At 51.6% G+C, this 55,150-nt stretch carries 65 protein-coding genes, 3 tRNA genes and 1 pseudogene (2 of these 69 cut by a window edge); 32 read left to right on the top strand and 37 right to left on the bottom strand.

What is annotated here, in order from left to right; genetic code table 11:
- The 5 genes from cheA to flhD form a co-directional block, all read right to left on the bottom strand.
- On the bottom strand, positions 1-1,108 hold the 5' portion of the coding sequence (gene cheA / locus NA197_RS13310; protein WP_000061307.1) for a chemotaxis protein CheA. The gene continues 908 nt to the left of window position 1, outside the view; the window shows 1,108 of its 2,016 coding nt (coding positions 1-1,108); it begins with the start codon at positions 1,106-1,108; the stop codon falls past the left edge of the window.
- A 4-nt stretch (positions 1,109-1,112) separates the two neighbouring features.
- On the bottom strand, positions 1,113-2,042 hold the full coding sequence (gene motB / locus NA197_RS13305; RefSeq protein ID WP_000795653.1) for a flagellar motor protein MotB: 930 nt from the start codon (positions 2,040-2,042) through the stop codon (positions 1,113-1,115).
- Positions 2,039-2,926, bottom strand: coding sequence for a flagellar motor stator protein MotA (motA, locus tag NA197_RS13300; RefSeq protein ID WP_000906312.1), 888 nt, complete (start codon positions 2,924-2,926; stop codon positions 2,039-2,041). Before motA ends, motB begins: the two co-directional genes overlap by 4 nt.
- 124 nt (positions 2,927-3,050) lie before the next feature.
- Positions 3,051-3,635 carry a flagellar transcriptional regulator FlhC gene (gene flhC / locus NA197_RS13295; protein WP_000605987.1) on the bottom strand — a complete coding sequence of 195 codons (585 nt, stop codon included), beginning with the start codon at positions 3,633-3,635 and terminating at the stop codon, positions 3,051-3,053.
- Positions 3,632-3,973 carry a flagellar transcriptional regulator FlhD gene (gene flhD / locus NA197_RS13290; RefSeq protein ID WP_001518146.1) on the bottom strand — a complete coding sequence of 114 codons (342 nt, stop codon included), beginning with the start codon at positions 3,971-3,973 and terminating at the stop codon, positions 3,632-3,634. Before flhD ends, flhC begins: the two co-directional genes overlap by 4 nt.
- Positions 3,974-4,655: 682 nt before the next feature.
- Between flhD and NA197_RS13285 the strand changes: the two genes are divergently transcribed.
- Both NA197_RS13285 and uspC read left to right on the top strand, forming a co-directional pair.
- Positions 4,656-4,772: a hypothetical protein gene (locus NA197_RS13285; RefSeq protein WP_001597434.1), complete on the top strand. Its 117-nt coding sequence runs from the start codon at positions 4,656-4,658 to the stop codon at positions 4,770-4,772.
- Positions 4,769-5,197, top strand: coding sequence for a universal stress protein UspC (gene uspC / locus NA197_RS13280; RefSeq protein WP_000122606.1), 429 nt, complete (start codon positions 4,769-4,771; stop codon positions 5,195-5,197). Before NA197_RS13285 ends, uspC begins: the two co-directional genes overlap by 4 nt.
- A gap of 17 nt (positions 5,198-5,214) precedes the next feature.
- On the opposite strand, the gene otsA is transcribed toward uspC, so the two are convergent.
- From otsA to NA197_RS13260, 4 genes and pseudogenes are all read right to left on the bottom strand, one after another.
- Entirely contained in the window at positions 5,215-6,636 is a 1,422-nt protein-coding gene (otsA, locus tag NA197_RS13275; RefSeq protein WP_000089042.1) for an alpha,alpha-trehalose-phosphate synthase, read from the bottom strand.
- Positions 6,611-7,414 carry a trehalose-phosphatase gene (gene otsB, locus NA197_RS13270; protein WP_064043329.1) on the bottom strand — a complete coding sequence of 268 codons (804 nt, stop codon included), beginning with the start codon at positions 7,412-7,414 and terminating at the stop codon, positions 6,611-6,613. Before otsB ends, otsA begins: the two co-directional genes overlap by 26 nt.
- Before the next feature lie 222 nt (positions 7,415-7,636).
- Positions 7,637-7,818: pseudogene (gene araH / locus NA197_RS13265) on the bottom strand (L-arabinose ABC transporter permease AraH); the annotation flags it as partial.
- Positions 7,819-8,046: 228 nt separating this feature from the next.
- Positions 8,047-8,604, bottom strand: a complete 558-nt coding sequence (locus NA197_RS13260) for a DJ-1/PfpI family protein (protein WP_000754800.1) — start codon at positions 8,602-8,604, stop codon at positions 8,047-8,049.
- Positions 8,605-9,154: 550 nt separating this feature from the next.
- On the opposite strand from NA197_RS13260, the gene NA197_RS13255 reads away from it, so the two are divergent.
- Positions 9,155-9,658: a non-heme ferritin-like protein gene (locus NA197_RS13255; protein ID WP_000741707.1), complete on the top strand. Its 504-nt coding sequence runs from the start codon at positions 9,155-9,157 to the stop codon at positions 9,656-9,658.
- Positions 9,659-9,836: 178 nt separating this feature from the next.
- Here the strand turns inward: NA197_RS13255 and NA197_RS13250 are convergent, their stop codons facing one another.
- A complete protein-coding gene (locus NA197_RS13250) occupies positions 9,837-10,475 on the bottom strand; it encodes an RpiB/LacA/LacB family sugar-phosphate isomerase (protein ID WP_064043328.1) in 639 nt (212 codons plus the stop codon).
- A 255-nt stretch (positions 10,476-10,730) separates the two neighbouring features.
- Here NA197_RS13250 and NA197_RS13245 point away from each other — a divergent pair, with 255 nt between their 5' ends.
- Positions 10,731-11,066 carry a YecR-like lipofamily protein gene (locus tag NA197_RS13245; RefSeq protein WP_064043327.1) on the top strand — a complete coding sequence of 112 codons (336 nt, stop codon included), beginning with the start codon at positions 10,731-10,733 and terminating at the stop codon, positions 11,064-11,066.
- A 239-nt stretch (positions 11,067-11,305) separates the two neighbouring features.
- On the top strand, positions 11,306-11,803 hold the full coding sequence (ftnA, locus tag NA197_RS13240) for a non-heme ferritin (RefSeq protein ID WP_000920613.1): 498 nt from the start codon (positions 11,306-11,308) through the stop codon (positions 11,801-11,803).
- Positions 11,804-11,848: 45 nt separating this feature from the next.
- Here the strand turns inward: ftnA and NA197_RS13235 are convergent, their stop codons facing one another.
- Positions 11,849-12,088 (bottom strand): YecH family metal-binding protein, encoded by a 240-nt coding sequence (locus tag NA197_RS13235; RefSeq protein WP_000377238.1) that lies wholly within the window; start codon positions 12,086-12,088, stop codon positions 11,849-11,851.
- A gap of 226 nt (positions 12,089-12,314) precedes the next feature.
- Here NA197_RS13235 and tyrP point away from each other — a divergent pair, with 226 nt between their 5' ends.
- Positions 12,315-13,526, top strand: a complete 1,212-nt coding sequence (gene tyrP, locus NA197_RS13230) for a tyrosine transporter TyrP (RefSeq protein WP_001562965.1) — start codon at positions 12,315-12,317, stop codon at positions 13,524-13,526.
- 74 nt (positions 13,527-13,600) lie between these two features.
- Here tyrP and NA197_RS13225 read toward each other — a convergent pair whose 3' ends face one another.
- From NA197_RS13225 to uvrY, 10 genes are all read right to left on the bottom strand, one after another.
- Complete coding sequence (locus NA197_RS13225; protein WP_000781521.1) at positions 13,601-14,266, bottom strand: YecA family protein; 666 nt, start codon at positions 14,264-14,266, stop codon at positions 13,601-13,603.
- Positions 14,267-14,504: 238 nt separating this feature from the next.
- On the bottom strand, positions 14,505-14,831 hold the full coding sequence (locus tag NA197_RS13220; RefSeq protein WP_000240837.1) for a glucose-6-phosphate dehydrogenase: 327 nt from the start codon (positions 14,829-14,831) through the stop codon (positions 14,505-14,507).
- 212 nt (positions 14,832-15,043) lie between these two features.
- A complete protein-coding gene (locus NA197_RS13215) occupies positions 15,044-16,483 on the bottom strand; it encodes an SH3 domain-containing C40 family peptidase (protein WP_077950673.1) in 1,440 nt (479 codons plus the stop codon).
- 213 nt (positions 16,484-16,696) lie between these two features.
- Positions 16,697-17,029 (bottom strand): hypothetical protein, encoded by a 333-nt coding sequence (locus tag NA197_RS13210; RefSeq protein WP_058216211.1) that lies wholly within the window; start codon positions 17,027-17,029, stop codon positions 16,697-16,699.
- Between the two features lie 249 nt (positions 17,030-17,278).
- Positions 17,279-17,365 (bottom strand) — tRNA-Leu (locus NA197_RS13205).
- An 11-nt stretch (positions 17,366-17,376) separates the two neighbouring features.
- Positions 17,377-17,450, bottom strand: a tRNA-Cys gene (locus tag NA197_RS13200).
- Between the two features lie 52 nt (positions 17,451-17,502).
- Positions 17,503-17,578, bottom strand: a tRNA-Gly gene (locus tag NA197_RS13195).
- Positions 17,579-17,729: 151 nt separating this feature from the next.
- Positions 17,730-18,278, bottom strand: coding sequence for a CDP-diacylglycerol--glycerol-3-phosphate 3-phosphatidyltransferase (gene pgsA, locus NA197_RS13190; protein WP_001160192.1), 549 nt, complete (start codon positions 18,276-18,278; stop codon positions 17,730-17,732).
- Positions 18,279-18,334: 56 nt separating this feature from the next.
- On the bottom strand, positions 18,335-20,167 hold the full coding sequence (uvrC, locus tag NA197_RS13185; protein ID WP_001289464.1) for an excinuclease ABC subunit UvrC: 1,833 nt from the start codon (positions 20,165-20,167) through the stop codon (positions 18,335-18,337).
- The gene (gene uvrY, locus NA197_RS13180) at positions 20,164-20,820 is read right to left on the bottom strand and encodes a UvrY/SirA/GacA family response regulator transcription factor (protein ID WP_000611323.1); all 657 of its coding nucleotides are present in this window, start codon (positions 20,818-20,820) and stop codon (positions 20,164-20,166) included. The genes uvrC and uvrY overlap by 4 nt, the downstream gene beginning before the upstream one ends.
- Positions 20,821-21,131: 311 nt before the next feature.
- On the opposite strand from uvrY, the gene NA197_RS13175 reads away from it, so the two are divergent.
- Positions 21,132-21,287 (top strand): hypothetical protein, encoded by a 156-nt coding sequence (locus NA197_RS13175; RefSeq protein ID WP_000546186.1) that lies wholly within the window; start codon positions 21,132-21,134, stop codon positions 21,285-21,287.
- Positions 21,284-21,508, top strand: a complete 225-nt coding sequence (locus tag NA197_RS13170) for a DUF2594 family protein (protein WP_000106483.1) — start codon at positions 21,284-21,286, stop codon at positions 21,506-21,508. The genes NA197_RS13175 and NA197_RS13170 overlap by 4 nt, the downstream gene beginning before the upstream one ends.
- Before the next feature lie 66 nt (positions 21,509-21,574).
- Here NA197_RS13170 and sdiA read toward each other — a convergent pair whose 3' ends face one another.
- From sdiA to NA197_RS13125, 9 genes are all read right to left on the bottom strand, one after another.
- On the bottom strand, positions 21,575-22,297 hold the full coding sequence (gene sdiA, locus NA197_RS13165; RefSeq protein WP_064043499.1) for a transcriptional regulator SdiA: 723 nt from the start codon (positions 22,295-22,297) through the stop codon (positions 21,575-21,577).
- Positions 22,298-22,529: 232 nt separating this feature from the next.
- Positions 22,530-23,282: an L-cystine ABC transporter ATP-binding protein TcyN gene (tcyN, locus tag NA197_RS13160; RefSeq protein WP_001273033.1), complete on the bottom strand. Its 753-nt coding sequence runs from the start codon at positions 23,280-23,282 to the stop codon at positions 22,530-22,532.
- Positions 23,279-23,947 carry a cystine ABC transporter permease gene (gene tcyL / locus NA197_RS13155; protein WP_001158238.1) on the bottom strand — a complete coding sequence of 223 codons (669 nt, stop codon included), beginning with the start codon at positions 23,945-23,947 and terminating at the stop codon, positions 23,279-23,281. Before tcyL ends, tcyN begins: the two co-directional genes overlap by 4 nt.
- A 20-nt stretch (positions 23,948-23,967) precedes the next feature.
- The gene (dcyD, locus tag NA197_RS13150; protein WP_064043498.1) at positions 23,968-24,954 is read right to left on the bottom strand and encodes a D-cysteine desulfhydrase; all 987 of its coding nucleotides are present in this window, start codon (positions 24,952-24,954) and stop codon (positions 23,968-23,970) included.
- A gap of 153 nt (positions 24,955-25,107) precedes the next feature.
- On the bottom strand, positions 25,108-25,908 hold the full coding sequence (gene tcyJ / locus NA197_RS13145; protein ID WP_000761634.1) for a cystine ABC transporter substrate-binding protein: 801 nt from the start codon (positions 25,906-25,908) through the stop codon (positions 25,108-25,110).
- 146 nt (positions 25,909-26,054) lie between these two features.
- Complete coding sequence (fliZ, locus tag NA197_RS13140; protein WP_000218080.1) at positions 26,055-26,606, bottom strand: flagella biosynthesis regulatory protein FliZ; 552 nt, start codon at positions 26,604-26,606, stop codon at positions 26,055-26,057.
- A gap of 58 nt (positions 26,607-26,664) precedes the next feature.
- Positions 26,665-27,384 (bottom strand): RNA polymerase sigma factor FliA, encoded by a 720-nt coding sequence (locus tag NA197_RS13135; RefSeq protein ID WP_001087453.1) that lies wholly within the window; start codon positions 27,382-27,384, stop codon positions 26,665-26,667.
- 196 nt (positions 27,385-27,580) lie between these two features.
- Positions 27,581-28,786: a flagellin lysine-N-methylase gene (gene fliB / locus NA197_RS13130; protein ID WP_023227468.1), complete on the bottom strand. Its 1,206-nt coding sequence runs from the start codon at positions 28,784-28,786 to the stop codon at positions 27,581-27,583.
- Between the two features lie 78 nt (positions 28,787-28,864).
- Positions 28,865-30,385 carry a FliC/FljB family flagellin gene (locus NA197_RS13125; protein WP_115284865.1) on the bottom strand — a complete coding sequence of 507 codons (1,521 nt, stop codon included), beginning with the start codon at positions 30,383-30,385 and terminating at the stop codon, positions 28,865-28,867.
- A 256-nt stretch (positions 30,386-30,641) separates the two neighbouring features.
- Between NA197_RS13125 and fliD the strand changes: the two genes are divergently transcribed.
- From fliD to amyA, 4 genes are all read left to right on the top strand, one after another.
- Positions 30,642-32,045 carry a flagellar filament capping protein FliD gene (gene fliD, locus NA197_RS13120; RefSeq protein ID WP_000146806.1) on the top strand — a complete coding sequence of 468 codons (1,404 nt, stop codon included), beginning with the start codon at positions 30,642-30,644 and terminating at the stop codon, positions 32,043-32,045.
- Between the two features lie 14 nt (positions 32,046-32,059).
- Complete coding sequence (gene fliS / locus NA197_RS13115; protein ID WP_000287764.1) at positions 32,060-32,467, top strand: flagellar export chaperone FliS; 408 nt, start codon at positions 32,060-32,062, stop codon at positions 32,465-32,467.
- The gene (fliT, locus tag NA197_RS13110) at positions 32,467-32,835 is read left to right on the top strand and encodes a flagella biosynthesis regulatory protein FliT (RefSeq protein WP_000204899.1); all 369 of its coding nucleotides are present in this window, start codon (positions 32,467-32,469) and stop codon (positions 32,833-32,835) included. The genes fliS and fliT overlap by 1 nt, the downstream gene beginning before the upstream one ends.
- 71 nt (positions 32,836-32,906) lie before the next feature.
- Positions 32,907-34,391: an alpha-amylase gene (gene amyA / locus NA197_RS13105; protein WP_000795471.1), complete on the top strand. Its 1,485-nt coding sequence runs from the start codon at positions 32,907-32,909 to the stop codon at positions 34,389-34,391.
- A 39-nt stretch (positions 34,392-34,430) separates the two neighbouring features.
- Here the strand turns inward: amyA and yedD are convergent, their stop codons facing one another.
- Positions 34,431-34,844 (bottom strand): lipoprotein YedD, encoded by a 414-nt coding sequence (gene yedD, locus NA197_RS13100; protein ID WP_000754694.1) that lies wholly within the window; start codon positions 34,842-34,844, stop codon positions 34,431-34,433.
- 185 nt (positions 34,845-35,029) lie between these two features.
- Between yedD and yedE the strand changes: the two genes are divergently transcribed.
- From yedE to NA197_RS13085, 3 genes are all read left to right on the top strand, one after another.
- On the top strand, positions 35,030-36,235 hold the full coding sequence (yedE, locus tag NA197_RS13095; protein WP_001519382.1) for a selenium metabolism membrane protein YedE/FdhT: 1,206 nt from the start codon (positions 35,030-35,032) through the stop codon (positions 36,233-36,235).
- Entirely contained in the window at positions 36,232-36,465 is a 234-nt protein-coding gene (yedF, locus tag NA197_RS13090) for a sulfurtransferase-like selenium metabolism protein YedF (RefSeq protein ID WP_000790504.1), read from the top strand. The genes yedE and yedF overlap by 4 nt, the downstream gene beginning before the upstream one ends.
- Before the next feature lie 264 nt (positions 36,466-36,729).
- Positions 36,730-37,116, top strand: a complete 387-nt coding sequence (locus NA197_RS13085) for a hypothetical protein (RefSeq protein ID WP_077905134.1) — start codon at positions 36,730-36,732, stop codon at positions 37,114-37,116.
- Positions 37,117-37,235: 119 nt separating this feature from the next.
- On the opposite strand, the gene fliE is transcribed toward NA197_RS13085, so the two are convergent.
- Positions 37,236-37,550 carry a flagellar hook-basal body complex protein FliE gene (fliE, locus tag NA197_RS13080; RefSeq protein WP_000719042.1) on the bottom strand — a complete coding sequence of 105 codons (315 nt, stop codon included), beginning with the start codon at positions 37,548-37,550 and terminating at the stop codon, positions 37,236-37,238.
- A 216-nt stretch (positions 37,551-37,766) separates the two neighbouring features.
- Between fliE and fliF the strand changes: the two genes are divergently transcribed.
- From fliF to rcsA, 14 genes are all read left to right on the top strand, one after another.
- A complete protein-coding gene (gene fliF, locus NA197_RS13075) occupies positions 37,767-39,449 on the top strand; it encodes a flagellar basal-body MS-ring/collar protein FliF (RefSeq protein WP_001276828.1) in 1,683 nt (560 codons plus the stop codon).
- Positions 39,442-40,437: a flagellar motor switch protein FliG gene (gene fliG, locus NA197_RS13070; protein ID WP_000067735.1), complete on the top strand. Its 996-nt coding sequence runs from the start codon at positions 39,442-39,444 to the stop codon at positions 40,435-40,437. The genes fliF and fliG overlap by 8 nt, the downstream gene beginning before the upstream one ends.
- Positions 40,430-41,137 (top strand): flagellar assembly protein FliH, encoded by a 708-nt coding sequence (gene fliH / locus NA197_RS13065; RefSeq protein ID WP_000064158.1) that lies wholly within the window; start codon positions 40,430-40,432, stop codon positions 41,135-41,137. Before fliG ends, fliH begins: the two co-directional genes overlap by 8 nt.
- Positions 41,137-42,507, top strand: a complete 1,371-nt coding sequence (gene fliI / locus NA197_RS13060) for a flagellar protein export ATPase FliI (RefSeq protein ID WP_000213257.1) — start codon at positions 41,137-41,139, stop codon at positions 42,505-42,507. Before fliH ends, fliI begins: the two co-directional genes overlap by 1 nt.
- A 21-nt stretch (positions 42,508-42,528) precedes the next feature.
- Positions 42,529-42,972, top strand: coding sequence for a flagellar export protein FliJ (gene fliJ / locus NA197_RS13055; RefSeq protein ID WP_000046981.1), 444 nt, complete (start codon positions 42,529-42,531; stop codon positions 42,970-42,972).
- Positions 42,969-44,192 carry a flagellar hook length control protein FliK gene (fliK, locus tag NA197_RS13050; protein WP_064043521.1) on the top strand — a complete coding sequence of 408 codons (1,224 nt, stop codon included), beginning with the start codon at positions 42,969-42,971 and terminating at the stop codon, positions 44,190-44,192. Before fliJ ends, fliK begins: the two co-directional genes overlap by 4 nt.
- Before the next feature lie 104 nt (positions 44,193-44,296).
- Positions 44,297-44,764, top strand: a complete 468-nt coding sequence (gene fliL, locus NA197_RS13045) for a flagellar basal body-associated protein FliL (RefSeq protein ID WP_000132169.1) — start codon at positions 44,297-44,299, stop codon at positions 44,762-44,764.
- A 4-nt stretch (positions 44,765-44,768) separates the two neighbouring features.
- Positions 44,769-45,773 (top strand): flagellar motor switch protein FliM, encoded by a 1,005-nt coding sequence (gene fliM, locus NA197_RS13040; protein WP_064043522.1) that lies wholly within the window; start codon positions 44,769-44,771, stop codon positions 45,771-45,773.
- Positions 45,770-46,183, top strand: a complete 414-nt coding sequence (fliN, locus tag NA197_RS13035; RefSeq protein ID WP_001282111.1) for a flagellar motor switch protein FliN — start codon at positions 45,770-45,772, stop codon at positions 46,181-46,183. The genes fliM and fliN overlap by 4 nt, the downstream gene beginning before the upstream one ends.
- Complete coding sequence (gene fliO / locus NA197_RS13030) at positions 46,183-46,560, top strand: flagellar biosynthetic protein FliO (RefSeq protein WP_000978276.1); 378 nt, start codon at positions 46,183-46,185, stop codon at positions 46,558-46,560. Before fliN ends, fliO begins: the two co-directional genes overlap by 1 nt.
- Positions 46,560-47,297: a flagellar type III secretion system pore protein FliP gene (gene fliP / locus NA197_RS13025; RefSeq protein WP_001253411.1), complete on the top strand. Its 738-nt coding sequence runs from the start codon at positions 46,560-46,562 to the stop codon at positions 47,295-47,297. Before fliO ends, fliP begins: the two co-directional genes overlap by 1 nt.
- Positions 47,298-47,306: 9 nt before the next feature.
- A complete protein-coding gene (gene fliQ / locus NA197_RS13020; RefSeq protein ID WP_000187355.1) occupies positions 47,307-47,576 on the top strand; it encodes a flagellar biosynthesis protein FliQ in 270 nt (89 codons plus the stop codon).
- 8 nt (positions 47,577-47,584) lie between these two features.
- On the top strand, positions 47,585-48,379 hold the full coding sequence (gene fliR, locus NA197_RS13015) for a flagellar biosynthetic protein FliR (RefSeq protein ID WP_000616953.1): 795 nt from the start codon (positions 47,585-47,587) through the stop codon (positions 48,377-48,379).
- 281 nt (positions 48,380-48,660) lie between these two features.
- On the top strand, positions 48,661-49,284 hold the full coding sequence (gene rcsA, locus NA197_RS13010) for a transcriptional regulator RcsA (RefSeq protein ID WP_000103971.1): 624 nt from the start codon (positions 48,661-48,663) through the stop codon (positions 49,282-49,284).
- Between the two features lie 38 nt (positions 49,285-49,322).
- Here the strand turns inward: rcsA and dsrB are convergent, their stop codons facing one another.
- A complete protein-coding gene (gene dsrB / locus NA197_RS13005; RefSeq protein ID WP_000867218.1) occupies positions 49,323-49,517 on the bottom strand; it encodes a protein DsrB in 195 nt (64 codons plus the stop codon).
- A 128-nt stretch (positions 49,518-49,645) separates the two neighbouring features.
- Between dsrB and yodD the strand changes: the two genes are divergently transcribed.
- Together yodD and NA197_RS12995 are read left to right on the top strand one after the other, a co-directional pair.
- Positions 49,646-49,873 (top strand): YodD family peroxide/acid resistance protein, encoded by a 228-nt coding sequence (gene yodD, locus NA197_RS13000; RefSeq protein WP_000844798.1) that lies wholly within the window; start codon positions 49,646-49,648, stop codon positions 49,871-49,873.
- A 309-nt stretch (positions 49,874-50,182) separates the two neighbouring features.
- Positions 50,183-50,998, top strand: coding sequence for a mannosyl-3-phosphoglycerate phosphatase-related protein (locus NA197_RS12995; protein ID WP_000948794.1), 816 nt, complete (start codon positions 50,183-50,185; stop codon positions 50,996-50,998).
- Here NA197_RS12995 and dgcQ read toward each other — a convergent pair.
- From dgcQ to NA197_RS12980, 3 genes are all read right to left on the bottom strand, one after another.
- On the bottom strand, positions 50,977-52,689 hold the full coding sequence (gene dgcQ / locus NA197_RS12990; protein ID WP_047605643.1) for a cellulose biosynthesis regulator diguanylate cyclase DgcQ: 1,713 nt from the start codon (positions 52,687-52,689) through the stop codon (positions 50,977-50,979). The two genes, NA197_RS12995 and dgcQ, sit on opposite strands and share 22 nt — an antisense overlap.
- Positions 52,690-52,853: 164 nt before the next feature.
- On the bottom strand, positions 52,854-53,039 hold the full coding sequence (locus NA197_RS12985; RefSeq protein WP_000232161.1) for a YodC family protein: 186 nt from the start codon (positions 53,037-53,039) through the stop codon (positions 52,854-52,856).
- Positions 53,040-53,115: 76 nt separating this feature from the next.
- Positions 53,116-54,033, bottom strand: coding sequence for a DUF808 domain-containing protein (locus tag NA197_RS12980; protein WP_085920526.1), 918 nt, complete (start codon positions 54,031-54,033; stop codon positions 53,116-53,118).
- 169 nt (positions 54,034-54,202) lie between these two features.
- On the opposite strand from NA197_RS12980, the gene yedA reads away from it, so the two are divergent.
- Positions 54,203-55,123: a drug/metabolite exporter YedA gene (yedA, locus tag NA197_RS12975; RefSeq protein WP_001212264.1), complete on the top strand. Its 921-nt coding sequence runs from the start codon at positions 54,203-54,205 to the stop codon at positions 55,121-55,123.
- On the opposite strand, the gene NA197_RS12970 is transcribed toward yedA, so the two are convergent.
- Positions 55,112-55,150, bottom strand: partial view of a very short patch repair endonuclease gene (locus tag NA197_RS12970; protein WP_047605645.1) — the final stretch only. Its footprint extends 432 nt past the window's final position; the window shows 39 of its 471 coding nt (coding positions 433-471); its start codon lies beyond the right edge, outside the window; its stop codon occupies positions 55,112-55,114. The two genes, yedA and NA197_RS12970, sit on opposite strands and share 12 nt — an antisense overlap.

Genomic DNA, 55,150 nt, shown 5'->3' with positions numbered 1-55,150 from the left:
GCTCTACCTGCTTGCCCAGTTTGCCCGCTAAATCGCGTACCAGACGCGGGAAACGGCTGAAGACGTACTCCATAGGCATCATACGAATCGACATCACCGACTCTTGTAAGTCGCGGGCGTTACGTTGTAACTGCCCCATACTGGTAATGAGATCGCCGTGGTTTACCGGGTCCAGCTCGTTAGAACGCTGGGCCAACATTGACTGGGTAATCACTAACTCGCCGACCAGGTTTATGAGCTGATCCACTTTCTCTACCGCCACGCGAATGCTGGTGGACTCGCGTTCACGCGCAGGTTTTTCACGCCCCGCATGATGTTCATGGGCCGCGCTTTTGGCGGCTGGCGCAACGACTGCCGGAGACGCTACCGGTGCTACCTCGGTTTTCTCTTGCGCTTTTTCAACCGGCGCGGTGACCACTTTTTCAAAAGCGATCTGATCGGCCTCGATGACAAAACAGAGCACCGCGACAATGTCATCTTCCGCGACGCTGCCATCCAGAGTTGCCGACAGTGAATCCGCCCCCTTAACGACATCCGTCAGAGTAGCCAGATTGCCCAACTCTTCTTCAAGCAGATCGACCTCATTGGCTTTCAACCGTGAAAGTACAATGCGCAGTTTACTCTCGTCACGAGGCGATTCGGTTTCGGCTACGCTCTCTTCCTGGATCGCCGCGCTTAGTGCCGCGGTTTCTACGACCGCCGGCGTGGTTTCGCCTTTCGCCTCCAGCGCCAACTGGCGTAGCGCATTGCAGATATATTCGAAGCTTGCGGCATCCGGCTCTTCGGAGTTTTTATAGGCGTCGAGCTGTTCCTGCATAATATCTTTCGTTTCCAAAAACAGGTTGATAATGTCGGTATTGAGCTGCATTTCACCGCGTCGGGCTTCATCCAGCAGGTTTTCCATTAAATGTGTGGTTTCCTGCAGAATAGTGAAGCCGAATGTGCCCGCGCCGCCTTTAATGGAGTGCGCCGCGCGAAAAATGGCGTTCAGTTGTTCAGCGTCCGGGGATTCCGGCACCAAATCCAGCAGATGCTGCTCCATATCAGCCAACAGCTCGTCAGCTTCATCAAAAAATGTCTGATAAAAATCGCTAATATCCATGCTCACGCTATCACCTCGGTTCCGCTTTTGGCGATGTGGGTACGCTTGCCGGCGGGGCTGCCGCAGGCTGTTGTAATACACTTACCGGCTCATTCTGGCTTTCAGCGTTTTCATGCAAAATGGCCTGTTCCGCCTGTTTGTTTAACACCAGCAGGCTTATACGACGGTTGATGGCATCATCAGGACCGCGATCGCTCAGCCGCATCGTGGCAGCCATGCCAACCACCCGTAATACTTTTCCGTTATCCAGCCCGCCGGCGACCAGTTCGCGACGCGAGGCATTGGCGCGATCGGCGGATAACTCCCAGTTGCTATAGCCTTTTTCGCCGTTCGCGTAGGGAAAGTCATCGGTATGGCCGGCCAGGCTAATGCGATTAGGTATACCGTTTAACACTGGCGCAATCGCACGCAGGATATCGCGCATATACGGCTCAACTTCGGCGCTGCCGGTTTTAAACATCGGGCGGTTCTGGCTGTCGATAATCTGGATGCGCAACCCCTCCTGAACTAAATCAATTTTCAGATGCGGACGTAACGCGCGCAGTTTGGGATCGGATTCGATCAGTTGATCCAGATCGCCGCGCAGTTTGTTTAAGCGACTCTGCTCCATCCGTTTTTTCAGCTCGTCGATATTCGGCTGCTTTTCCACTTCACCCTGCTGTTGGGTGTAATCATCGCCGCCGCCTGGTATCGGGCTCTCGCTATTGGCAATCCGATTCCCCCCCGTTACCGCGGTGGCCAACGGCGTACGAAAATATTCGGCAATCTGAATTAATTCTTTAGGGCTGGAGATGGAAATCAGCCACATCACCAGAAAAAAAGCCATCATCGCCGTCATAAAATCGGCGTAGGCAATTTTCCAGGAACCGTGCGCCCCGCCGCCGTGCGGTTTGTGCCTGCGGCGTTTTACGACGACAATGGGATGAGCCTGATTTTTCATGCTTCCTCAGTCGTCTGCTGCTGGTTTGGGTTTCTTACTGCACGAACGTGTTCTTCCAACTCAATAAACGATGGACGCTCACTGGAATAAAGCGTTTTACGACCAAATTCCACGGCAATCGGCGGCGCATAGCCGTTCAGATTAGACAGCAGTGTAATTTTTACGCACTGCATCATCTTGGTGGTTTCGGCGCTCTTCTGGCGCAAAACGGTCGCTAACGGTGAAATGAATCCATAAGCCAGTAAAATACCGAGGAACGTACCTACCATGGCATGGGCAATCAGCGCCCCCAACTCCGCTGCCGGACGATCGGCTGAAGCCAGAGCGTGAACCACCCCCATTACCGCCGCGACAATACCAAAGGCAGGCAGCGAATCCCCCACCATCGCCAGACTGTTGGCCGGGACTTCCGCCTCGCTTTCATGGGTTTCAATCTCTTCATCCATCAACGCTTCAATTTCGAACGTATTCATGTTGCCGCTGATGATCAGGCGCAGATAATCGACAATAAAATCAAGCATTACCGCATCGGCCAGAATACGCGGATAACTGGCGAAGATTTCACTCTCTTTCGGATTTTCAATATCGCGTTCAAGGGAGAACATCCCCTGCTGGCGTGATTTGGCCATCAGGCGATAGAGCAACGCCAGCAAATCCATGTACATAGATTTTGTGTATTTCGAACGACGAAATAACAACGGGATCGCTTTCATCGTGCCTTTGATGGCCTTCCCGTTGTTGCCGACAATGAACGCCCCTATCCCCGCGCCGCCAATGATGACCAGTTCAGCAGGTTGATAGAGTGCCCCAAGGTGTCCGCCGGTCATGACATAACCGCCGAAAACTGTACCGATAACCACCAGGTAACCTAATAAGATAAGCACGACATCATCCTTCCGCTGTTGACTATGACAGGATGCGCAGTCGGGCGATTAACGCGAAGGCAAGGCAAAAAAAAGCAGCGGTAATGACTTACCGCTGCTGGAGTGTTTGTCCACACCGTTTCGGTTAAACAGCCTGTTCGATCTGTTCATCCAGCAGTTGTGGAATAATATCGGCAGCATCTCGGGAAAGTTTACGTCTTTTTACTGCGCGGGATGGCGGCTGGCATAAACTACACGCAAAGCTGCCTACGGGCTGATGCGCATGGGTAATAAAGTTCCCACCGCAGCAGTTACAGCTCGACAATTCAAGCAACCCACTTTCAACAAAACGCACCAGCGTCCATGCGCGAGTCAGCGCCAACAACGGCCCTTCAGGCGGTTGCGGACACTGCTCAAGGTAAAGCCGATAAGCTTTAATCACCGCATCCACACCGCTGCATAAACCGGTCTTCAGTAAAAATTGCCAGGCGTTGCAGAACATGGAGGCATGAATATTTTGCTCCCAGGTCATAAACCAGTCTGTCGAAAATGGCAGCATCCCTTTAGGCGGCGGGCTACCGCGTAATTCTTTGTACAGCCTGATGAGGCGACCACGGCTGAGCTGTGTTTCGCTTTCCAGCATTTGTAGACGAGCGCCAAGATTAATCAACTCCATCGCCAACTGGATATCGCGAGCTTCCTGAACAATGCTTTTTTCACTCATTATCATGCCCTTTTCTTACGCGCCGTATCGTCCACTTCATTGAGCAAACGCGTTGAAAGCATGATACCTGTGTGAATCTGCTGTAAATCATCGACGCGCGAATCCTGAGTCAAACGGGTGATCGTCTGATGATCGTCAAACCGGAAATGACAAACTAACTGGTTCGTCTCCGCCAGTTTGACCATCTGCGGCAGGGTCAACGCGCCCAGTGTGTTTGCCATCTCTTCGTTGATACCGAGGCGGAACATCGCAGATGCTTTGTCCTGGACGATCAAACGCTGTGCAAGGAGTAAATATGACAAATTGATGTCATAAATGTGTTTTAGCAACTCGGATGTATGCATTGTTCCCATCCAGAATAACCAACTTTATTTTTGTGCGACGTAGCCGCACCCCGTGATGTCGCCGGGAAGGCCCGGTAAAAGAAGCAAAAAGGTCAAATGCATAGCAGCGCTCAGACATTATGGACATTGTGACGTATAACGCAGCCTCCCACTGAGATTCGCCTTACACGTTTACATCAATTTTTACAAATGCCTAAGATTTTTCCTAATTCGACGCAACTCTACTCGTCAGCTTCGTGACATACAACGGAGCGGGACGGCGATTTTAGAAAATATGTGATGTAGATCACATAATTTAACGGAATACTTACGATAAAACCATCAGCATGGCTTTTACTTTGTTTAATTAATAACCTAATGTTCACTTTTTCTATTCCACACTGCTGAATAGGGGTACGTCAACACCAAATTCTTTTTTGTTTCTCTCTGTTAAAATAACGCTAGGATAATAGATAACAGGCTATTATTTCTATTTTAGAAACGCTTTTATTTTACCTTTAGTAAACAGTAGCTTAAATATTAAACGTTATTAATTAATCTCGTCACAGCATACGCCCTCCGCTGTTAAAAATAAGCTCATTTGATTTAACTTTTAGCTTTCATTGTTCACCCATTTAAATGAAGCATCCTGGTGGTGTGTAAAAAGTGTCTTATGCCACGATTCTTTACATAAGAATAATTAATGATTAATTATGATGTCCTTCACATTAATGTGGCATTAGCGCATTGCAGAAATGCGATAAACAGAGTAAAGCTAAAGCACGATCTCATATTCTTGCAATCAAGGAGCGAGTTATGAGCTACACCCATATTCTTGTCGCCGTTGCCGTCACCCCGGAAAGTCACCAGCTACTGGCTAAAGCTGTCTCTATCGCCCGCCCTGTCCAGGCGAAAGTAAGCCTGATTACTCTCGCTTCCGATCCTGAACTGTATAACCAGTTCGCCGCGCCCATGATGGAGGATTTACGCGCGGTTATGCATGAGGAGACCGAGAATTTTCTTAAGATGCTGGGGGAAAAGGCGGATTATCCGATTGAACAAACTTTCATCGCATCAGGTGAGTTAAGCCAGCATATTTTGGCTGTGTGCCGCAAACACCATGTTGATCTGGTCATTTGCGGCAACCATAACCATAGTTTCTTTTCGCGCGCGTCCTGCTCGGCAAAAAGTGTCGTCAGCGCCAGCCAGGTAGATGTGTTGCTGGTACCGTTAGCGGGCGACTAGTCGCCGCTCGCGATATTTCAGGCCAGCTTAGGAAACGTCGCCACGTTGTTCTGCTGCTGACGCTCAGGGCTACGCGGCGTGACCTCCTTTAGGTCATGAATAAAACGTTCCTGCCAGCGGTTAATGTCATTTTTAACGATCACGTCCAGCATTTCCGCATGGCGCGAAATACGCTCGGCAAGGGGCATCGTTAACGCACGATTGAGCGCCGCCGCCACGTCATCCCGATCGTAAGGATTGACGATTAACGCCGACGTCAGTTCATTCGCCGCGCCGGCAAACTGTGACAGTACCAGTACGCCAGGATTAGCGGGGTCCTGCGCGGCGACAAACTCTTTCGCCACCAGGTTCATCCCGTCACGCAACGGGGTGACGAGCCCGACGTCTGAATAACGGAATATCTTCATTAACAGTTTACGGTCGAAATGCTGATTCAGATAATAGAGCGGCGTCCAGCCCAATTGTCCATATTTCCCATTAATCCGGCCTGCTTCCGTCTCAAGCTGGTGGCGAATATCCTGATATGCCTGTACTTCGCCGCGTGACGTAGGCGCAATTTGGGTATAACGAATTTTTCCCCGATGCTGCGGGTAGTTTTCCAGTAGCGCTTCATACGCCAGAAAACGTTCCGGCAGCCCTTTCGAATAATCCAGCCGCTCAACGGAAAAAATATTCTTCACATTTTTCAGTTCCGCCTTGAGCTGCGCCAGTTTAGGCGGCAACGGCCCGGCAGCCTGCAGAGCAATCTCATCGGGCTCAATACCGATAGGATACACTTCTGTCTGGAAGTCTTTACCCCACGCGATATGCTGCTTGCCGCTGCGAGTCGTGACTCGCGTTTGACTCGAAAGGCTATCCAGAAAAGCCAGGCGATCATTTTCGGTCTGGAACCCGAGCAGATCAAAGTCACACAACTGCTCCAGCAGTTCATCATGCGGCGGTAAAGCGTTAAAAATCTCCGGGGTCGGGAATGGAATATGCAGGAAAAAACCAATTCGGTTGTTCACGCCGCGTTTACGCAGCTCGCTGGCAAACGGTAACAGGTGGTAGTCATGCACCCAAATGATGTCGTTCTCTTTAATGAGGGGCAATAACTTATCCGCTAATAACGCATTCACCCGCATATAGCCTTCCCATGCAGGACGCTGAAACTGTACCAGGTCCAGACGATAGTGGAACGCTGGCCAGAGAACCGCATTGGAAAATTGACAGTAATAATCTTCGTAATCTTGTTCACTCAGGTTAAACGATGCCCAGGTAATATTACCTTTTGTCACCTTTTTTAATGGCTCATCCTCGTTACCTGTCTCGCCACTCCAGCCGAACCACAACCCGCCAGCCGCTTTTAGCGCGCCAAGCACGCCAACGGCGAGGCCGCCGGCGCCGCCTTTATTATCCGGGGGGGCAATTCGATTAGATACTACGACTAAACGACTCATAGCCATCTCTCCTGTTATTCATTACTTGTTGTTCTTGTTGTGGATAATTGATTTGTTCCAGCCAGCGCCAGACATCGGGTACGCTTTCCAGCCGCCATGCCGCCTGAGTTGCCCCGACGCCCACTTTTACGGAAATTCCGCCAGCGTGATTCACCACGCCAAAGCCAGCCTCATCGGTCAAATCGTCGCCCACAAAAACGGGAATCCGTCCCGCAAAGGGCGCCTCCTGCATAAAGGCGGCAATGGCTTCGCCTTTATTGGTTCCCTTAGGTTTGATTTCCATAACACATTTACCAGGCTGCAACGCCAGTTGCGGCCAGTGCTGCGTAACGTGTTGCGCAAGCGCCAACAGCGCCGCTTCATGTTCCGGAGCCTGACGGTAGTGCAACGCAAACGCCATCCCCTTCGTCTCCAGCTCCGTTCCGGGCAGCGCTACAAGCGTCGAACGTAATAACGCCTCCACCTCACGGACTACCGCTTCAGGAAGGCGCACGATATGGGTTTTACCATTGATGTCACGACGCTCTGCCCCATGAACGCCAGCGAGCGGAAAGCGAAAAGGCTTCGCCAAAGCATCCAGCTCAGTCATTGAACGCCCTGAAATCAATGCCAGTGCCCCTGCGTTGTGCGCCGCGAGACGGTCTAACAACTGAAGGATTTTATGCGGTACCACTACCTGATCGGGATGAGGCTTTATCTCTGCCAATGTGCCATCAAGGTCAAAAAAATACGCATAGTTCGCAGTGAGTTCGGGGGATACGGTTAACGGTTCTGCCACCCTGGTCTCCTCCTTATCATCATATTGAGACTCACAAACGGTCTCATTAGTCATGTAAGTATAGACAGTGTGACGCTGCTCGCCATTTAGAAAGACCATCGCCAGCCGGGGTAGCGGCTGGCGATGACGTGAAGCTATACTGTTTAGTTGAGTGTTAATTCATCAAATCATACGCTTCGCTTTTTGCTTATAATGGTCGAAGATAACTGCTGCCAGAAGGATTCAGCCGCGAACCACGTACTGTGCAAAAGGTGAAATGTTGAGCAGGTTCATCGCGTTCTCCACCGTTCCTGATATCAGTACGCTCGCCACCACATATGAGACTTTTCCGAGGCCGCCTTTCAGGAATCCCCCCCTAAGACACACGCAGAAATAACGATTAACTCATAACCCAGGGAAGTAATTGACCTGCTTTAGCGTTTTTTATGTAGGGTAAAATCAAACGATTCTTGTTAGAGAAGACGTAAAACGGTGCACTGTCTTTCATTCATTAGATAAATGCTGATGGCAGGAATAGTTTTAGCGGAAAATGACATAACCCAGAGCGAATTCATCAGCCAAAAGGCAGGAAAGCCAGCACATTAATCCATAACATCAGCCAGCTAATCCTTACGGCCCTGGGTGAATAACGATTACCAGGGATAATAGATATGTTCAGCCTGTTCGCGAACCGGCGCATCGTCTCCCAGCAGTCTGGCGGAAAGGGTTAGCGCGAAATCAAAGACATGACCCAACCCTTTGCCGCTAATTAAATTACCATCTTCAACCACGGGCGCATCCACATAGACACCTTCCGGAACCGCTTTCCACAGATCGCCGGAACAGACATAACGACGCCCCTTCAGCAATCCGTGAGCACCCAGCACCCTTGCCGCCGCGGAACAGATAGGACAAATTAATTTGCCTGCCGCATCATGACGCGCAACGAAAGCGATCACCGCCGGATTAGCCGCCAGATTAGCGCTCCCCTGCGGACCGCCCGGTAGCACTACCGCATCGAAAAGCGCCTGCTGGCGTTCACTCAGCGTGCTGTCCGCAACCATAGGAATATCATGGTAACTCACCACCGCCCGTGATTCAGCACACGCCAGCGTTTCGACGTCGATATGCAAACGTCGCAGAATATCAAGAGTAACAATGGCCTCTGCTTCTTCAAATCCTGGTGCCAACAGCACCGCGACCTTTTTCATTGACTGCTCCTTGTTAACGAGTCACCCATCAAAACTGCGCTCAACCGAATAACGTGCTCGTATGATTAATGACATTAAAAATGATCTACCGCAAAATCGGCTAGTTTATAAAAACAGGAATATTTGCTCTCAACCGTTTATGCGTGTGATATCCAGACTGGCTAATGTTTATTTTATTGAAATTACCATACTTGAAAGGCTTAACCCATGATCTGAAACAACGTTTCATAAATTACAAATCTATATAATATCATTTAACTTTCAAATGGTTGTAACTGCTCCGCACCAAAAATCATTACACCTGAAAAAATCACACCGCTAAAAATGTAAAAAAAGATAAACAATTGCATTTAAGGATTTTCTTATTTTTATTGACGCGCTATTCTCATTACCGATCGATAAACAGGAAATGAGATCGCATAAGGGACTGGCGGAACGGAGTTCTTCTGCTAAGAGTATTTATTGTGCATAGAGGTAAGAATGTGACAACGGCCCGTTGCATTCTCGTCTGTCATGCACATCAACACTTTCTGGAAATAAGGATATTGTTATGGCAGCTGTAGGAATGGTTCAAAAGCTCAACACGCCAATGAACCTTGAGTTTTACGCATCAAATCTTTACCTCCATCTAAGCGAATGGTGTTCTGAACACAGTTTAACAGGCACCGCCACCTTTCTTCGTACCCAGGCGCAAGGCAACGTGACGCAAATGATGCGCATGTTTAATTTTATGAAAAACGCCGGCGCCACCCCTATCGTTAAAGCCATTGACGTTCCGGGTGAAGAGCTCTGCTCTCTGGAAGAATTGTTCCAGAAAACCCTGGAGGATTATCAGCAACGCGCCAGCACGCTGTCGCGTCTGGCAGATGAAGCGAAAGCGCTGAATGATGCCTCAACGCTTGATTTTCTCCATACCCTGGAAAAAGAGCAGCAGCAGGATGGCGTACTTTTACAAACTATTCTCGAAGAAGTTCGCAGCGCTAAACGAGCAGGGTTATGCCTGGCGCAAACCGATCAGCATCTCCTTAACGTCGTGACCTATCAGCATCACTGATAGCGGCACCCCGAGCGACAATATTGAGACGTTATTAGCCGGATAGCAACGCGAAGCAGCTTATCCGGCCTACACCGTTTCTGGTCTGTTTGCCAGAGGTGGCGCCTGTCGCTACTGGCGTATTATCGGCACATCATGCCAGCCGACAGGCGCGAAACGTCTCTGTCTTGTCCGGGCATTACCCCAGTATCTCACGTACAAACGCTTCTATTTCTTTATTCTGGCCGTTTTCAAACAAACATTGCTGGAAACGCGGCCCTGAAACCGCCGTTTTAACCAGTTCAGGATCGATAGCCCGCAGTGTATCCAGATAATTCTCTTTGACGACCGCGGCCTTAACCTGATTCAAAATGCCCGCATTGCGTACCTGCGGCGCTTTGCGCTCAGGCGGATACCCCTCGCCTTTACGCCCGGTAAACGCTTTTTCAAAGATGAAACGCACGTTCAGCTCAGCGCCCCAGCCAAAGCCTTTCGCAAATGGCAGGGACAACGCATTGCCGTTGTTGATCTGCGCAAACAGAAAAGCATCTGCCGGATCGATGCAATAGCCACAAATGACACCTGGATGAATATTTAACGACATCAGCGCGCCCTGCCCGGTGCCACAGCCAGTAACCACAAAATCAACCGCGTTTGCATTAAGCAAAATACTCGCCATGATGCCTAAATGAATGTACGTCAGGTGATGGTCATTTTCGTCGCACATGCCGACATTAAAAATGGGAAATCCCTTTTCATTGGCGACGGCGCTAAGTTCGTTATAAATGATGGCATTTTTGCTGGCCTGGCTATTTTCCATCATCAGTGCAATTTTCATCGTGTTCCTCCTGAATACAGACGGCCACGCCTGCGTAAATCATGACGTTTTGCCCACACTACACACTTAAGAACACGCATTCAAATTTAATGAAACTAAATTTCATTAAATGAAGAGACGCTCACACATTTTCTGTTCCCGCTGTAAACCTCCTGCCGTTACCTTTAATCAAGGCGAATCCGTAAGTTATTCCAGCCATTGACGGTGCAAGACACGAGGTAGCATGGTCTGATACCGAATTGTCGGAGCGATTTTATGAAGCCTCTTATTTTTACTCTTTCACTGCTAGCCCTGACGGGATGCACCATTACTCGACAAGCGCAGGTCAGCGAAGCCAGCCCGATAAGCGGCATCGTGCGCCTGACGTATAACCAGCCGCTATTTTTTACTTCACGGACAGATGACTATGTATCTCACGGGACCGCAACACGCGAATGCCAGCAGATGGGCTATGCCAATGCCGTTTCGTTTGGTCAGCCGGTAGGAACCTGTAGCATTTATGCGGGCTCGTTGTGTCTGAACACCCGATTTACCCTCTCCTGGCAGTGCCGGGGCGTTGCCGTCCCGCAAATCATGCCGCTTTATTATTAAGGCGGCTGGCTTAACGCCGACACCATGTACAATGGAGGAGAGTGCAGGGTCGCTATTGCCAGCATGAAGATGCTGGCTTTCCTTTATTTTTATACCCTATACACTGGCGTTAATGCGTTTTATTCCCATTCGTATTTTTAATAATTAAATTTAATATTTTACCTTTTGCAAATAATAAAATAACAAATTATAGTGGCGCCACATTACTGTATATCTTTTGCTATTTGTGGAGCGGAACCATGCTGAAAACAGAAATGATCGACAAACTGAATGAGCAAATGAATCTGGAGTTGTACTCCTCCCTGCTCTATCAACAAATGAGCGCGTGGTGCAGCTATCACAGTTTTGAAGGCGCGGCCGCATTTCTTCGTCGCCATGCGCAAGAAGAGATGACGCATATGCAGCGCCTGTTTGACTACCTTACCGATACCGGAAGCCTGCCGCGCATTCATACCGTTTCTTCGCCCTTCGCTGAGTACACCTCGCTGGATGAACTGTTCCGCGCGACCTATGAGCATGAGCAGCTTATTACGCAAAAAATTAATGAACTGGCTCATGCCGCAATGACCAGCCAGGATTATCCGACATTTAATTTCTTGCAGTGGTATGTGGCAGAACAGCATGAAGAAGAAAAATTATTCAAATCTATTATTGATAAATTAACGCTGGCGGGAAAAAGCGGCGAAGGGCTTTATTTCATTGATAAAGAACTCTCCACCCTGGATACGCAAAATTAATCCAACACGTCCTTACACGGTGAGACGAGCTCTCACCGTGGCGTATTAATGGCGGCAGATTTTACTCTCATGCGTTGAAAAACCGTCCTCCACGGCAATAAACTTTCCTTTCGCCGCCAGAAACGCGACCAGTTCCGCCGCCGTCATATCTGACGCTGAACAGGTGTGAAATCGTGCCCGCTCGCCAAAGCGCGCTTTTATTGCCGCCTCCAGCGAGGTATGCGTGTACTGCTCGCCAGACTCAATCATCATGTTGAGTACTTCGTGACCGTGAATAGAATCCATAACCCCTCCTGAATAAAACTCGTAGCCTAATGTGTCCTTGTGCGAGCGACTTTGCGCTAGCGCAGGTTTGCGGCGGTTGTCCGCGTCTCCTCCCATTTTCGTTTTTATGCCCGGAACTGTAAATTTTACAGTACACCCATTGTAACGACCATTTGACGAAAATAGCGTAATGCCTTACCCTGCGCCGCGGATATCACCGTTCTTTGTTACCGGGGTAGTAGAAAGCGTGAAAAACAGAACTCTGGGCAGTATTTTTATCGTGGCAGGCACCACTATCGGCGCCGGGATGCTGGCAATGCCGCTGGCAGCGGCTGGCGTTGGTTTCAGCGTCACGCTGGGATTGTTGATTGGTCTGTGGGCGCTGATGTGTTATACCGCGCTACTATTACTGGAGGTATATCAACACGTTCCGGCGGATACCGGGCTGGGCTCGTTGGCAAAACGCTATCTTGGACGTTACGGACAGTGGCTTACGGGATTCAGTATGATGTTCTTAATGTATGCGCTCACCGCCGCCTACATTTCCGGAGCCGGAGAATTACTGGCATCCAGTATTAATAACTGGCTTGGCGCCACGCTCTCGCCCGCTGCCGGAGTACTGCTGTTCACCTTTGTTGCCGGTGGGGTGGTATGTGTGGGCACCTCGCTGGTCGACCTTTTTAACCGCTTCCTGTTTAGCGCGAAGATCATTTTTCTGGTCATCATGCTTGCGTTGCTCACGCCACATATTCATAAAGTAAATCTTCTTACGCTTCCTTTACAGCAGGGGCTGGCGTTATCCGCCATACCGGTCATTTTCACCTCGTTTGGTTTTCACGGAAGCGTGCCGAGTATTGTGAGTTATATGAACGGCAATATTCGCCGGCTGCGTTGGGTCTTTATGACGGGTAGCGCCATTCCGTTAGTGGCCTATATTTTTTGGCAGCTCGCCACGCTGGGAAGTATCGACTCGCCGACATTCAGAGGGCTACTAGCCAGCCATGCCGGGTTAAATGGCCTGCTGCAGGCGCTCAGAGAAGTGGTCGCTTCGCCACATGTCGAACTGGCGGTCCACCTGTTCGCCGATCTGGCGTTGGCGACCTCTTTTCTGGGCGTAGCGCTAGGATTATTTGATTACCTGGCCGATCTATTCCAGCGCCGCAGTACGGTGTCCGGACGTCTGCAAACCGGGCTGATTACCTTTCTGCCGCCGCTGGCGTTTGCGCTTTTCTACCCACGTGGATTTGTGATGGCATTAGGCTATGCCGGCGTAGCGCTGGCAGTGCTGGCACTGCTCATCCCTGCTATGCTGGTCTGGCAGTGCCGTAAACAGAGCCCTCAGGCGGGATATCGTGTGGCAGGCGGCACCCCAGCGCTGGCGCTGGTGTTTATCTGCGGCATTGTCGTGATTGGCGTCCAGTTTTCGATCGCACTGGGGTTTCTGCCCGATCCAGGTTAATGCCAGGCAAAGATTACCGGGCCCGGACGCCGTCCAGGCTCGATAATCATCACGCTATGGCCGTTTACGAGCCATTAATGCAGGCAGCACTGCTTAAATTTTTTGCCGCTCCCGCATGGACAAGGATCGTTACGCCCCACTTTCACCTCTGCTTTTATCGGCATCTGTAGCGGCGTCGTGTGCGGATGCGCCATCCACCAGGCATGCAGCTCAAGCGCCGCGATACGGATAGCGTCAACGCTTTTATCGAACGCTTCCGGGCTCATTTTATCCAACAGCGCAAAGTTTTCTTCCGTGCCGTGTAAGGCAATCGCTTCCAGCGCCGGTTTTAGCGTATCCGGCAAGTCAGACCAGTCGGACAGCGACACTCCGCGCATGTAACCAAAGCACCATTCTTCAACAATCGTTAATTCATGGCCATCAACTTCTCGCAGGCCAAACAGCGGCTCGAACTGTTCTGGATAGTCTTCAAGCCGGGCGGCTGTGTCCGCCATGTGCTGGAACACCAGATCCATAAATCGCGTCATTTCTTTTTCAGATGTCCAGCGCGGTACGTACGCGGGTCCCCCCCATATCGCGACCAGCCACTGTTCCGGCTCGATGGGACGTGGAGAACTTAGTACCGCAGTAATCAGACCGTCCAGCTCCGCGACATCCAAAATGGCCTGATCGGTATTGTATTTCGTCAGCACATCATCCAGCCATTCCAGCTCGTTCTCGTTTAATGGTTCCATTTTCATAACGCTTTTCCTCAGTGATGACTTCCGCCTGTAGGCCTCTTACATTGCAGCGGATAAAAATAATTTTTTTGCAGGCAGTTTGGATGGCAACCATCAGGGGCTAGATTAACACGAAATGAGGAGGATTCCGGAAGTTAACGCACAAAAGGAGGATCAGGGCGCAGATTTTCCGCCAGGAAGCGCTCGCCCCACACAAAAGCGAGAGATGGGTTTCTCGCTATATTATACTCATGCTAACTTATACCACCGCCGCGGACAGATAAAACCGCCCTCTCAAATAGAGTTTATTTTCAGTAAAAAAGTGTTTAATGAGTTCGTCTACCGCTTCTCTGTCAGCAGAAAAGGTTATTTCCATAAACAGCGTATCGTACCCTATTTTGATATTTTTTTTCTTACAGTAAACACGGATCTCATCCTGCACACTCAGCAACGGCAGGCTAAATGTGTATAGCGGTTGCGGTTCTTTTTTCGCCGCTTTCTCAAAAACTTTAGTGACCAGATCCCCAAGATCGCGCTCCGACCGGGCACCGTTATTAAAATGCAATAAATTACGTCTTTTTACCACCCAGCCTCCAGCCAGATACCGCCAACAATAACTCTCACTTCAATGTGTGAGGCACATAATCACATCCAGAATCAGCTCCAGATAGTATTTCAAATAAACAGCCCGCACTATAGCGCATACTTTTTTCAGACACAGTTTACAGGGATACTCTCTTTATATCCACGAGCACGGTTGCCTTAATCATATCTTCCGCGATAACACAGTTTGTCAACCTATTCTATATAACCAAGCTTAAACAGAACCTTACCAGCCAGCGATATCAGCTCAGGATTTTCAGGATAAAAACGCAGTAACGGCAAAAATACTGCCTCACCGATAATGCTCCGGCTATTAGCATGGTTTGGGCGCAATCCCCAGATATTCTGATAAGTCATCGGCACAACCTGCCCATTCATGGTTGTGTTACCGATATACAGCATAATATGCCCTGGAATATAGACCAGCGTAGTAAACGGCTTTCCGTATCTGGTGAGATAATCGATCCGCATTTGGGGACTTTTATGACTAAGATCGACCACCCGTCCAGCAGACTCTACCTGCGCGGATGAATGTCTGGGCAGGAATATGCCAAACGGCATTAACAGGCTGCGGACTTCGGCTGAACAATCATTATAAAAGTTAAAATTTCCCCAACCGTAGGGGGCGCCGTGCATTGCTTTCATTAGCACGGCGATATTTTCCGGCGTCATTTTCCACGGCATAGCCGTAAACTCGTTACCGCTTAGCCAGACCCAATGGATAAACGCGCGACCGTTGCTGCCGCGAACTGGCGCCGCAATCAGGAACTGGCCCGCCCGTTGATGTCGGAACGGTAAAATAGTGCCCGGTCGCCCGGTGAAATAATAGACGCCTGCGGCATGGACAGAAACCGGCGCGTTGATAAATGCCCCCAGTTGCTTGTGAGCGAGCAAAACCCACTGTGTTATAAATTTCTGATCCGTACTGGCAATATCTTCACTATGAACCCAGCCAGTTACCGCTGGTGAAACGACATATTGCCAGCGTTGGTCTTTACTCTTCGTCAGCGTATAGACCGGCGTACCGGGACGCAGCGAAGACATTTGTAAATTATCAAACGGGTACCCCTCGCCCGCCTGACGGGGATCGTTAAAGAGCGGGTCGTCCGTTGGCAGCGCTCTGACTAAACTTTCCCTGACCATAATGCCTCGCCGGGAGGCATGATAGATATTGTCAATCTGCGTATCCGTATTCCCTCTAACCTCCTCTTTCCAGCGAGAGGTATAAAGTCTGAAGTTTTCCCCCCAATAAGTACTGCCGTCGCTAAGAAACTGCTTAATACTGGCATCCCGGGCCTGTGCTGCGTTTTTTTTCAGCAATGCGGTAATATAAAAATCATTCCACGGCGAGTGCGCTTCACTGTCCATTCCGAAATAATGAGATTTTAGTGCGTTAAAGTAGCGTTGTTGGGTAGCACTATCAATAACCGGAATAGTGTAATCAGCCGAGTCCGGAGGTATCCATTTATCAACCGACTGTGAATAATCCGCTAACGGAAAGCGTGTTTTTGTCGGGTCAATATAGCTCCCTGTGAGAATTTCATCTTTGGCTGTTGATCGGTTGGTCGTCTGGTGGCAAGCGGTGAGGCACAATGGTATCAATAAAACGGCCCAGGTTTTCTTTTGCATCATCATCTCCGTAAAGCGGGGAAAGCATAATATAGAGACTGACCAAAACCGCCATTCACGAAAACCCGAAATTATCTGTAGTTGACCTGTTATTAAGACAATATTGCAAAACGTGATTAAAGCATGATGCGGATCACATTACCTTATGATGAATATTAGTTCGCTATCTACCTTTAATTAAATTGTGCAGAAAATACCCCTGAACAGTTATATACTCGTTTAATTTGCATAAATACTCCACTGACCCGCCCCTGTTTTTTTCAGACAATACATACTGTAGCGCGTCAGTTCTACTTTTTTTATATACTCTGCAAAGTCATTTGCATCGACGTAGCCAATAAAATTATGTGCATCACATGTCGAAGAGGAAAGCTCACCTGGAAGAGAGTAGGTTACGATTGCACTCTCAGGCTCATACAAAATAAAAAAAAGTAGCAAAGCGCAACCTACAATCCCAATATTAATGAAGCTAATAAATAATTTTGCATTATCGGTATATTTCACTGGCAGACCTACTCTCTTTAATAAAGCAGGCATAAAACATATCAGCATTTTTTATAGAGATTAATGGATTTTATCGGCTGATTTACCCGACGTTTAGTATTTACCAGCCATAAGTTCTTGCGGGTCGGTAGCACATAACTGCTGTACTGGCAGAAATGCCGCTACCGATGTTTTTACTGTGTATCGCGCTGGAAAGTTCACGCTCGCGGTTGGCCATACAAACTGAAGGCACAAAAAAACCACCCGTAGGTGGTTTCACGACACTGCTTATTGCTTTGATTATTCTTGTCTTTCCCATGGTACCCGGAGCGGGACTTGAACCCGCACAGCGCGAACGCCGAGGGATTTTAAATCCCTTGTGTCTACCGATTCCACCATCCGGGCTCGGGAAAAATTGGAGGCGCGTTCCGGAGTCGAACCGGACTAGACGGATTTGCAATCCGCTACATAACCGCTTTGTTAACGCGCCAAATTTTTTTTGCTTTTCAGCCAGCATCCGCTTTACGCCAATGCTTTTAAACTGGAGCGGGAAACGAGACTCGAACTCGCGACCCCGACCTTGGCAAGGTCGTGCTCTACCAACTGAGCTATTCCCGCAGTATCAAGCAACTTTGTTAATCACTTGATTTTGTTATCGTCTGGCAATCAGTGCTGCCGTTCGATGCGTTGCATTCTACTTACCTGACGCACTGAGTCAACGATATTTTTCGTCACTCACGATCGTTTGCTGAAATTTGCGGCGAAACGATCACTGATCAAGCAAATCTCCACGTGCAGCGCTCAAATATTGCAACATGGACCACAATGTTAGCACCGCTGCGACAAAGAAAAGCGCGATCCCGGCATACTCTACCCAGATATTCGGACGCCACAAGAGCCACGCCAGCGCCACCATCTGCGCGGTAGTTTTGACTTTACCGATCCAGGAGACCGCTACACTACTGCGTTTGCCCAGCTCCGCCATCCATTCACGCAGAGCAGAGATAATAATTTCGCGGGCTATCATCGTCGCCGCAGGTAACGTCACCCACCAGCTATGATAATGCTCGGTGACCAGCACCATGGCGATCGCCACCAGCACCTTGTCGGCGACGGGGTCGAGGAAAGCGCCGAAACGCGTACTCTGGTTCCAGCGTCGCGCCAGAAAGCCGTCAAACCAGTCGGTAATCGCGGCAATACAGAAAATCAGCGCGCTGACCATCGGCGCCCAGGCGAACGGCAAATAAAACACCACGACAAAGAATGGAATCAGGATGACGCGAAACAGCGTGAGCAACGTAGGGATATTAAATTGCATAGTGACGGGTAACTATCTGTTGTCAGTGAAATTACCCCTATGTTGCTACAGTGGCCTCAATGTTTCAACGACCAGAAGATCTTTTCTGCCAGACCTTGCGAAATACCCGGCACTTTTGCAATTTCTTCTACGCTGGCGTTACGTAGTCCTTGCAAACCGCCCATATATTTCAGCAGCATCTGGCGACGTTTAGGCCCAACGCCTTCAATAGTTTCCAGCGTACTGGTATTTTTAACCTTCGCGCGTTTTTTACGGTGCCCGCCGATCGCGTGATCGTGCGACTCATCGCGAATATGCTGAATAACATGCAGCGCCGGCGAGTCCGGCGGCAGGCTAAACCCCTCGCCTTCCGGTTCAAAAAAGAGTGTTTCCAGACCGGCCTTTCTGTCCGCGCCTTTGGCGACGCCAAGCAGCAAAGGACGATGCTTATCCCAGGGGACATCCAGCTCAGCGAAAACGGCTTTCGCCTGGGCGAGCTGCCCTTTTCCGCCGTCGATCAGAATAACATCCGGAATTTTACTTTCTTCTATGGCCTTGCCATAACGCCGACGTAGCACCTGATTCATCGCCGCGTAGTCATCACCCGGCGTGATGCCCGCGATATTATAACGACGATACTCGGCGCGTAACGGCCCGTTAGCGTCAAATACCACACAGGATGCGACCGTTTGCTCCCCCATGGTATGGCTGATGTCAAAACATTCCATCCGCTTGATCGCAGGAAGTTTTAATACCGCCGCCAGCGCGGTCAAACGCTGCGTGATGGTGGACTGCTGCGAGAGTTTAGTGATTAAGGCCGTTGCCGCGTTGGTCCGCGCCAGCTTGAGATAACGGGCGCGATCGCCGCGCGGTTTTGTCTGGACATGAATACGCCGTCCGGCAAGTTCCGACAACGAATCGGCCAGCAGCGTTTTATCACTCAGATTAAAATCGAGCAGTATCTCGCCCGGTAGCGTGCGCATCTGGCTACCCTGCAGGTAAAACTGCCCGACAAAGGTTTCCACCACTTCGCCCAGTTCCGTACCGCCAGGTACTTTTGGAAAATAGCTGCGGCTGCCCAGCACCTTACCCTGGCGAATAAACAGCACATGCACACAGGCCATACCCGCATCAAAAGCCACGCCGATAACGTCGAGATCGTCGCCCGCATTGGAGACAAACTGTTTTTCCGTGACCCGGCGTACCGCCTGGATCTGATCGCGAATACGCGCCGCCTCTTCAAATGCCAGATCCTGGCTGGCCTTTTCCATCCGGGCAATCAGCTGTGTTAAGACCTGGTCGTCCTTACCGGACAAAAACAACCGGACATACTCCACCTGTTGCGCATACTCCTCCTCGCTGACCAGTCCTGCAACGCAGGGGCCTAAACAGCGGCCAATCTGATATTGCAGGCAAGGACGCGAGCGGTTGCGATATACGCTGTTTTCGCACTGGCGGATAGGGAAAATTTTCTGTAACAGCGCCAGCGTTTCCCGCACGGCATAGCCATTAGGAAATGGGCCGAAGTACTCGCCTTTCGCATGTTTGGCGCCACGGTGCATCGCCAGACGCGGATGGGTATCGCCGCTCAGAAAAATAAAAGGATAGGATTTATCATCACGCAACAACACGTTGTAACGCGGTTGATACAACTTGATGTAATTATGCTCAAGCAGCAGCGCTTCCGTTTCGGTATGTGTTACCGTGACATCAATGTGTTGAATTTGCGCAACTAGCGCTTCGGTTTTACGCGAAGCCAGGTTGCTGCGAAAGTAGCTGGAAAGACGCTTTTTCAGGTCTTTTGCTTTACCGACATAGATAACCGTACCGCCGGCGTCATACATACGATAGACACCGGGTTGGCTGGTAACAGTTTTCAAAAACGCCTTTGCGTCAAATATTTCACTCACTGGCTTGTTAACGTCTCCGCATTACACAGGCCATGGCGGATTGCCAGGTGAGTCAGCTCAACATCACCATGAATGTTTAATTTACTGAACATACGATAGCGATAGCTGTTCACCGTTTTAGGACTGAGATTCAGCTGTTCTGAAATCTCATTGACCTTCTGACCCTTGGTGATCATCAGCATAATCTGCAACTCGCGTTCAGACAAACTGGCGAACGGCGTTTCCGTTTTTGCAGGCTCAATCTGACTGAGCGCCATCTGCTGAGCGATATCGGAGGCGATATAACGTTGTCCGGAATACACCGAACGAATAGCGCTCACCACCTCCTGAGGCGCAGCGCCTTTGCTGAGATAGCCAGCTGCGCCAGCCTGCATCACTTTGGCGGGCAACGGGTTCTCCGTATGGACGGTCAGCATGATCACTTTGATATCCGCTGTCGATCGGGCAATTTTACGCGTCGCCTCAAGGCCGCCAATACCGGGCATGTTCATATCCATCAGCACGACGTCAACGGCGTTAGTACGGCACCATTTTACCGCATCCTCTCCGCAGCACGCTTCACCGACAACTTTAATGCCCTTTATATCTTCAAGAATGCGTCGTATCCCTGCGCGCACCAGTTCGTGGTCATCAACAAGAAGAACGTTGATCAAAGGAATATCTCCAGAATAGGGATAACGCTACTGATAGTTAATCGCCCTTATATTAGCTGGTTTTATCTCAACTTTGAAACGTAAAAAAACACCGGGTATTCGATTTTGCTCTCGTTTTTGGAAATTATGTTGTACGTCATGTGGCAACTGCCAACGTTGTAGCCCCTTCTGACGGCGCTGTCCCGGGCTGCTATTTCATAATGGTGACAAAAATTTCACGTTCCGCTGTCTAAACACTAATTAGGGAATCAACTTTGTAACAATAATTAACGAGTAAAATACGCGTAATAAACAAAGAATGAAGAAAATATATGCATCACGCGGCAACGTTTATTTTGTGGGTAACCCCTCCGCTTTTTGATCAAAAAACAACCACTGCTATTTTTAGCGTAGCTTATGGTATACTCCGCCGCCTTAACATCTGCTATCGCACATTTTCACTGAAACATAACGAGGAAAATAAATGAGTACGCCTGATTTTTCCACCGCTGAGAATAATCAAGAACTGGCTACTGAAGTCAACTGCCTGAAAGCCATGTTAACGCTGATGCTGCAGGCGATGGGCCAGGCCGATGCAGGGCGCGTGATTCTTAAAATGGAAAAACAGATCGCGCAAATGGATGATGAAGCACAAGCGGCGGTATTTTCCAGTACGGTTAAGCAAATTAAACAGGCTTACCGCCAGTAGTAAAAAACCGGCTGTTAGCATCGCTTTCAGCCGGTTTCGCGTCTGGCGCGAAGCATCGTCAGCACGTCATATCAGACCTGTCGCCGCAGCGTAGCAGGCAATCTTTGTTTTATTTGGCGCATTGAATTTCTTCTGCATGTTTTTCTGATGGAAGTTAACGGTATTTTCAGAAATCGACAGAATAATGGCGATCTCCGATGAGGTCTTCCCTTCCGCCGTCCACTTCAGAATCTCTTTCTCACGTTTACTGAAACGCATCTCAGGCGCCATCACCATGTCGTCTTCAAATCTTGTCAGCGCCGAAAGACTCTCCCGCGCCAGCAGTTGCAACCTCAGCTCCACTTCATCGTAGGTAAACGAGGAGCAGCGTAAACTGCTACGAGAGAAAGATAAAAAGCCCAGCGCCCGGTTCGGCAACATCACACACTGGGTTACGCCTCTGCGTAATCCGAAACGCTGGGCGGCATCCCACATCGCCTGCGCTTCATGAAATAGCACGTCATCCCAATGTAAATGACCCTGTCTGAAATTTTCCGGCTTTAATACCGGATCGATCGCGAAATAGTTTTCGGACTGATAATGCGTTACCCACGCCGGAGGATAAGTGGTACGAAGCGATATTTTAGGCCGGGTAAAGGGAACGGGATGACGAACACACAGGGCATAATACTCAAATTCCAGCCGCTGTGTCTGATATTGCAATTCAGTATAAACATCCTCTGCTGCCGCCATCTCCTGAAAGCGTAACAACATTGCGCGTCGCCAGGTGAAGAAATCATTTTCCTGCATATTTTATGGTCACGCCTTTGATATTGATAATCATTATTATGAATGACTTAAATTAACACATAAATAGTGTTTATATATAAGAAATATCGGACGAAACGTAGAATACTTGAGCGGCATTACAGTTTTTTGGTTTCCGCCTGAGAGCGAGGTTAATAATCTGGCAGAATGACTTCATAATTATTCATTGCGCTCGCCCGAGGCACGGCTAATTCGGGCGAGCGTTGAAAAGGTATTATTTCACTAAAAATTTCTCAAGGAACTGGCGGGTACGCGGATGCTGAGGATCGGCGAACAAGGTTTTCGCCGGCCCTTGCTCAACGATTTGCCCCTGATCCATAAATATTGCCCGGTCAGCCACGTCACGCGCAAAGCCCATTTCGTGAGTAACGATCACCATCGTGCGCTTTTCCTGCGCCAGCTGGCGAATCGTATTAAGCACCTCGCCGACTAATTCAGGATCAAGCGCCGACGTGGGCTCATCAAACAGAATCACTTCCGGGCGCATCGCCAGCGCGCGTGCAATCGCCACGCGCTGCTGTTGCCCGCCCGACAGGCGGCGCGGATAACGGGTCTCTTTACCGGCCAACCCGACTTTGGCTAACAGTTCCCGCGCCAGCGCCGTCGCCTCGGCTTTCGGCTCTCCCTTTACAATCACCGGACCTTCAATGATATTTTCCAGCACCGTACGATGCGGGAACAGGTTAAAACTCTGAAAGACAAAGCCGACATGCTGACGTAACTGGCGAATCAACCCTTTTTGCTGGCTGAATGGGCGGGCGGTATCGATGATAATATCGCCCACTTTAATGGTACCCGCTTCCGGTTGTTCCAGCAGGTTAATGCAGCGTAATAACGTTGTCTTCCCTGAGCCGCTCGGGCCGATAATGGCGACGACTTCTCCGGGCTTTACCTCAAGGTCGATACCGTGCAGCACTGTTTGACCATGAAATTTTTTGACCAGGTTGGTGACTTCGATCGCACTCATTTTGGCTCTCTCTCCTGGCGGTTAAGCTGGTTTTCAAAATAGTTTTGCAGTGCCGATAAGACGGTCGCCATTACCCAGTAGATTAACGACGCGGCCAGATACATGGTAAACACCTCCAGCGTTCGCGAGGTAATTAACTGCGCCTGGCGGAACAACTCCGGCACCTGAATCGTCGCGGCGAGCGACGTATCTTTCACCAGGCTGATAAAGCTGTTGCTCAACGGCGGAAGCGCGACGCGAGCCGCCTGCGGCAAAATAGCGCGACGTAGCGTTTGCCACGGCGTCATGCCAATGCTCGCCGCCGCTTCCCATTGTCCCTTGTCGATAGCCGAGATCGCCGCGCGCAGCGTCTCGGACGTGTAAGCCGCGGTATTGAGCGATAAACCAATCATCGCCGCCGGGATAGGGTCCAGCTCAATCCCAAATTGCGGCAGGCCGTAATAGATCATAAATAACTGAGCGATAAGCGGCGTACCGCGAAAAATCGAGATATAAAAGCGCGCCAGCCAGCGAACCGGCCATAACGGAGACATCCGCATCAGCGCCAGCACAAATCCCAGCAGCAGACCAAAAAACATACCGCCAATACTCAGTTGCAGGGTAAAGACGGCGCCTTTAAGCAAATACGGCAGCGATTCAATAACCAGTTGGATACTTTCTTGCATTCGCGTTGATTACCTGGAGGTTATACATGAGGATGGTAGGCAAACAGCGCAGGCGCCCCACCGGTGTGAATAAAGAGAATCGGCCCGTCATCGTTAAAGCGTTTCTGGCTGATGCCGTCTATCAGACCCGCCATCGCTTTACCGGTATATACCGGATCCAGCAGCACCCCCTCCAGGCTCGCCAGCAGTTTCACCGCCTCCATCCCCGCGTCATTTGGCACGCCGTAACCCGGGGCAAAATAGTCATCCCATAAATGGATATCCGCCGTCGCCGTCAGCGCCAGCTGACCGGCAATAGCCTGCTGCAAGGCAATCACTTTGGGTTTCTGCTCGGCGACAGAACGTGAAACGGTCACGCCAATCAGTTCGACATCCGTCATCAGATGTTCCAGCCCGACAGCTAACCCGGCGTGCGTTCCGGCGCTGCCGGAGGCCACCACCACCGAAGAGAGCCCGACGACCTCTTCACACTGCTGGGCGATTTCCAGGGCGCTCTCTACGTATCCCATTGCGCCCAGCGCGCTGGAGCCGCCGACCGGGATCACATAGGGCCTGAACCCTTGCGCTTCAATGCGCGTCGCCAGCGTTTGCAGCTGCGCATCCGGATCGGTCAGCGCATCGCACATCTCAATTTGTGTATTAAATAAATCCAGTAACAGGCGATTACCATTCGTCAGGTAATTTTCCGCAGTGGTACCGATTGGATTTTCCAGCAAGGCGACGCAATGCAGCCCCAATTTGGCCGCGACTGCCGCCGTCTGACGGACATGGTTCGACTGAATCGCCCCTGCGGTTATCAGCGTATCCGCCCCTTCTCGCAGCGCGTCGGCCACCAAAAACTCCAGCTTGCGCAGTTTATTGCCGCCCATTGCAATGGGCGTAACGTCATCGCGCTTAATGTAAATCTCACGGCCAAGATAATCAGACAATCGCGGCAGGTATTCGAGCGGGGTCGGCGCGCCAATAAGCTCCAGGCGAGGAAAGCGCGTTAAGTGATGTAGTGGCATTGAGCCTCCGGTAACGTTGTGGTGTGTTCTTTTTATTATGCACGTTGATCCAACGGAAATAAAAAAGGCGCCGATTCACGCGCCTCCGTTTGCTGACATAGTATGAGGTTGATATTGCCCGGCGGCGCTCTGCCTGCCGGGCAACGTAGAGCATTATTGGGTCACGTCAGCGCCAAACCATTTCTCAGAGAGCGCTTTTAAGGTGCCATCTTTTTGCATTTCCGCAATAGCGTTATCTACCGCCTTCAGCAAGTCTTCGTTGCCTTTACGTAACGCAACGCCGGACTCCTGACGCGAAAACGCATCACCGGTGACAGCCAGCGTACCTTTGGTTTTTTTCACCAGATCCAGCGCCGCCAGACGATCGACTAAAATCGCGTCAATACGGCCTACGCGCAGATCCTGGTATTTTGTAGGATCATCGTCATAAGTACGGATATCCACGCCCTGCACATGTTGACGTAGCCACTCTTCATAGTTAGTCCCCAGCCCAACGCCGACTTTTTTGCCCTGCAGATCGGCCGCCGTTTTGATCGTGCCTTCATTGCCTTTTTTCACCAGCGCCTGAACGCCGGAGACAGTATAAGGCGTAGAGAAATCATATTTTTTCTTGCGGACGTCTGAAATCGTGACCTGGTTTATCACCACATCAATGCGTTTAGCGTCCAGCGACGCCAGTATTCCGTCCCATTTGGTCGGCTTCAACGACGCTTTAACGCCCAGATGTTTTGCCAACGCCTCGGCGAAATCGACTTCAAAACCGGTTAATTTGCCGTCTTCGCCCTGAAAGCTAAACGGCGGATAGGTACCTTCCAGCCCTACCAGCAGCGTGCCGCGTTCTTTAACTTTGTTCAGCAAACCCTCATCGGCAAAGCTCTTCGCGCTCATTCCCGCCACCAGCGCTACAGCCATTACTCCCATCAGTGCCTGACGTCCCAGCAGTGCTAATTTCATAGTAACCCCGAATATTGCCGTTAATGACCATAGACTGTGTCCCGCCATGGCGCATCGTCACGTCTCGCGAACCTTTGGGGGACTCAGCCTAATGTAGAAGGTTTGCCACGTTTCACCAACACGACTCTGCTACATCTTATGCTTTTTTAATATATATCAGAACTGGCGGTAAAGGGGGATTTCTGTCTGGGCGCAATCTGCTGATGCGCTTTATATTGCTGGTATTTACGTAGTGCGATACGGTAATTATTGGTGCTGGTTTCCGGCAACCATGGCGCCAGGCTTTCATCGAGAAAACCGTCCTGCAGCAGATCGTGGGAAATGTTTTGCTCGCTGAGGTAATTGCCAAGACGCCGTAAACGCACGACATATTCCCGCACCGTGCCATGGCTCATCTCGGTTTGTTCAAACAAATACTGTTTGAAACCGATAATATCGAAAAAATCACTCTGCTTTTTGCAGTGCAAATCGCCGCAAAAGCGACACAGCGCCACCCACTCCTTCTGCTCCCGCTGCCAGGCAGCGTCGTCAAGTAGCATATCCAGCTGTGAAATAGCGATTTTATTAACGATCTTGCCACGGCGAACCAGCGTAATGCGGTCGAGCAGTTTGTGACAATGCGCGCAATGCGTCTGGCTGTGTTTAAAGTCTTTAAGATAGCGGCTCAAGGGCCGCCTTTTAGGTTGCTGCACCGTCATGAGAACTCCTGGTAGTCTATACGTTGTGCGGCACTTTTCGGGTGCGATCATGCGCTACCTATAACTTACCCAGTTTGGTGCGTAATCGTTTGATGGCCTGACTATGCAACTGGCTGACCCGCGATTCGCCAACTTCCAGTACCGCGCCAATCTCTTTGAGATTGAGCTCTTCCTGGTAATACAGCGTTAACACCAGTTGCTCGCGTTCCGGCAGCGATTCAATCGCATCCATTACCCGCTGTCGCAGGTCGCCCTCCAGCAGTTGATGTAACGGGTTTTCCTGTTGATGTTCTTCAGTCACCAGTTCGATGCTATCGCCATGCTCTTCCCGCCACTCATCGTAAGAGAAAAGTTGGCTGTTGTTGGTATCGAGCAACATCTGACGATACTCCGCAACAGGGATGCCAAGACGTTCCGCCACTTCGGTTTCCGTCGCATTACGCCCCAGCTCCTGCTCCAGTTGTCCCATCGCCTGCGCCACTTCGCGGGCATTACGCCGGACGCTACGCGGCACCCAATCGCGGCTGCGTAATTCATCCAGCATCGCCCCACGAATACGCTGCACTGCGTAAGTGGTAAATGCCGTTCCTTGCAAAGCGTCATATCGGTCGACCGCATTTAATAACCCGATGCCGCCCGCTTGTAGCAGATCGTCCAGTTCCACGCTCGCCGGCAATCGCACCTGCAGGCGCAATGCTTCGTGACGCACCAGCGGTACATAACGCTGCCACAGCGAGTGTTTATCCATTACACCTTCAGCGGTATACAGTGAATTCACGATAAACAGCCCTGCGTTAAATGAGTTATCGGCATGATTATCCGTTTCTACAGAGGGTTCTATCGAAGGAATAAGGCTATAAAAGAAGGGTTATTTCACTTATGTAACCTGTAGCGCCTTTTTAGCGGTTCAAAGAGCAGAATAAAATCAGCCAGATAGGATAAACGGGATGCGCAAAAGCCCACCCCGAACAAAACTATGTCAGAAGATGAATCATCGACAGATCGTCGCCAGTACGCACCGTTTCTATATGGCGATGAAAATTCGCCGCCACCTCGCTGTTATGCTGGCTGCGGGAGTGAAAGCTATACACAATATTGGTAACGTCATCCCACTCAAGCCGCCCGCGCTCATGCACGCTGGCTGCCGTTAATAGCTTAATAAAGGCATATTCCGCCACGATAATATACAGCGCGCGTAACGGGTCGACATTCGGCTGGTTGGGGAAATTATTTTCCCAAATTTTATAGAGAATTAAATTTCTGAAGGCCCAGTTCTTCTGCTGCTCATCCGCCTGTAAACAGCGCGCTAATGAGGACTCAATATCGCTAACCTTCTGCTCCATTGAAACGCCCTCTTCCGCCGTCAGCACCCGCAGAAGACACTGGATATAGTGATCGAGGATAACACTGCCACGACTAAGCGGGAGCGAGCGGAAATAGTCCTGCATCTGCAATACCAGCGAGGTTTTTACCTTGCTGTCCGGCGCGATATTCATCAATTCCTGCGCCAGCACGCCGGTCTGCAACTGTTCAAGTAACGCGGCATACACCTGTTCCAGTTCGCCCAGCGCAGCATCATCAATTTTGGCAAATTTCTGCGTATACATGACAAATTTAATCAACGCATAGAGCGCGGCTTCCGTACTGCTGTTGGCATGGTTGATCAGACTCAGGCAAAACAGATTGAGTAACTTTTGCTGCGCTGGGAATAACGGCGCAGTATTGAATGTCTGCTGAATGATTGTTTTTTCGCCGAGCGCCATTGCGTCAGGATCGTTTAAAATGCGGGACGTCACCTCCGGGCAGGCAAGACTCAGGGAGTTACGTACCTCATTTTTGTAGGTATGATGCGCCCGCGGGAAAGAGGAACAGGTATGACTTAATGCCTTTGCGCCTAACGTTTTTTGTACTCGGCACAGACGTTCCTCATCCAGATAAGGGCAATTCCCCAGCGCCGAAGGCAGCTTAATTTCGCCCCAGTGGCTGTTGTTCTTTTTCAGCAGGATAATATGGTCTTGCGCGATGGTACGAATCGTCGCGTCTTTACTGGCGAGATACTTTTTGACCGTCGTCTTATCCAGCGTGATTTTCCAGCCCTTACAACAGTGATCGCGGCAGGCCGAGCCAGAACAGGAAAAGTGGGTGACAAAGGCAGGTTCAGTGACGGTGATTTCTTTCATTACACAGGCTCCGGAATTAAAAAAGGCAGCTTTCGCTGCCTTGATTGTGTACCACGTGTCGGTGAATCAATCGCCGGATTAACGCAGTAAAGAGAGGACGTTTTGCGGAACCTGGTTAGCCTGCGCCAGAACGGAGGTACCGGCCTGCTGCAGAATCTGCGCGCGAGACATGTTGGAGACTTCGGTCGCGTAGTCGGAATCTTCGATACGGCTACGGGCAGAAGACAGGTTATTTACGGTATTGCCCAGGTTGGTGATAGCGGAGTTGAAACGGTTCTGAACCGCACCCAAGTCAGAACGCAGCGCATCAACCTGCGCCAGCGCGGCATCAATTTTAGCCAGCGGGTTTTCGGTGGTTTTAGCGGCTGCTTCCGCCAGATCAGGCTGTGCTTTAAAGTTGTGACCTTCAGCTTTGCTGGCATTATAGGTTTTACCATCGATAGTAACAACTTCGGTTTTGCCGTCTACGCCACCCAGTTGGTTAGCCGCTGTTTTGGTAGTGCCGTCAGCAGCAGTATAACTTGTGGTTTTAGCTTTAATTGCTCCTGTCGCTTCATCGTAATCTGCGGCGTAATACTTATCGCCAGCTTTAAGCGCATAACCGCCTTCAATTGTTTTACCATTCTTATCAGTGTAAGACATTTTGACTAATTGCGCGGTATCTGCAACTGCATCATCTACCCCACCAGCTTTTAGAGCATCTTTAACGCTGGCATCAACAACAACTGGTTGATCTTTTTTCTGCACGTGAGTAATAACTTCAGCACCAGCAGGCATTGCGGTGCCAATTTTTTTGGTCCCAGTCTCCAAAGATATTGTGCCATCATCAGCAACTTTGGCTTCATAAATGCCGTTTTTGGCTGCATCAGGAGCTGAATATCCTTCAATTTCAACGTAATACTTCCCAGTGCTCTTATCAAATTGAACTTCATTACCTTTAACTGCCGGAGTTCCCGCACCAGTGCCAATAGCCGTTTTAATCTCAGCCGCAGTAGGCATCGTAGTGCTTAACGCTGCACCATCAACATAATTAGGGTTCGTGACAGCCGTGTTATCAACATCATATTTTTTCTGCACATTCAGCGTATCCAGACCCAGGGTCTGAGAGTTGATCTGTTTCAGATCGATATCGATGGTTTCACCGTCGTTGGCACCAACCTGGATGGTCAGGGTGTTGTCCTGCGCCAGGACTTTCACGCCGTTGAACTGAGTCTGACCGGATACACGGTCGATTTCGTTCAGGCGCTGGGTGATTTCAGCCTGGATGGAGTCGAGGTCAGACTGGGAGTTGGTGCTGTTAGCAGACTGAACCGCCAGTTCACGCACACGCTGCAGGTTGTTGTTGATTTCGTTCAGCGCGCCTTCAGTGGTCTGCGCAATGGAGATACCGTCGTTAGCGTTACGGGAAGCCTGAGTCAGGCCTTTGATGTTCGCGGTGAAACGGTTAGCAATTGCCTGACCTGCCGCATCGTCTTTCGCGCTGTTGATACGCAGACCAGAAGACAGACGCTCGATAGCGGTGCCCAGAGCGGACTGGGATTTGTTCAGGTTATTCTGGGTCAACAGCGACAGGCTGTTTGTATTAATGACTTGTGCCATGATCTTTTCCTTATCAATTACAACTTGATGTTATTGGGCTGTTGCCCACGGTTTCTCACCGTAACCCTTGTATCGGCACCTGAATTTCGAACTTTAGAAAATTTTTCACTTCCCCCGATCTTTTTCTTAGGCGGCGAAATAGCCGCTTTATGCATCATTATTCCGCGCATTATTTTTGCAAAATTATCATTAAACTTTGCCTCCAGATTGCCGATAACGCGCTTAACTACTGTTTGCAATCAAAAAGGAAGAAGGCATGGCTTCAATTTCATCATTAGGTGTGGGATCAAACTTACCGTTAGACCAGTTGTTGACAGACCTGACAAAGAACGAAAAAGGACGCTTAACGCCAATTACCAAACAGCAGAGCGCGAATTCGGCAAAGCTAACCGCCTATGGCACATTGAAAAGCGCATTAGAAAAATTCCAGACGGCAAATACCGCGTTAAATAAAGCGGATTTATTTAAGTCTACCGTGGCGTCCAGCACGACAGAGGACCTCAAAGTCAGTACTACCGCAGGCGCTGCCGCAGGGACTTATAAGATTAGCGTAACCCAGCTTGCCGCCGCGCAGTCGCTGGCGACAAAAACCACCTTCGCAACCACCAAAGAGCAGTTGGGCGATACGTCGGTCACGTCCCGGACAATTAAAATTGAACAGCCGGGACGTAAAGAGCCGCTGGAAATTAAGCTGGATAAAGGCGACACCTCCATGGAGGCGATCCGTGACGCCATCAATGACGCCGACAGCGGTATCGCCGCCAGCATCGTTAAGGTCAAAGAGAACGAATTCCAGTTGGTGCTTACCGCCAATAGCGGTACCGACAATACGATGAAGATCACGGTGGAAGGCGATACAAAACTTAACGATCTACTCGCTTATGACAGCACCACCAATACCGGCAATATGCAAGAGCTGGTGAAAGCAGAAAACGCGAAGCTGAACGTAAACGGCATCGACATTGAGCGTCAGAGCAATACCGTAACCGACGCCCCTCAGGGAATTACACTCACCCTGACCAAGAAAGTGACCGACGCGACTGTGACGGTAACGAAAGATGATACCAAGGCGAAAGAGGCGATTAAATCCTGGGTGGATGCCTATAACTCGCTGGTGGATACTTTTAGCTCATTAACTAAATATACCGCCGTTGAGCCGGGCGAAGAAGCCAGCGATAAAAACGGCGCGCTGTTAGGCGATAGTGTGGTTCGTACTATCCAGACCGGGATTCGGGCACAATTTGCCAATAGCGGCAGTAATTCTGCGTTCAAAACAATGGCGGAAATTGGCATCACCCAGGATGGGACTTCCGGCAAACTGAAGATTGACGATGATAAGCTGACCAAGGTACTGAAAGATAACACGGCCGCAGCGCGTGAGCTGCTGGTAGGCGATGGTAAAGAAACGGGTATCACCACCAAAATTGCCACCGAAGTGAAAAGTTATCTGGCGGATGACGGCATTATTGATAATGCGCAGGACAACGTTAACGCCACGCTGAAAAGCCTGACAAAACAGTACCTGTCCGTTAGCAACAGCATCGATGAAACCGTTGCCCGTTACAAGGCCCAGTTTACCCAACTGGATACCATGATGAGTAAGCTGAATAACACCAGTAGTTATTTGACCCAGCAATTTACAGCTATGAACAAGTCCTGATAACAGAGGTCACCATGTACACCGCGAGCGGTATCAAAGCTTATGCGCAAGTCAGCGTGGAAAGCGCCGTGATGAGCGCCAGCCCGCATCAGTTGATTGAAATGTTGTTTGATGGCGCGAATAGCGCTCTGGTGCGCGCTCGCCTGTTTTTAGAACAAGGCGATGTTGTCGCGAAAGGTGAAGCGTTAAGCAAAGCCATCAATATTATCGATAACGGGCTGAAAGCCGGCCTCGATCAGGAAAAAGGCGGTGAGATTGCGACGAATCTTTCCGAGCTATACGACTATATGATTCGCCGTTTACTGCAGGCTAATTTGCGTAACGACGCTCAGGCCATCGAAGAAGTGGAAGGGTTACTCAGCAATATTGCAGAAGCCTGGAAACAGATTTCACCGAAAGCATCTTTCCAGGAGTCTCGTTAATGACCTCAACCGTGGAGTTTATCAACCGTTGGCAGCGTATTGCGCTGCTCAGTCAATCGCTGCTTGAACTTGCGCAGCGAGGTGAATGGGATCTCTTACTGCAACAAGAGGTCTCCTATCTGCAAAGTATTGAAACGGTGATGGAAAAGCAAACTCCACCGGGCATTACGCGAAGTATTCAGGATATGGTCGCCGGATACATCAAACAAACGCTGGATAATGAGCAGCTCCTGAAAGGGCTGCTGCAACAGCGACTGGATGAACTGAGTAGTTTGATCGGACAATCCACCCGCCAAAAATCACTCAACAACGCTTATGGCCGTCTTTCCGGTATGTTACTCGTGCCAGACGCGCCTGGCGCCTCATAATATTTTCCCGTCTCGTATGAAAATTCTTCCATACTCCAGAGGTCGGCTAAACGACTTCTGGAGCACGGAAGATGAAAAACCCCACGTTATTGCAGTACTTCCACTGGTATTATCCCGACGGCGGTAAACTCTGGTCTGAGCTGGCGGAACGTGCTGATGGGCTGAATGATATCGGTATCAATATGGTCTGGCTACCGCCCGCCTGTAAAGGCGCCTCCGGCGGCTATTCCGTAGGCTATGATAGCTACGACCTGTTTGACCTCGGCGAATTTGACCAAAAAGGAACTATCGCGACAAAGTACGGCGATAAACGCCAGTTACTGACGGCGATAGACGCGCTCAAAAAAAATAATATTGCGGTGCTGCTCGACGTCGTCGTGAACCACAAAATGGGCGCAGACGAAAAAGAACGTATCCGCGTTCAGCGCGTGAATCAGGATGACCGCACGCAAATCGATGACAACATCATTGAATGCGAAGGCTGGACGCGCTACACCTTCCCTGCCCGCGCGGGCCAGTATTCCAACTTTATTTGGGACTATCACTGTTTCAGCGGCATTGATCACATCGAGAATCCCGACGAAGACGGCATTTTTAAGATCGTCAATGACTATACCGGCGATGGCTGGAACGATCAGGTTGATGATGAGCTGGGTAATTTCGACTATCTGATGGGGGAAAATATCGATTTTCGCAATCACGCGGTTACGGAAGAGATTAAATATTGGGCTCGTTGGGTCATGGAACAAACCCACTGTGACGGCTTTCGCCTGGACGCGGTAAAACATATACCCGCCTGGTTTTATAAAGAATGGATTGAGCATGTACAGGCGGTTGCGCCAAAACCGCTGTTTATTGTCGCAGAATACTGGTCGCATGAAGTGGATAAACTGCAAACGTACATCGATCAGGTCGACGGGAAAACCATGCTGTTCGACGCGCCGTTGCAGATGAAATTTCATGAAGCCTCGCGCCAGGGCGCGGAGTATGACATGCGCCACATTTTCACCGGCACGCTGGTAGAAGCCGACCCTTTTCATGCGGTGACGCTGGTCGCTAACCACGATACACAACCGTTACAGGCGCTGGAAGCGCCAGTAGAACCCTGGTTCAAACCATTGGCCTATGCGCTGATCCTGCTTCGTGAAAACGGCGTACCGTCAGTGTTTTATCCCGATTTATACGGCGCCAGCTATGAAGATAGCGGCGAAAATGGCGAGACCTGTCGGGTCGACATGCCGGTGATTAACCAACTGGATCGGCTGATCCTCGCTCGTCAGCGTTTTGCGCACGGTATACAAACACTCTTTTTCGATCATCCTAACTGTATCGCCTTTAGTCGCAGCGGTACTGAAGAGAATCCAGGCTGTGTGGTTGTACTTTCCAATGGCGACGACGGTGAAAAAACCCTCCTGCTCGGCGACAATTACGCTAACAAGACCTGGCGTGATTTTCTGGGAAACCGCAGTGAGCATGTTGTAACTAATGATCAAGGCGAAGCGACGTTCTTCTGCAACGCAGGCAGCGTCAGCGTGTGGGTCATTGAGGACGTGTGATGAGCGTTCCCGGCGGCAGAGCGCTGCCGGGAAGCGAAATTACGGCAGCGGCGTCGGCAGCGGCGTTTTTTCTAACGCGGCGGCGCACTCCGGCGTCGGACGAGCGACCCGTTGCAGCGTCATGCCATCATATTCCAGGGTATTCCCGTCGCGCTCAATCTCATAGAGCTCACGCTTAACCGTAACATTGGTTAAGTCATCGGAGAGCATGGTCAGCTTGCCCGGCAGAGCAATAACGCGCTGCCACTGGCGGCAGTCCAGCGTATCGCCTTCTTTAGTCACCACCAGGCTGGCGATAGCTTCAGGGCTCACCAGCTTACGTTGCGGGCCTTTTGACTGCCAGTACCCTTCCAGACCGGCCGGCGCGGGCGTTTTCACCACATCATTATAGTTTTCCACCTCGGCGCATCCGGCCAGAACCAGCAATGCGCCAACGATCGCTACTTTTTTCATCATTCATCCTGCATCAGAAGAAAGAGGAATTGTGGCATTAAAGCCCTGACGCCGCCAGCCTTTCCAGGCGCTGGCCGCAATTTGATCCAGTCGGTATTACCGCTTATTAGGTGTAGGCAAATTCTGTGATCGGTGTAGTATGCGCACTTCTTGTTTCACACCTTCTGAGTTCAGAGGCTAAACACATGTCATGGCAACACTTCAAGCAAACCTGGTTAATTAAATTCTGGGCGCCGGCCCCTGCGGTGATCGCAGCCGGTATTCTCTCTACCTATTATTTTGGCATCACCGGCACGTTCTGGGCCGTGACGGGCGAATTTACCCGCTGGGGCGGGCAAATTTTGCAGCTTTTTGGCGTTCATGCCGAACAGTGGGGCTACTACAAGCTGATTCATCTGGAAGGTACGCCGCTGACGCGTATCGACGGCATGATGATCCTCGGCATGTTCGGCGGCTGTTTCGCCGCGGCGCTGTGGGCCAACAACGTAAAACTGCGTATGCCGCGCAGCCGAATCCGTATCGTACAGGCGGTGGTCGGAGGCATGATCGCTGGCTTCGGCGCGCGTCTGGCGATGGGGTGTAACCTGGCCGCCTTTTTTACCGGAATCCCGCAGTTCTCCCTACACGCGTGGTTCTTTGCGCTGGCGACCGCTATCGGCTCCTGGTTCGGCGCCCGCTTTACGTTGCTGCCGATATTTCGTATACCGGTGAAAATGCAAAAGGTCTCCGCGGCTTCGCCACTGACGCAGAAACCGGATCAGGCAAGACGGCGTTTCAGGCTCGGTATGCTGGTCTTTATCGGCATGATTGGCTGGGCGTTATTAACGGCAATGCATCAGCCGAAACTGGGGCTGGCGATGCTGTTCGGCGTCGGGTTTGGGCTGCTGATCGAGCGCGCGCAAATCTGCTTTACCTCGGCCTTTCGCGATCTGTGGATCTCCGGACGCGCCCATATGGCGAAAGCGATTATTTTCGGCATGGCGGTCAGCGCCATTGGTATTTTCAGCTACGTGCAGTTGGGCGTTGCACCTAAAATTATGTGGGCTGGCCCGAATGCGGTCATTGGCGGACTGCTGTTCGGTTTTGGCATCGTGCTGGCGGGCGGCTGCGAAACCGGCTGGATGTACCGCGCCGTAGAAGGCCAGGTGCATTACTGGTGGGTGGGCCTCGGCAATGTCATCGGTTCGACCATCCTGGCTTACTACTGGGATGATTTCGCGCCCGCTCTGGCGACCAGTTGGGATAAAGTTAACCTGCTGAATACCTTTGGTCCGCTGGGCGGTCTGCTGGTCACCTACCTGTTGTTATTTACCGCGCTGATGTTAATTATCGGCTGGGAAAAACGTTTTTTCCGCCGTGCGGGGCTGACGCCTGCTAAGGAATCTGTATGAAAAATATCGTCCCTGATTACCGTCTGGATATGGTTGGCGAACCTTGCCCGTACCCGGCGGTCGCCACTCTGGAAGCGATGCCGCAGCTAAAAAAAGGTGAGATCCTGGAAGTGGTGAGCGACTGTCCGCAGTCCATTAATAATATTCCACTGGATGCGCGCAATCATGGCTATACGGTGCTGGATATCCAACAGGATGGCCCGACAATTCGTTATCTGATTCAAAAATAAGCGCATACTCCCGCTGTACGTTACGGCGGGAGACCTTTTACGGCATAACCGGCAAAAATCTACAACGCATAAAAGAAATCAGACAAGGTCGTCTTGTGCGCCGTGGCATAAATCTATTATATAACGTATACCGTTTTAATTTTGTCTGAGTCGATGAAAAACCCATGACTATTTTAAGCAAAACATAAAATAATCATTATTTTCCCTCTACGTCATAAAAGACTATCAGGTATTTATATTTTTACTCACTGACATTATCAGGTGATCATTTATTTATGCACAGCAGAAGCCCAAAAAATGATAAAAATTATTTTCATCTCCATTATTGGAGTCGTCTGTCTTGCCGCTGCCCGTTACTCACCCGTTACAGTGGTCAATGCACATCCGAGCGCCATTGCCCGCTGTCTCGCTGATAATCTGTCCCCGTATGGGTATATACTGGATCTCCATGAAACAGATATTCCAGGCATTAATAAAGAATTTACCGTGTATTATCGCAACGGCGCATATATTGCAGGAACATTCTGGATTGCAAACTCAATGACAATAGCCTCAGAACGAATAGTAGGAATGAATGGCGTCAGTAAACAGGCGTACCCTATTTTTAATAAGTCCCTGCAACAATGTGCAACCCGCTTATCAATAAAATGAGCGCGCCTCGCAAAAAACAAGCCCACATAATCACGCACTGGTTGCATGGGCGTCGCGTCCCCGTCGCTGACTTAGGTAAGCGCCCGGGAGTTCGCTGCGGATGTGTTGTCAGCCCTGGCTTAAACCTGCATGGACATGACTTCCTGATACGCGGCGACCAGCTTATTGCGCACCTGAATCCCCATTTGCATAGAGACGGACGCTTTTTGCATATCAGCCATCACGTCATTAAGCGCAATGCCCGGCTCACCCAGAGTGAATTTTTCCGCCTGAACGCGCGCCGCCGTTTGTCTGTCGCTAATACGATCCAGCGCAGCATGTAGCTGGCCGGCAAAACTCACCGTCGACTGCGAGTGTGTTTCTTGCCCGCTTGCGGCCATCGCCGTCGCCTGTAACTGGCTAATAACCCCTTCAATCCCCTGTATTGCTGCCATGTTATTCCCCTGGATGATTTTTTACGCAGCAGAGATTACCAGTTTGTCAATAAGATAAAGGCGTTAAATAACGATAAAAAACCTCGGTTTTTAGCGCATAGAAAAATTCGAAACCACAAATAATGAGACCGTCAATTTTTCGAGTTTGCTGACCCGGGAGTGAGTCTTGTTCCACTTTGCAAAAAACGCCGTCCACGATCAGTCACGAGGTGCGAGATGAGTGCGACTGCATCGACTGCAACCCAACCTAAACCTCTCGAGTGGCTTAATCGCCTACGCGCGAATCCCCGAATTCCGTTAATTGTGGCGGGTTCCGCTGCCGTGGCGATCGTCGTTGCGATGGTGCTGTGGGCCAAAACGCCCGATTACCGCACGCTATTTAGCAACCTTTCCGATCAGGACGGCGGCGCGATCGTCGCGCAGTTGACCCAGATGAATATCCCCTATCGCTTTGCCAATGGCAGCGGCGCGATTGAAGTGCCCGCCGACAAAGTGCATGAACTGCGTCTGCGTCTGGCGCAGCAGGGGCTGCCTAAAGGCGGCGCGGTAGGCTTTGAACTGCTTGATCAGGAAAAATTCGGTATCAGCCAGTTCAGCGAGCAGGTGAATTATCAGCGCGCGCTGGAAGGTGAACTGGCCCGGACGATCGAGACGCTGGGGCCGGTAAAAAGCGCCCGCGTTCACCTGGCGATGCCAAAGCCGTCGCTATTTGTGCGGGAACAAAAATCCCCTTCCGCCTCCGTCACCGTCACACTGGAACCGGGACGGGCGCTGGATGAAGGACAAATTAGCGCCGTGGTACATCTGGTTTCCAGCGCTGTCGCCGGTTTGCCGCCAGGAAACGTCACTCTGGTCGATCAATCCGGTCATCTGCTCACGCAATCCAATACCAGCGGTCGCGACCTTAATGACGCGCAATTAAAATTTGCTAATGATGTGGAAAGCCGCATCCAACGCCGTATCGAAGCCATTCTGTCGCCTATCGTCGGGAACGGTAATGTTCACGCTCAGGTAACCGCCCAGTTGGATTTTGCCAATAAAGAACAGACGGAAGAGCACTACAGCCCGAACGGCGATGCGTCGAAGGCCACCCTGCGTTCACGTCAGTTGAATATTAGCGAACAAGTAGGCGCGGGCTATCCCGGCGGCGTGCCTGGCGCGCTGTCGAATCAACCAGCGCCGCCTAACGAGGCGCCGATCGCCACACCGCCGACCAATCAACAAAACGCGCAGAATACGCCACAAACCAGCACCAGCACCAACAGTAACAACGCTGGCCCGCGCAATACGCAGCGTAATGAAACCAGTAACTACGAAGTGGACCGCACCATTCGTCACACCAAAATGAATGTAGGCGATATTGAGCGTCTCTCCGTAGCTGTCGTGGTGAATTACAAAACGCTGGCGGATGGCAAACCGCTGCCATTGACCGCCGATCAGATGAAACAGATCGAGGATTTAACCCGTGAAGCGATGGGTTTTTCTGATAAACGCGGCGATACGCTAAACGTGGTGAATTCACCGTTTAGCGCAGTGGATAACACCGGCGGCGAACTGCCCTTCTGGCAACAGCAGTCCTTTATCGATCAGTTGCTCGCGGCAGGTCGCTGGTTACTGGTGCTGGTGGTGGCCTGGATTCTGTGGCGCAAAGCGGTACGTCCGCAGTTGACGCGCCGCGTTGAAGAAGCGAAAGCGGCGCAGGAACAGGCGCAGGTTCGCCAGGAAACCGAAGAAGCCGTGGAAGTACGCCTTAGCAAAGACGAGCAGCTCCAGCAACGCCGGGCTAATCAGCGTCTGGGCGCCGAGGTGATGAGCCAGCGTATTCGCGAAATGTCAGACAACGATCCGCGCGTGGTGGCGCTGGTCATTCGCCAGTGGATGAGTAACGATCATGAGTAATCTTAGCGGTACCGATAAAAGCGTCATTTTGTTGATGACCATTGGCGAAGACCGGGCGGCAGAGGTGTTTAAACACCTCTCCACCCGCGAAGTACAGGCGTTAAGTACGGCGATGGCTAACGTGCGTCAGATCTCCAACAAACAACTGACGGACGTACTATCAGAGTTTGAGCAAGAAGCGGAGCAGTTCGCCGCGCTGAATATCAACGCCAACGAATACCTGCGCTCCGTACTGGTTAAAGCGCTGGGCGAAGAACGCGCCTCCAGCCTGCTGGAAGATATTCTGGAAACGCGCGATACCACCAGCGGTATCGAAACGCTCAACTTTATGGAACCGCAGAGCGCCGCCGACCTGATTCGCGACGAGCACCCGCAGATTATCGCCACCATTCTGGTCCACCTCAAACGCAGTCAGGCCGCCGATATTCTGGCGCTGTTTGACGAACGACTGCGTCATGATGTGATGCTGCGTATCGCGACATTTGGCGGCGTACAGCCGGCGGCGCTGGCGGAGTTGACCGAAGTGCTGAATGGCCTGCTCGACGGTCAGAACCTGAAACGCAGCAAAATGGGCGGCGTAAGAACCGCGGCGGAAATTATCAACCTGATGAAAACGCAGCAGGAAGAAGCGGTTATTACCGCTGTGCGCGAATTCGACGGCGAACTGGCGCAGAAAATCATCGACGAGATGTTCCTGTTCGAAAATCTGGTGGATGTGGACGATCGCAGTATCCAGCGTCTGTTGCAGGAAGTGGATTCCGAATCGCTGCTGATCGCTCTGAAAGGCGCCGAACCGCCATTACGCGAGAAGTTCCTGCGCAATATGTCCCAGCGCGCCGCCGATATCCTGCGCGACGACCTTGCCAACCGTGGCCCGGTTCGTCTGTCTCAGGTGGAAAACGAGCAGAAAGCGATTCTGCTTATTGTGCGTCGTCTGGCGGAAACCGGCGAAATGGTGATTGGCAGCGGCGAGGATACCTATGTCTAATGAATTGCCGTGGCAAGTCTGGACCCCCGACGATCTCGCCCCGCCGCCGGAGACGTTTGTGCCGGTTGAGGCTGATAACGTGACCTTGACAGACGATACGCCGGAGCCCGAACTCACTGCCGAACAGCAGCTGGAGCAGGAGCTGGCGCAGCTAAAAATACAGGCCCATGAACAAGGTTATAACGCCGGGCTGGCGGAGGGACGGCAAAAAGGACACGCGCAGGGATATCAGGAAGGGTTAGCGCAGGGGCTGGAGCAAGGACAAGCCCAGGCGCAGACGCAGCAGGCGCCGATTCATGCCCGTATGCAGCAGTTAGTGAGCGAGTTTCAGAACACGCTTGACGCGCTCGATAGCGTTATCGCCTCACGGCTGATGCAAATGGCCCTGGAGGCTGCGCGTCAGGTCATCGGCCAAACGCCGGCGGTGGACAATTCAGCGCTGATTAAACAGATCCAACAACTGTTGCAGCAAGAGCCGCTCTTTAGCGGCAAGCCGCAGTTGCGCGTGCATCCGGACGACTTACAGCGGGTGGAAGAGATGCTGGGCGCCACGCTCAGTCTTCACGGATGGCGGTTGCGCGGTGACCCAACGTTGCATCACGGCGGGTGTAAAGTCTCTGCCGATGAGGGCGATCTGGACGCCAGCGTCGCTACTCGCTGGCAAGAGTTGTGTCGCCTGGCGGCGCCGGGAGTGCTCTGATGACCACGCGCCTGACCCGCTGGCTTACCGCGCTCGACAACTTTGAAGCCAAAATGGCGTTATTGCCGGCGGTGCGTCGTTATGGACGTTTAACCCGCGCCACGGGCCTGGTACTGGAGGCCACCGGTCTCCAGCTTCCGCTGGGCGCCACCTGCATTATTGAGCGCCAGGACGGCCCTGAAACCAAAGAGGTGGAATCGGAAGTCGTCGGTTTTAACGGCCAGCGTCTGTTTTTAATGCCGCTGGAAGAGGTCGAAGGCATTCTGCCCGGTGCCCGCGTTTACGCCCGTAACGGACATGGCGACGGTCTGCAAAGCGGCAAACAGCTACCGCTCGGCCCGGCCCTGCTTGGTCGGGTGCTGGATGGCGGCGGTAAACCGCTCGACGGACTGCCTGCGCCGGATACGCTGGAAACCGGCGCGTTAATCACGCCGCCGTTTAACCCGCTACAGCGAACGCCAATCGAACATGTGCTGGATACCGGCGTACGCGCTATCAACGCGTTGTTAACCGTAGGGCGCGGTCAGCGTATGGGACTCTTTGCCGGTTCCGGCGTTGGTAAGTCGGTTCTGCTTGGCATGATGGCGCGCTACACGCGGGCGGACGTGATTGTCGTGGGACTTATCGGCGAACGTGGCCGCGAAGTTAAAGATTTTATCGAAAATATTCTCGGCCCCGACGGTCGCGCGCGTTCGGTGGTGATTGCCGCCCCGGCGGATGTTTCGCCGCTGCTGCGAATGCAGGGCGCCGCCTATGCCACCCGCATCGCCGAAGACTTTCGCGATCGCGGACAGCATGTGTTGCTGATTATGGATTCGCTGACGCGCTATGCGATGGCGCAGCGTGAAATTGCGCTGGCAATCGGCGAACCGCCAGCCACCAAAGGTTATCCGCCCTCGGTGTTCGCAAAGCTGCCGGCGCTGGTCGAGCGTGCCGGTAATGGCATCCATGGCGGCGGCTCTATCACCGCGTTTTATACCGTGTTGACCGAGGGGGACGACCAACAAGATCCCATTGCCGACTCGGCACGCGCAATCCTCGACGGACACATTGTCTTGTCCCGCCGTCTGGCGGAGGCCGGGCACTATCCGGCCATTGATATCGAGGCGTCAATCAGCCGGGCGATGACCGCGCTCATTACCGAGCAGCACTATGCGCGGGTACGGCTATTTAAACAGTTGCTTTCCAGTTTCCAGCGTAACCGCGATCTGGTCAGCGTCGGCGCTTATGCCAAAGGTAGCGATCCAATGCTTGATAAAGCCATTACCTTATGGCCGCAACTGGAAGCGTTTTTACAGCAAGGCATTTTTGAACGGGCCGACTGGGAGGACTCTCTGCAGGCGCTCGATTTAATTTTCCCGACGGTGTGATAAAGCAGGAGGGCGACGATCATGGCACAACATGGCGCTCTGGAAACACTCAAAGATCTGGCCGAAAAAGAGGTAGATGATGCGGCGCGTTTACTGGGCGAAATGCGTCGCGGCTGCCAACAGGCGGAAGAACAGCTCAAAATGCTGATCGATTATCAGAATGAGTATCGCAGTAATTTGAACACCGATATGGGCAACGGCATCGCCAGTAATCGCTGGATCAACTATCAGCAGTTTATTCAGACACTGGAAAAGGCGATAGAGCAGCATCGCCTCCAGCTTACGCAGTGGACGCAAAAAGTCGACCTGGCGCTGAAGAGCTGGCGTGAGAAAAAGCAGCGACTTCAGGCCTGGCAAACCTTACAGGACCGACAAACCGCGGCAGCGCTGTTAGCTGAAAACCGCATGGATCAGAAAAAGATGGATGAATTTGCTCAGCGTGCAGCAATGAGGAAACCCGAATGATCACCCTGCCCCAACTGATCACCACCGATACCGACATGACCGCGGGTCTGACGTCAGGAAAAACCACCGGTTCAGCCGAGGACTTTCTGGCGCTCCTGGCGGGCGCGTTAGGCGCAGACGGCGCACAGGGCAAAGACGCCCGCATCACGCTGGCCGATTTACAGGCGGCAGGCGGCAAGTTATCGAAAGAGCTACTGACCCAACATGGCGAGCCGGGCCAGGCGGTGAAGCTTGCCGACCTGCTGGCGCAAAAAGCGAATGCGACGGATGAAACGCTTACCGATCTGACACAAGCGCAGCATCTACTGTCTACGCTAACGCCATCGTTGAAAACCAGCGCTCTGGCCGCATTGAGTAAAACGGCGCAGCATGATGAGAAAACGCCCGCGCTGAGCGATGAGGATCTTGCCAGTCTGAGCGCCTTATTCGCCATGCTGCCCGGACAACCTGTCGCGACGCCTGTCGCCGGAGAGACGCCGGCTGAAAATCACATCGCCTTGCCGTCACTGTTACGCGGCGACATGCCATCGGCGCCGCCGGAAGAGACACATACGCTCTCTTTTAGCGAGCATGAAAAAGGGAAAACCGAGGCGTCGCTTGCGCGCGCCAGCGACGATCGCGCCATGGGGCCATCACTGACGCCGCTGGTGGTCGCTGCCGCCGCGACCAGCGCGAAAGTGGAGGTGGATAGCCCGTCCGCGCCAGTAACGCATGGCGCGGCAATGCCGACGCTCAGCAGCGCCACGGCGCAACTGCAACCGCTACCTGTCGCCTCAGCCCCGGTACTCAGCGCGCCGTTAGGCAGCCATGAATGGCAACAAACGTTCAGTCAGCAGGTCATGTTATTTACGCGTCAGGGACAGCAAAGCGCGCAGCTTCGATTGCATCCGGAAGAGTTAGGTCAGGTGCATATTTCGCTCAAGCTGGATGACAATCAGGCGCAACTCCAGATGGTATCGCCGCATAGCCATGTCCGCGCCGCGCTGGAAGCCGCTCTACCCATGTTGCGCACTCAGTTGGCGGAAAGCGGCATTCAGTTGGGACAAAGCAGCATCAGTAGCGAAAGCTTTGCCGGACAGCAGCAGTCTTCATCGCAACAACAGTCTGCCCGCGCCCAACACACGGACGCGTTTGGCGCTGAAGATGACATAGCGTTAGCGGCGCCGGCCTCGCTTCAGGCCGCCGCGCGCGGCAATGGCGCAGTGGATATCTTCGCCTAACGCCAGAGGTAGCATGATTATCCGCGTCTTTTCCACGCTTTGTCGTGGACAGGACACGGGATAATCAGCCAATAAGCAGTACCGAAACAGGAAGCCCGTATCAGATGACTGACTCCGCGATTAACAAAAAGAGCAAACGCTCGATTTGGATACCTTTGCTGGTGTTGATTACCCTCGCCGCCTGCGCGACCGCCGGTTATAGCTACTGGCGTATGCAGCAGCAACCGACCACGAACGCTAAAGCGGAACCGGCTCCGCCGCCCGCGCCGGTATTTTTTGCGCTGGATACGTTTACCGTCAATCTGGGCGATGCGGATCGCGTGTTGTATATCGGCGTGACCCTGCGTCTGAAAGACGAAGCGACGCGCGCGCGATTAAATGAATATCTGCCGGAAGTGCGCAGCCGTCTGCTGTTGTTGTTTTCCCGTCAGAATGCCGCCGAGCTCTCAACAGAAGCTGGCAAACAAAAACTGATTGCCGCCATTAAAGAGACACTGGCCGCGCCGCTCGTTGCCGGACAACCAAAACAGGTCGTCACTGACGTGCTTTATACAGCTTTTATTCTGCGGTAACGATATGGGCGATAGTATTCTTTCTCAGGCTGAAATCGATGCGCTGTTGAACGGCGACAGCGACACCAAAGACGAACCCACTCCCGGTATCACAAGCGATAGCGATATTCGCCCTTACGATCCCAATACCCAGCGTCGCGTCGTGCGTGAACGCTTGCAGGCGCTGGAGATTATTAACGAGCGTTTCGCACGCCAGTTCCGGATGGGATTATTTAACCTGCTGCGCCGCAGCCCGGATATTACCGTGGGCGCCATACGTATTCAGCCGTATCACGAATTTGCGCGTAACCTGCCGGTACCGACCAACCTGAACCTGATCCACCTGAAGCCGCTACGCGGCACCGGGCTGGTGGTGTTCTCGCCGAGTCTGGTGTTTATTGCCGTCGATAACCTGTTCGGCGGCGACGGTCGTTTTCCGACCAAAGTCGAGGGCCGCGAGTTTACCCATACGGAACAGCGGGTCATCAACCGTATGCTGAAACTGGCGCTGGAAGGCTATAGCGACGCATGGAAAGCCATTAATCCGCTGGAAGTGGAGTATGTGCGTTCCGAAATGCAGGTGAAATTTACCAATATCACCACCTCGCCGAACGATATCGTCGTCAATACGCCGTTTCATGTGGAGATCGGCAATCTGACCGGTGAATTTAACATCTGTCTGCCATTTAGCATGATCGAGCCGCTGCGTGAGCTGCTGGTGAATCCGCCGCTGGAAAACTCGCGCCATGAAGATCAGAACTGGCGTGATAACCTGGTGCGCCAGGTTCAGCACTCTGAACTGGAGCTGGTGGCCAATTTTGCCGATATTCCGCTGCGTCTTTCCCAGATTTTGAAGCTGAAACCCGGCGATGTACTGCCGATTGAAAAACCCGACCGCATTATTGCTCATGTGGACGGCGTTCCGGTACTCACCAGCCAATATGGCACCGTAAACGGACAGTATGCGCTACGCGTAGAACATTTGATCAACCCAATTTTGAATTCGCTGAATGAGGAACAGCCCAAATGAGTGACATGAATAATCCGTCCGATGAGAATACTGGCGCATTGGATGATCTGTGGGCTGACGCGTTAAACGAGCAAAAAGCGACCACCAATAAAAGCGCCGCCGACGCGGTTTTCCAACAGCTTGGCGGCGGCGATGTCAGCGGTGCTATGCAGGATATCGATCTGATTATGGATATCCCGGTCAAACTGACCGTAGAGCTGGGCCGCACGCGAATGACCATTAAAGAACTGCTGCGTCTGACGCAGGGGTCGGTCGTCGCGCTGGACGGGCTGGCGGGCGAGCCGCTGGACATCCTGATTAATGGCTACCTGATTGCCCAGGGTGAAGTGGTCGTCGTGGCGGATAAATACGGCGTACGTATCACCGATATTATTACGCCATCCGAGCGTATGCGTCGTTTGAGTCGTTAATGATGAAGACAGAGGCCACGGTTTCTCAGCCCACCGCGCCAGCCGGATCGCCGCTCATGCAGGTGAGCGGCGCATTAATTGGCATTATTGCGCTCATTCTGGCGGCGGCCTGGGTGATTAAGCGTATGGGATTCGCGCCAAAAGGAAATAGCGTCCGGGGACTGAAGGTGTCAGCCAGCGCCTCGCTTGGCCCGCGCGAACGCGTGGTGATTGTCGAGGTCGAAAATGCGCGTCTGGTACTGGGCGTGACCGCCTCGCAGATCAACCTGCTGCACACCCTGCCGCCCGCGGAGAATGACACGGAAGCACCCGTTGCCCCACCGGCGGATTTCCAGAACATGATGAAGAGCTTACTCAAGCGTTCCGGGAGATCCTGATGCGCCGTTTGTTATTCCTTTCTCTGGCGGGTCTGTGGCTTTTTAGTCCCGCCGCCGCTGCGCAACTGCCGGGGCTTATCAGCCAACCATTAGCGGGCGGAGGCCAAAGCTGGTCATTATCCGTCCAGACGCTGGTTTTCATCACCTCGCTGACGTTTCTGCCGGCGATTTTACTGATGATGACGAGCTTCACGCGTATCATCATTGTTTTTGGCCTGTTGCGTAACGCGCTGGGCACGCCCTCGGCACCGCCAAATCAGGTGTTACTCGGGCTGGCGTTGTTTTTGACCTTTTTTATTATGTCGCCCGTCATTGACAAGATTTACGTGGATGCTTACCAGCCGTTTAGCGAGCAGAAAATTTCTATGCAGGAAGCGCTGGATAAAGGCGCGCAACCGTTACGCGCGTTCATGCTGCGCCAAACCCGCGAAGCCGATCTGGCGCTGTTTGCCCGTCTGGCCAATAGCGGTCCGTTACAGGGACCGGAAGCAGTACCGATGCGTATCCTCCTGCCCGCTTATGTCACCAGCGAATTAAAGACGGCGTTTCAGATCGGTTTTACGATTTTCATCCCTTTTTTGATTATCGACCTGGTGATCGCCAGCGTATTGATGGCGTTAGGGATGATGATGGTGCCGCCAGCGACAATCGCCCTGCCGTTTAAGCTGATGCTGTTTGTGCTGGTCGATGGTTGGCAATTGCTTGTGGGGTCGCTGGCCCAAAGCTTTTACAGTTAGAGGCGCAAAATGACTCCTGAATCCGTCATGATGATGGGCACCGAGGCGATGAAAGTCGCTCTCGCCCTGGCTGCGCCGCTGTTACTCGTCGCGCTGATTACCGGCCTCATTATCAGTATCTTGCAGGCCGCGACTCAGATTAATGAAATGACGCTGTCGTTTATCCCTAAAATCGTCGCGGTATTCATCGCAATTATCGTTGCCGGCCCGTGGATGCTCAACCTGCTGCTGGACTACGTACGCACTCTGTTCAGCAATTTACCTTATATCATCGGATAAACAGAACGATGATACAGGTTACAAGCGAGCAATGGCTATACTGGCTACATCTCTATTTCTGGCCTTTGCTGCGCGTACTGGCGCTGATTTCAACGGCGCCCATTCTCAGTGAGCGCGCTATTCCCAAGCGGGTAAAACTGGGGTTGGGAATAATGATTACCCTTGTTATCGCGCCGTCGCTACCGGCAAACGATACGCCGCTTTTTTCTATTGCCGCCTTATGGCTGGCGATGCAACAAATTCTGATCGGTATTGCGCTGGGATTTACCATGCAATTCGCCTTTGCGGCGGTGCGTACCGCAGGCGAGTTTATCGGTCTGCAAATGGGGCTTTCCTTTGCCACCTTCGTCGACCCGGGCAGCCACCTGAATATGCCGGTTCTGGCGCGTATTATGGATATGCTCGCCATGCTACTGTTTCTCACCTTTAATGGCCATTTGTGGCTTATTTCGCTGCTGGTCGATACCTTCCATACTCTGCCCATCGGTAGTAACCCGGTGAACAGTAATGCATTTATGGCGCTCGCCAGGGCCGGTGGGCTCATTTTCTTAAACGGACTGATGCTGGCATTGCCGGTCATTACCCTCCTGCTTACGCTCAACCTGGCGCTGGGGCTATTAAACCGCATGGCGCCGCAGCTCTCGATATTTGTTATCGGTTTCCCGCTTACCCTCACCGTCGGCATTATGCTGATGGCCGCGCTAATGCCATTAATTGCGCCGTTTTGCGAACATTTATTCAGCGAAATTTTCAATTTGCTTGCTGATATTGTTAGCGAGATGCCGATAAATAATAACCCATAATTTTTATCCTGTTTTACTAAGGTTTATCCGAAAATAAATTTTAAAAAACATTTACCAGGATATATCCGCTGCCCCTTATTTGTTTTTACTTCACTCACATAACGCAACATTCACTTTACTTTAAGATGATTCCTGGCAAATTATATGTAACTTTACGGGATAGTAAGTTCGCCTGAAAAACCGCGTAAGCGTTGTCTAAGGTGACTATTCGTGTTCCGTCTGATTATGGTGAGTTATTCAGGTAAGGGGAATTATCGTTACGCATTGAGTGAGGGTATGCCATGTCAACGATTATTATGGATTTATGCAGTTACACCCGGCTAGGGTTAAGCGGGTATCTGGTCAGCAGAGGGGTGAAAAAAAGGGAAATCAACGACATCGAAACCGTTGACGAACTCGCTATCGCTTGTGGCGCGCATCAGCCTTCGGTGGTGTTTATTAATGAGGACTGTTTCATTCATACGCCTTCAGACAGTCAACAAATAAAGCAAATCATTAATCAACATCCTGACACGTTATTTATTGTTTTTATGGCAATTGCTAATGTGCATTTTGATGAATATTTATTAGTAAGAAAAAACTTATTGATTAGCTCTAAATCGATTAAACCTGACTCGCTGGATACCATTCTTGGCGATATTCTGAAAAAAGAGTCGGGTATTTCAGGAACCATAAATTTACCAACATTGTCGTTAAGTCGAACTGAATCCAGCATGTTGCGAATGTGGATGGAAGGTCAGGGAACCATTCAGATTTCTGACAGAATGAATATTAAAGCAAAAACAGTATCCTCCCATAAGGGGAATATAAAAAGAAAGATAAAAACGCATAATAAACAAGTGATCTATCACGTAGTGCGGCTGACAGATAACGTCACTAACGGCATTTTTGTTAACATGCGCTGAGACATCCGGACTGGCAATGTACCTCCAGTCCGGCTCAATTAGTCCTGCTCCGCCTTCTCGACAAAAATACCATCCTGGTGACCTGACTCATTGAAGAACCAGATGCCGAGCGGGTAATCCTCCAGCGAAACCAGGTACATTGTGCCTTCACTAAATTCTTCCACTGCCAGTACCACGCCCGGTCGGCGGGGACCGCCGTCCGTTTTAACGGTTACCCGATCATTCACCTTCATCGTTTTCCTCCTGTCGCTTTGTGCCAGTGTAGAACAATTTTCTGCGTCTGACAGCGCCTTGCCGGCGTGTTTGCTGGTTTTCTCAACGGTCTATACTTAGGCTGTCAGGAACCCGTGAGGTAGTGAAGATGAAAACGGCAAAAGAGTACAGTGATACGGCCAAGCGCGAAGTGAGCGTCGATGTAGATGCGCTACTGGCGGCCATCAATGAAATCAGCGAAAGCGAGGTTCACCGTAGCCAGGAAGATCCTGAGCGGGTGAGCGTAGACGGACGGGAATATCATACATGGCATGAATTAGCTGAAGCATTCGAGCTGGATATTCATGATTTTAGTGTAACAGAAGTAAACCGTTAAAAATGGCCGAAAAAAATCCCGGCCCTACGGGTCGGGATCAAACTTGCTTATGCAAGAAGCACTTGAAAATTCGTTACACCAGGAAATCTGATGTGAGATTTACCTTATCTGCAATTTTTTTGCATGACAAGTAAATATTTTTTACATGAATGATTAAGCGCGCTAATAGTTCGGTAGCAAAAGTGTGACAACGCATGTGCTGCCTGGAAGCGACGGGATCGGTTCCAGTTAGCGTTCGACTTCTTTCGGATGTGCTTTAGGATTTTTCCTGGAAATAAGCCCGCCGTTGCAACGGAAAATGAGGAAAAAATGCTCTCAATCCATGACCCCTTGCTGATTTTTACCGATCTGGACGGCACACTGCTGAACAGCCACACTTTTGAGTGGCAGCCCGCGGCCCCCTGGCTTACTCGCCTGCATGAAAGCGGCGTGCCCGTGATCCTCTGTAGCAGTAAAACCGCGGCTGAAATGCTCCAGCTCCAGACGACGTTAAATCTACAGGGACTGCCGCTGATTGCGGAAAACGGCGCGGTGATCCAACTGGACGTTCATTGGGAAGACCATCCCAACTATCCCCGTCTGATAGCCGGTATTTCTCACAACGAAATCCGCCTCGTCCTGCATAAGTTGCGTGAAAAGGAACAGTTTAAGTTCACCACGTTTGATGACGTTGACGATCAGGTGATAAGCGAATGGACGGGCCTAAACCGGGCACAGTCTGCCCTAACCCGTCTGCATGAAGCGTCGGTGTCGCTGATCTGGCGCGATAGCGATGAACGCATGGCGCAGTTTGTCGCCCGTTTAAATGACCTGGGACTGCAATTTGTCCATGGCGCCCGTTTCTGGCATGTGCTGGACGCCTCCGCCGGTAAAGATCAGGCTGCCAACTGGCTGATTGAAGCATATCGTCGGCAGTGGCGCGCGCGTCCTCTGACGTTGGGGCTAGGAGACGGCCCCAATGATGCGCCTTTACTGGATGTGATGGATTATGCGGTTGTCGTTAAAGGGCTAAACCGGGAGGGCGTACATTTGCGTAACGACGATCCTCAGCGCGTCTACCGTAGCCAGAACGAAGGGCCGGATGGCTGGCGCGAAGGAATGGACTATTTCTTTTCCCGCTCCTGAGTCGCGTCGCTGGCGCAAATACGGTTACGTCCGGACTGTTTGGCGTAATAAAGCCGTTTGTCGGCCAGCGACTGCAACTGCTCAAAATCATAGTCGCCGTATTCCTCCGCGCTACTGATCCCCATTGACGCGCTGATACGAAGCGTCGTGCTTTTCGTCACCAGAATCTCTTTGTCATTAATGCGCTGGCGTATGCGTTCGGCAATCTGCAGCGCCTGCGCTTTCGTCGCGCCGGGCAGCACGATACAAAACTCTTCGCCCCCTACCCGTCCGGCGATGTCGTGCGATCGAATGGTGCTGCCAATGAGCCCAGCGGCATGGGACAACACGCGATCGCCTGCCTGATGGCCAAAGCGATCGTTAACGCTTTTAAAATAATCTAAATCCAGCTGTATCACAGAAAATGGCTGGCGGGCTTCCCGATAGCGCTTTGCCAGCCTGGACGCTTTTTCAAACAGCGCGCCACGGTTATATAGCCGGGTCAGCGGATCGTGCCATGCCTGCCATTGCAGCGAATTTTGCAGAACAAACATATTTTTGACCATATGTCGAATAACGCCCCAGGAGATCAACAGCATCGCCGTAAAAAGCACCCATAACAGCGTCAGCGCGATACTAATACTGCCAAAATTCCCTTGTATGCCTTCACGTAATGTATGCACGCGCAGCAGGACGCCATCAAAATGATCCAGCCGCTCCCAGCTTACATAATGCGTTCCTAAACGCAGCCCGCCCAGGGTATCTTTTTCTATTTCACGCGCCAGTAAGGCGCGCTCACGGTCATTTAACGTATTCGCGGTTTGTTGTTCCGGCGCGGAGTCCGTCAACAAACGGAGATGGTTATCGTATAGCTGATATTCCCCTTCAATATCCTTTTCGGCCGCATCGCGCAGGAACCGCTGTAATGACGCGACGGGAATATCCATTGCCAGTACGCCATACCAGTAATTATCGTGATCCAGCGGTAGACTGGCTGTCACTTTTTTCTGCTCGTCAGCAACATAGGGCTGTGCGGAGGTAAACCACCGCACGCCGCGCTGTGGGTTACGCCGTTGGCTTTGCTCGATAAACCAGGGCTGGGTCACGTACTGATAGTAACGGGAGACAATATCGCTACCGTACGCCGTAGGGAGAGTTGAGAGGTAAAACCCTGAGCGAGAAACATACATCGTCTCCAGCGTCAGCATGGCGGATGAGCGCGCCAGACGCGCCAGATACCCTAACTCCAGCGTGGCGGTTAATTCATTTGCCAGGTCACGACTCTCCCGCGAAAGAAGCGTCGTCCGGGCGACAAATTGATCGGAAACGCCATATAACGGCAATGTCCGCCGCTTATCCAACTCCAGTTGCCAGAAATGTCTGACGCGTCGTTGCTCAAACTGCGTCACCGCGCTTTGCAATGCGGAAAAAGCCAGCGGCGCCACCAGCGCTTCATGCATACCGTTGCGTAAAAAGATCAACCTGTCCATGTTGAATTGCAGTTGGCGGTCAAGGACATTCGCGACGCTCCCCAGATGATTGCGCTGACTGGCGACATACGCGTCTTTCAGTATCATCACTTCCCGCCAGGTAAGTAGCGTCGAGAACAGCATCACGATCAGAAAACAGGTGTTGACGACATGACCGGGACCAAAACGCCGCGCCAGCTTTTTAAACCAGCCTTGATTGTCTAACAGTGTTTCGTGCGGCACCCTGGTAACTCCTGGTTATTGATACAACGCCCCCTGATGGCTTACGGTAGCCAGACCTCATCAAGGGATACCACTCAATCCTGGCATAACCAGGTAGCAGCATGTCGCAGCGCGACGACTCTTTTTCTCCACAGCAAAACGCCCGGCATTAACCGGGCGTTTTGTCATCGGGCTTCGTCCCGCACGCGCCTTTCCTTGCCTGGCACGAGCTCATTCTCATGGAATGCCTCCCGCTTTACGCCAAAACCATCATACCAGCGACACTCTACCATTCCGCTGGAATAACCGGTGACGATCATCCGGGGCCCACCCTCTTTCACGGTAACTTCCTCACTGACAGAAAAGACCATACCTGCCTCCTGTATCAGATGAAACGTTTTCACCTTAGACGAGGATGGACAATTTTGCATAATTCATTGTAGAAAATCAGTGCGAAACACCGCGAATTTTCGCCACACCTTTCACCAGCGCCACCACAATGGCGCCGATAATAAAGCCGAGCACCAGATTCAGCCCCGCAGGGATCGTATGCGCCATGAAAGCCCCCTGCTGCTGCGCAAAATGTTCAATGGCATGGTGTAGCGGCGCAATACCGTGTACGACAATTCCGCCGCCAACCAGAAACATCGCCAGCGTACCGACAATGGATAATGCTTTCATTAACCAGGGCGCGATAATCAGTAATCCTTTACCTACGCCCTGCGCCAGCACGCTACGCTTTTCCGCCAGCCAGTACCCCATATCATCCAGTTTGACAATAATACCCACCAGGCCATACACGCCAATGGTCACAACCAACGCAATCCCCGCCAGCACCAACACCTGATTAAGCAGCGGCGCCTGCGCGACAATCCCCAGGGTAATGGCCACAATTTCAGCGGACAGAATGAAATCGGTACGGACCGCCCCTTTTACTTTATCTTTTTCAAAGGCCAAAGGGTCTTGCGCAGCCAGCGCCTCAAGACGTTTTTGCCGCTCCGCCGGGTCTTCTTTGTGTTTTCGCGCCTCAAAGGTATGCAGGACTTTTTCTACCCCTTCAAAGCAGAGAAACGCGCCGCCTAACATTAATAAAGGCGTAATGGCCCACGGGATAAATGCGCTTATCAACAGCGCCAACGGCACCAGAATAACCTTGTTGATTAATGATCCTTTCGCCACGCTCCATACCACTGGCAGCTCGCGATTAGCGCGAACGCCGGTCACCTGCTGCGCATTGAGCGACAGGTCATCCCCCAGTACGCCCGCGGTTTTTTTCGCGGCCAATTTGCCCATTACCGAAATATCGTCCAGCAGCGTGGCGATATCGTCGAGTAATGTCAGTAAGCTACTTCCTGCCAAAATGATTTCCTCGGTCTTTTCTTCTAAGACGTTAAGTATGTAGCAAAATGCGCAATGCCGAAACCGGCGGCGCGGGTCAACGCCTTTTTATTCCAAAAGGACAATTATAATGCTCGCCAGCATAATAATTTTGACGTTTACTATATTCACCCTTTTTATTTCACCGTGAGTGATTATGCGTTTCCGGCAGTTATTACCTCTTTTTGGCGCGCTTTTTGCCTTGTACATCATTTGGGGGTCTACCTATTTTGTTATCCGCATAGGCGTTGAAAGCTGGCCGCCGCTAATGATGGCAGGCGTACGTTTTCTCTCGGCGGGGATGTTGCTCATGGCGTTTTTGCTGTTGCGCGGCGAAAAACTTCCGCCGCTGCGCCAGACCATCAACGCCGCGCTGATTGGTCTACTGCTGCTGGCGGTGGGTAACGGCCTGGTGACGGTGGCGGAGCATCAAAACGTGCCATCGGGCATTGCTGCCGTCGTGGTCGCCACTGTCCCGCTATTTACGCTGTGCTTTAGCTACTTTTTTGGTATTAAAACGCGCAAATTAGAATGGGTGGGGATTGCCATTGGACTTGCCGGGATTATTCTGCTGAACAGCGGCGGTAATTTAAGCGGCAATCCGTGGGGCGCGATTTTGATCCTGATAGGTTCGATGAGCTGGGCATTTGGTTCCGTTTACGGCTCGCGCATCGCCCTGCCTGTGGGCATGATGGCGGGCGCGATTGAAATGCTGGCGGCGGGCGTGGTATTGCTTTGCGCGGCGTTTCTTTCCGGCGAAAAGCTCGCCACGCTGCCTGGTTTATCGGGGTTTATGGCCGTCGGCTACCTGGCGTTGTTCGGTTCTATTATCGCCATTAATGCCTATATGTACCTGATTCGCAACGTCAGTCCGGCGCTGGCGACCAGCTACGCCTATGTGAATCCGGTTGTCGCCGTGTTGCTTGGCACCGGCCTGGGCGGCGAGAGGTTATCGCCCGTTGAATGGGCCGCGCTGGGTGTGATTGTGTTTGCCGTAGTGCTGGTGACTCTGGGTAAGTACCTGTTTCCTGTCAAGGCGGTGGTCACGCCGTGTAAAACGGAAGATTCACGCCAGTAGATGAATCCCCTGGGTGTCGATCTGCGC

It is taken from the genome of Salmonella sp. NW884, assembly GCF_051700745.1.
GTDB lineage: Bacteria > Pseudomonadota > Gammaproteobacteria > Enterobacterales > Enterobacteriaceae > Salmonella > Salmonella enterica.
The sequence above is the reverse complement of the archived record's forward strand: the minus strand, read 5'-3'. Positions and strand labels throughout refer to the sequence as shown.

What these genes read in the sequence shown, in the direction of transcription:
- motB (WP_000795653.1), bottom strand. Translation starts at nt 2,042, where the DNA reads ATGAAAAATCAGGCTCATCCCATTGTCGTCGTAAAACGCCGCAGGCAC.
- flhC (WP_000605987.1), bottom strand. Translation starts at nt 3,635, where the DNA reads ATGATAATGAGTGAAAAAAGCATTGTTCAGGAAGCTCGCGATATCCAG.
- flhD (WP_001518146.1), bottom strand. Translation starts at nt 3,973, where the DNA reads ATGCATACATCCGAGTTGCTAAAACACATTTATGACATCAATTTGTCA.
- NA197_RS13285 (WP_001597434.1), top strand. Translation starts at nt 4,656, where the DNA reads ATGATTAATTATGATGTCCTTCACATTAATGTGGCATTAGCGCATTGC.
- uspC (WP_000122606.1), top strand. Translation starts at nt 4,769, where the DNA reads ATGAGCTACACCCATATTCTTGTCGCCGTTGCCGTCACCCCGGAAAGT.
- otsA (WP_000089042.1), bottom strand. Translation starts at nt 6,636, where the DNA reads ATGAGTCGTTTAGTCGTAGTATCTAATCGAATTGCCCCCCCGGATAAT.
- NA197_RS13260 (WP_000754800.1), bottom strand. Translation starts at nt 8,604, where the DNA reads ATGAAAAAGGTCGCGGTGCTGTTGGCACCAGGATTTGAAGAAGCAGAG.
- NA197_RS13255 (WP_000741707.1), top strand. Translation starts at nt 9,155, where the DNA reads ATGGCAGCTGTAGGAATGGTTCAAAAGCTCAACACGCCAATGAACCTT.
- NA197_RS13250 (WP_064043328.1), bottom strand. Translation starts at nt 10,475, where the DNA reads ATGAAAATTGCACTGATGATGGAAAATAGCCAGGCCAGCAAAAATGCC.
- NA197_RS13245 (WP_064043327.1), top strand. Translation starts at nt 10,731, where the DNA reads ATGAAGCCTCTTATTTTTACTCTTTCACTGCTAGCCCTGACGGGATGC.
- ftnA (WP_000920613.1), top strand. Translation starts at nt 11,306, where the DNA reads ATGCTGAAAACAGAAATGATCGACAAACTGAATGAGCAAATGAATCTG.
- NA197_RS13235 (WP_000377238.1), bottom strand. Translation starts at nt 12,088, where the DNA reads ATGGATTCTATTCACGGTCACGAAGTACTCAACATGATGATTGAGTCT.
- NA197_RS13225 (WP_000781521.1), bottom strand. Translation starts at nt 14,266, where the DNA reads ATGAAAATGGAACCATTAAACGAGAACGAGCTGGAATGGCTGGATGAT.
- NA197_RS13215 (WP_077950673.1), bottom strand. Translation starts at nt 16,483, where the DNA reads ATGATGATGCAAAAGAAAACCTGGGCCGTTTTATTGATACCATTGTGC.
- NA197_RS13210 (WP_058216211.1), bottom strand. Translation starts at nt 17,029, where the DNA reads ATGCTGATATGTTTTATGCCTGCTTTATTAAAGAGAGTAGGTCTGCCA.
- pgsA (WP_001160192.1), bottom strand. Translation starts at nt 18,278, where the DNA reads ATGCAATTTAATATCCCTACGTTGCTCACGCTGTTTCGCGTCATCCTG.
- NA197_RS13175 (WP_000546186.1), top strand. Translation starts at nt 21,132, where the DNA reads ATGCATCACGCGGCAACGTTTATTTTGTGGGTAACCCCTCCGCTTTTT.
- NA197_RS13170 (WP_000106483.1), top strand. Translation starts at nt 21,284, where the DNA reads ATGAGTACGCCTGATTTTTCCACCGCTGAGAATAATCAAGAACTGGCT.
- sdiA (WP_064043499.1), bottom strand. Translation starts at nt 22,297, where the DNA reads ATGCAGGAAAATGATTTCTTCACCTGGCGACGCGCAATGTTGTTACGC.
- tcyN (WP_001273033.1), bottom strand. Translation starts at nt 23,282, where the DNA reads ATGAGTGCGATCGAAGTCACCAACCTGGTCAAAAAATTTCATGGTCAA.
- tcyL (WP_001158238.1), bottom strand. Translation starts at nt 23,947, where the DNA reads ATGCAAGAAAGTATCCAACTGGTTATTGAATCGCTGCCGTATTTGCTT.
- dcyD (WP_064043498.1), bottom strand. Translation starts at nt 24,954, where the DNA reads ATGCCACTACATCACTTAACGCGCTTTCCTCGCCTGGAGCTTATTGGC.
- tcyJ (WP_000761634.1), bottom strand. Translation starts at nt 25,908, where the DNA reads ATGAAATTAGCACTGCTGGGACGTCAGGCACTGATGGGAGTAATGGCT.
- fliZ (WP_000218080.1), bottom strand. Translation starts at nt 26,606, where the DNA reads ATGACGGTGCAGCAACCTAAAAGGCGGCCCTTGAGCCGCTATCTTAAA.
- fliB (WP_023227468.1), bottom strand. Translation starts at nt 28,786, where the DNA reads ATGAAAGAAATCACCGTCACTGAACCTGCCTTTGTCACCCACTTTTCC.
- NA197_RS13125 (WP_115284865.1), bottom strand. Translation starts at nt 30,385, where the DNA reads ATGGCACAAGTCATTAATACAAACAGCCTGTCGCTGTTGACCCAGAAT.
- fliD (WP_000146806.1), top strand. Translation starts at nt 30,642, where the DNA reads ATGGCTTCAATTTCATCATTAGGTGTGGGATCAAACTTACCGTTAGAC.
- fliS (WP_000287764.1), top strand. Translation starts at nt 32,060, where the DNA reads ATGTACACCGCGAGCGGTATCAAAGCTTATGCGCAAGTCAGCGTGGAA.
- fliT (WP_000204899.1), top strand. Translation starts at nt 32,467, where the DNA reads ATGACCTCAACCGTGGAGTTTATCAACCGTTGGCAGCGTATTGCGCTG.
- amyA (WP_000795471.1), top strand. Translation starts at nt 32,907, where the DNA reads ATGAAAAACCCCACGTTATTGCAGTACTTCCACTGGTATTATCCCGAC.
- yedD (WP_000754694.1), bottom strand. Translation starts at nt 34,844, where the DNA reads ATGAAAAAAGTAGCGATCGTTGGCGCATTGCTGGTTCTGGCCGGATGC.
- yedE (WP_001519382.1), top strand. Translation starts at nt 35,030, where the DNA reads ATGTCATGGCAACACTTCAAGCAAACCTGGTTAATTAAATTCTGGGCG.
- yedF (WP_000790504.1), top strand. Translation starts at nt 36,232, where the DNA reads ATGAAAAATATCGTCCCTGATTACCGTCTGGATATGGTTGGCGAACCT.
- fliE (WP_000719042.1), bottom strand. Translation starts at nt 37,550, where the DNA reads ATGGCAGCAATACAGGGGATTGAAGGGGTTATTAGCCAGTTACAGGCG.
- fliF (WP_001276828.1), top strand. Translation starts at nt 37,767, where the DNA reads ATGAGTGCGACTGCATCGACTGCAACCCAACCTAAACCTCTCGAGTGG.
- fliG (WP_000067735.1), top strand. Translation starts at nt 39,442, where the DNA reads ATGAGTAATCTTAGCGGTACCGATAAAAGCGTCATTTTGTTGATGACC.
- fliH (WP_000064158.1), top strand. Translation starts at nt 40,430, where the DNA reads ATGTCTAATGAATTGCCGTGGCAAGTCTGGACCCCCGACGATCTCGCC.
- fliI (WP_000213257.1), top strand. Translation starts at nt 41,137, where the DNA reads ATGACCACGCGCCTGACCCGCTGGCTTACCGCGCTCGACAACTTTGAA.
- fliJ (WP_000046981.1), top strand. Translation starts at nt 42,529, where the DNA reads ATGGCACAACATGGCGCTCTGGAAACACTCAAAGATCTGGCCGAAAAA.
- fliK (WP_064043521.1), top strand. Translation starts at nt 42,969, where the DNA reads ATGATCACCCTGCCCCAACTGATCACCACCGATACCGACATGACCGCG.
- fliL (WP_000132169.1), top strand. Translation starts at nt 44,297, where the DNA reads ATGACTGACTCCGCGATTAACAAAAAGAGCAAACGCTCGATTTGGATA.
- fliM (WP_064043522.1), top strand. Translation starts at nt 44,769, where the DNA reads ATGGGCGATAGTATTCTTTCTCAGGCTGAAATCGATGCGCTGTTGAAC.
- fliN (WP_001282111.1), top strand. Translation starts at nt 45,770, where the DNA reads ATGAGTGACATGAATAATCCGTCCGATGAGAATACTGGCGCATTGGAT.
- fliO (WP_000978276.1), top strand. Translation starts at nt 46,183, where the DNA reads ATGATGAAGACAGAGGCCACGGTTTCTCAGCCCACCGCGCCAGCCGGA.
- fliP (WP_001253411.1), top strand. Translation starts at nt 46,560, where the DNA reads ATGCGCCGTTTGTTATTCCTTTCTCTGGCGGGTCTGTGGCTTTTTAGT.
- fliQ (WP_000187355.1), top strand. Translation starts at nt 47,307, where the DNA reads ATGACTCCTGAATCCGTCATGATGATGGGCACCGAGGCGATGAAAGTC.
- fliR (WP_000616953.1), top strand. Translation starts at nt 47,585, where the DNA reads ATGATACAGGTTACAAGCGAGCAATGGCTATACTGGCTACATCTCTAT.
- rcsA (WP_000103971.1), top strand. Translation starts at nt 48,661, where the DNA reads ATGTCAACGATTATTATGGATTTATGCAGTTACACCCGGCTAGGGTTA.
- dsrB (WP_000867218.1), bottom strand. Translation starts at nt 49,517, where the DNA reads ATGAAGGTGAATGATCGGGTAACCGTTAAAACGGACGGCGGTCCCCGC.
- yodD (WP_000844798.1), top strand. Translation starts at nt 49,646, where the DNA reads ATGAAAACGGCAAAAGAGTACAGTGATACGGCCAAGCGCGAAGTGAGC.
- NA197_RS12995 (WP_000948794.1), top strand. Translation starts at nt 50,183, where the DNA reads ATGCTCTCAATCCATGACCCCTTGCTGATTTTTACCGATCTGGACGGC.
- NA197_RS12985 (WP_000232161.1), bottom strand. Translation starts at nt 53,039, where the DNA reads ATGGTCTTTTCTGTCAGTGAGGAAGTTACCGTGAAAGAGGGTGGGCCC.
- yedA (WP_001212264.1), top strand. Translation starts at nt 54,203, where the DNA reads ATGCGTTTCCGGCAGTTATTACCTCTTTTTGGCGCGCTTTTTGCCTTG.